The sequence below is a fragment of the Actinomyces acetigenes genome, assembly GCF_031296635.1.
Taxonomy (GTDB): Bacteria; Actinomycetota; Actinomycetes; order Actinomycetales; family Actinomycetaceae; genus Actinomyces; species Actinomyces acetigenes.
Window position 1 is genome coordinate 1 of record NZ_JASPFC010000019.1, and the last position, 57671, is coordinate 57671.

At 70.2% G+C, this 57671-nt stretch carries 40 protein-coding genes and 1 tRNA gene (1 of these 41 running past the window's edge); 25 read left to right on the plus strand and 16 right to left on the minus strand.

Going from position 1 to position 57671, the window contains the following annotated elements; all coding sequences use genetic code 11:
- The first annotated feature begins 53 nt into the window (after positions 1–53).
- Complete coding sequence (locus RIV14_RS08685) at positions 54–656, plus strand: isochorismatase family protein (protein WP_075372903.1); 603 nt, start codon at positions 54–56, stop codon at positions 654–656.
- A 145-nt stretch (positions 657–801) separates the two neighbouring features.
- On the opposite strand, the gene RIV14_RS08690 is transcribed toward RIV14_RS08685, so the two are convergent.
- Positions 802–1863 carry a hypothetical protein gene (locus RIV14_RS08690; protein WP_075372904.1) on the minus strand — a complete coding sequence of 354 codons (1062 nt, stop codon included), beginning with the start codon at positions 1861–1863 and terminating at the stop codon, positions 802–804.
- A 258-nt stretch (positions 1864–2121) separates the two neighbouring features.
- On the opposite strand from RIV14_RS08690, the gene metG reads away from it, so the two are divergent.
- From metG to RIV14_RS08725, 7 genes are all read left to right on the plus strand, one after another.
- Complete coding sequence (gene metG, locus RIV14_RS08695; protein ID WP_075372905.1) at positions 2122–3969, plus strand: methionine--tRNA ligase; 1848 nt, start codon at positions 2122–2124, stop codon at positions 3967–3969.
- A gap of 6 nt (positions 3970–3975) precedes the next feature.
- Positions 3976–4902, plus strand: a complete 927-nt coding sequence (locus RIV14_RS08700; RefSeq protein WP_075372906.1) for a TatD family hydrolase — start codon at positions 3976–3978, stop codon at positions 4900–4902.
- Between the two features lie 320 nt (positions 4903–5222).
- Positions 5223–6227 carry an aggregation-promoting factor C-terminal-like domain-containing protein gene (locus RIV14_RS08705; RefSeq protein WP_075372907.1) on the plus strand — a complete coding sequence of 335 codons (1005 nt, stop codon included), beginning with the start codon at positions 5223–5225 and terminating at the stop codon, positions 6225–6227.
- 199 nt (positions 6228–6426) lie between these two features.
- The gene (locus RIV14_RS08710; protein WP_075372908.1) at positions 6427–7323 is read left to right on the plus strand and encodes a resuscitation-promoting factor; all 897 of its coding nucleotides are present in this window, start codon (positions 6427–6429) and stop codon (positions 7321–7323) included.
- Between the two features lie 119 nt (positions 7324–7442).
- Entirely contained in the window at positions 7443–8537 is a 1095-nt protein-coding gene (rsmA, locus tag RIV14_RS08715) for a 16S rRNA (adenine(1518)-N(6)/adenine(1519)-N(6))-dimethyltransferase RsmA (protein WP_075372909.1), read from the plus strand.
- Positions 8534–9520, plus strand: a complete 987-nt coding sequence (locus RIV14_RS08720) for a 4-(cytidine 5'-diphospho)-2-C-methyl-D-erythritol kinase (RefSeq protein WP_075372910.1) — start codon at positions 8534–8536, stop codon at positions 9518–9520. Before rsmA ends, RIV14_RS08720 begins: the two co-directional genes overlap by 4 nt.
- Positions 9520–11430 carry an ABC-F family ATP-binding cassette domain-containing protein gene (locus RIV14_RS08725; RefSeq protein WP_075372911.1) on the plus strand — a complete coding sequence of 637 codons (1911 nt, stop codon included), beginning with the start codon at positions 9520–9522 and terminating at the stop codon, positions 11428–11430. Before RIV14_RS08720 ends, RIV14_RS08725 begins: the two co-directional genes overlap by 1 nt.
- Before the next feature lie 133 nt (positions 11431–11563).
- Here the strand turns inward: RIV14_RS08725 and RIV14_RS08730 are convergent, their stop codons facing one another.
- Complete coding sequence (locus RIV14_RS08730; RefSeq protein ID WP_070660957.1) at positions 11564–12109, minus strand: hypothetical protein; 546 nt, start codon at positions 12107–12109, stop codon at positions 11564–11566.
- A gap of 97 nt (positions 12110–12206) precedes the next feature.
- On the opposite strand from RIV14_RS08730, the gene RIV14_RS08735 reads away from it, so the two are divergent.
- From RIV14_RS08735 to RIV14_RS08745, 3 genes are read left to right on the plus strand one after another with little or no spacing between them, the layout of a single operon-like run.
- Positions 12207–12920, plus strand: coding sequence for an FHA domain-containing protein (locus RIV14_RS08735; RefSeq protein WP_178387887.1), 714 nt, complete (start codon positions 12207–12209; stop codon positions 12918–12920).
- A gap of 8 nt (positions 12921–12928) precedes the next feature.
- A complete protein-coding gene (locus RIV14_RS08740) occupies positions 12929–15073 on the plus strand; it encodes an FHA domain-containing protein (protein ID WP_075372913.1) in 2145 nt (714 codons plus the stop codon).
- Complete coding sequence (locus RIV14_RS08745) at positions 15073–16539, plus strand: serine/threonine-protein kinase (RefSeq protein WP_070660964.1); 1467 nt, start codon at positions 15073–15075, stop codon at positions 16537–16539. Before RIV14_RS08740 ends, RIV14_RS08745 begins: the two co-directional genes overlap by 1 nt.
- A 127-nt stretch (positions 16540–16666) precedes the next feature.
- Here the strand turns inward: RIV14_RS08745 and RIV14_RS08750 are convergent, their stop codons facing one another.
- The 7 genes from RIV14_RS08750 to RIV14_RS08780 form a co-directional block, all read right to left on the minus strand.
- Positions 16667–19840, minus strand: coding sequence for an RDD family protein (locus tag RIV14_RS08750; protein ID WP_075372914.1), 3174 nt, complete (start codon positions 19838–19840; stop codon positions 16667–16669).
- A complete protein-coding gene (locus RIV14_RS08755; protein ID WP_075372915.1) occupies positions 19837–22422 on the minus strand; it encodes a transglutaminase-like domain-containing protein in 2586 nt (861 codons plus the stop codon). Before RIV14_RS08755 ends, RIV14_RS08750 begins: the two co-directional genes overlap by 4 nt.
- The gene (locus tag RIV14_RS08760; protein WP_075372916.1) at positions 22419–23798 is read right to left on the minus strand and encodes a DUF58 domain-containing protein; all 1380 of its coding nucleotides are present in this window, start codon (positions 23796–23798) and stop codon (positions 22419–22421) included. The genes RIV14_RS08755 and RIV14_RS08760 overlap by 4 nt, the downstream gene beginning before the upstream one ends.
- 5 nt (positions 23799–23803) lie before the next feature.
- Positions 23804–24769, minus strand: a complete 966-nt coding sequence (locus RIV14_RS08765; protein ID WP_003787581.1) for an AAA family ATPase — start codon at positions 24767–24769, stop codon at positions 23804–23806.
- 80 nt (positions 24770–24849) lie between these two features.
- Complete coding sequence (locus RIV14_RS08770) at positions 24850–31140, minus strand: fibronectin type III domain-containing protein (protein ID WP_081381863.1); 6291 nt, start codon at positions 31138–31140, stop codon at positions 24850–24852.
- The gene (locus RIV14_RS08775; protein WP_070660973.1) at positions 31137–31577 is read right to left on the minus strand and encodes an FAD synthase family protein; all 441 of its coding nucleotides are present in this window, start codon (positions 31575–31577) and stop codon (positions 31137–31139) included. Before RIV14_RS08775 ends, RIV14_RS08770 begins: the two co-directional genes overlap by 4 nt.
- Entirely contained in the window at positions 31577–33031 is a 1455-nt protein-coding gene (locus tag RIV14_RS08780) for a sugar transferase (protein WP_070660976.1), read from the minus strand. The genes RIV14_RS08775 and RIV14_RS08780 overlap by 1 nt, the downstream gene beginning before the upstream one ends.
- A 718-nt stretch (positions 33032–33749) precedes the next feature.
- Between RIV14_RS08780 and RIV14_RS08785 the strand changes: the two genes are divergently transcribed.
- The 3 genes from RIV14_RS08785 (at position 33750) to RIV14_RS08795 (ending at position 36872) form a co-directional block, all read left to right on the plus strand.
- Positions 33750–35009, plus strand: coding sequence for an oligosaccharide flippase family protein (locus RIV14_RS08785; RefSeq protein ID WP_070661141.1), 1260 nt, complete (start codon positions 33750–33752; stop codon positions 35007–35009).
- Between the two features lie 169 nt (positions 35010–35178).
- The gene (locus RIV14_RS08790) at positions 35179–35913 is read left to right on the plus strand and encodes a CDP-alcohol phosphatidyltransferase family protein (RefSeq protein WP_070660979.1); all 735 of its coding nucleotides are present in this window, start codon (positions 35179–35181) and stop codon (positions 35911–35913) included.
- A gap of 53 nt (positions 35914–35966) precedes the next feature.
- Positions 35967–36872 carry a NodZ family protein gene (locus RIV14_RS08795; protein ID WP_075372917.1) on the plus strand — a complete coding sequence of 302 codons (906 nt, stop codon included), beginning with the start codon at positions 35967–35969 and terminating at the stop codon, positions 36870–36872.
- Positions 36873–36978: 106 nt separating this feature from the next.
- On the opposite strand, the gene RIV14_RS08800 is transcribed toward RIV14_RS08795, so the two are convergent.
- A complete protein-coding gene (locus RIV14_RS08800) occupies positions 36979–38154 on the minus strand; it encodes a glycosyltransferase family 4 protein (RefSeq protein WP_075372918.1) in 1176 nt (391 codons plus the stop codon).
- Positions 38151–39284, minus strand: a complete 1134-nt coding sequence (locus tag RIV14_RS08805) for a DUF1972 domain-containing protein (RefSeq protein WP_075372933.1) — start codon at positions 39282–39284, stop codon at positions 38151–38153. The genes RIV14_RS08800 and RIV14_RS08805 overlap by 4 nt, the downstream gene beginning before the upstream one ends.
- Positions 39285–39978: 694 nt before the next feature.
- On the opposite strand from RIV14_RS08805, the gene RIV14_RS08810 reads away from it, so the two are divergent.
- The 6 genes from RIV14_RS08810 to RIV14_RS08835 all read left to right on the plus strand — a co-directional run bounded on the left by RIV14_RS08810 (position 39979) and on the right by RIV14_RS08835 (position 47595).
- Complete coding sequence (locus RIV14_RS08810; protein WP_075372919.1) at positions 39979–41514, plus strand: hypothetical protein; 1536 nt, start codon at positions 39979–39981, stop codon at positions 41512–41514.
- A gap of 149 nt (positions 41515–41663) precedes the next feature.
- Positions 41664–42341 (plus strand): hypothetical protein, encoded by a 678-nt coding sequence (locus RIV14_RS08815; RefSeq protein WP_256699318.1) that lies wholly within the window; start codon positions 41664–41666, stop codon positions 42339–42341.
- A 453-nt stretch (positions 42342–42794) separates the two neighbouring features.
- Positions 42795–45860 (plus strand): LamG domain-containing protein, encoded by a 3066-nt coding sequence (locus tag RIV14_RS08820; RefSeq protein ID WP_075372921.1) that lies wholly within the window; start codon positions 42795–42797, stop codon positions 45858–45860.
- A 136-nt stretch (positions 45861–45996) separates the two neighbouring features.
- Positions 45997–46239, plus strand: a complete 243-nt coding sequence (locus RIV14_RS08825; RefSeq protein ID WP_075372922.1) for a type II toxin-antitoxin system ParD family antitoxin — start codon at positions 45997–45999, stop codon at positions 46237–46239.
- Positions 46236–46526 (plus strand): type II toxin-antitoxin system RelE/ParE family toxin, encoded by a 291-nt coding sequence (locus RIV14_RS08830; RefSeq protein ID WP_075372923.1) that lies wholly within the window; start codon positions 46236–46238, stop codon positions 46524–46526. The genes RIV14_RS08825 and RIV14_RS08830 overlap by 4 nt, the downstream gene beginning before the upstream one ends.
- A 97-nt stretch (positions 46527–46623) precedes the next feature.
- A complete protein-coding gene (locus RIV14_RS08835) occupies positions 46624–47595 on the plus strand; it encodes a diaminopimelate dehydrogenase (RefSeq protein WP_075372924.1) in 972 nt (323 codons plus the stop codon).
- Between the two features lie 72 nt (positions 47596–47667).
- Here RIV14_RS08835 and RIV14_RS08840 read toward each other — a convergent pair whose 3' ends face one another.
- Complete coding sequence (locus tag RIV14_RS08840; RefSeq protein WP_075372925.1) at positions 47668–48747, minus strand: glycosyltransferase family 2 protein; 1080 nt, start codon at positions 48745–48747, stop codon at positions 47668–47670.
- Positions 48748–48890: 143 nt separating this feature from the next.
- Here RIV14_RS08840 and RIV14_RS08845 point away from each other — a divergent pair, with 143 nt between their 5' ends.
- Together RIV14_RS08845 and RIV14_RS08850 are read left to right on the plus strand one after the other, a co-directional pair.
- Positions 48891–49973 (plus strand): glycosyltransferase family 2 protein, encoded by a 1083-nt coding sequence (locus tag RIV14_RS08845; RefSeq protein ID WP_075372926.1) that lies wholly within the window; start codon positions 48891–48893, stop codon positions 49971–49973.
- Positions 49970–51022 (plus strand): glycosyltransferase family 2 protein, encoded by a 1053-nt coding sequence (locus tag RIV14_RS08850; RefSeq protein WP_075372927.1) that lies wholly within the window; start codon positions 49970–49972, stop codon positions 51020–51022. The genes RIV14_RS08845 and RIV14_RS08850 overlap by 4 nt, the downstream gene beginning before the upstream one ends.
- A gap of 313 nt (positions 51023–51335) precedes the next feature.
- Here the strand turns inward: RIV14_RS08850 and RIV14_RS08855 are convergent, their stop codons facing one another.
- From RIV14_RS08855 to RIV14_RS08870, 4 genes are all read right to left on the minus strand, one after another.
- Positions 51336–52631: a hypothetical protein gene (locus RIV14_RS08855; protein ID WP_075372928.1), complete on the minus strand. Its 1296-nt coding sequence runs from the start codon at positions 52629–52631 to the stop codon at positions 51336–51338.
- Between the two features lie 114 nt (positions 52632–52745).
- Entirely contained in the window at positions 52746–53405 is a 660-nt protein-coding gene (locus RIV14_RS08860) for a YveK family protein (RefSeq protein ID WP_070661015.1), read from the minus strand.
- A 241-nt stretch (positions 53406–53646) separates the two neighbouring features.
- Positions 53647–54399, minus strand: a complete 753-nt coding sequence (locus RIV14_RS08865) for a TetR/AcrR family transcriptional regulator (protein ID WP_075372929.1) — start codon at positions 54397–54399, stop codon at positions 53647–53649.
- 4 nt (positions 54400–54403) lie between these two features.
- Complete coding sequence (locus tag RIV14_RS08870) at positions 54404–55624, minus strand: acyltransferase family protein (protein ID WP_075372930.1); 1221 nt, start codon at positions 55622–55624, stop codon at positions 54404–54406.
- A gap of 259 nt (positions 55625–55883) precedes the next feature.
- Between RIV14_RS08870 and RIV14_RS08875 the strand changes: the two genes are divergently transcribed.
- The 3 genes from RIV14_RS08875 to RIV14_RS08885 all read left to right on the plus strand — a co-directional run.
- Positions 55884–55955, plus strand: a tRNA-Gln gene (locus tag RIV14_RS08875).
- Positions 55956–56147: 192 nt separating this feature from the next.
- Positions 56148–57140, plus strand: coding sequence for a bifunctional UDP-N-acetylglucosamine diphosphorylase/glucosamine-1-phosphate N-acetyltransferase GlmU (locus tag RIV14_RS08880; RefSeq protein ID WP_143224225.1), 993 nt, complete (start codon positions 56148–56150; stop codon positions 57138–57140).
- Positions 57141–57277: 137 nt separating this feature from the next.
- On the plus strand, positions 57278–57671 hold the start of the coding sequence (locus tag RIV14_RS08885; protein WP_070661023.1) for a ribose-phosphate diphosphokinase. Its footprint extends 599 nt past the window's final position; 394 of the gene's 993 nt are visible here — the first part of the coding sequence; it begins with the start codon at positions 57278–57280; the stop codon falls past the right edge of the window.

Consider the following 57671-nt stretch of genomic DNA (forward strand, 5'->3'; position numbering starts at 1 on the left):
CCGCCCCTCCTGAACCAGGGGCGATACTCACAAGGAAGCATCTCAGGTACACCATGACAGCCACTCATTTCACTGCTCCAGGTGCCCGCGCTCGCCGGGCCCTCATCATCGTCGACGTCCAGCCCACCTTCTGCGAGGGAGGCGCCCTGGCGGTGGCCGGTGGCAACGCCGTCGCCGAGCGCATCGCTGCCTACCTGTCCTCCCACCGGGAGGACTACGACCTGGTGGTCACCACCCAGGACTGGCACATCGACCCTGGAGAGCACTTCTCCAGCGAACCCGACTTCATCGACACCTGGCCCGTTCACGGCGTGGCCGGCTCCGCCGAGGCCCAGCTCCACCCCGCTCTGAACGGGCTCGAGGCCGACGCCGCCGTGAAGAAGGGCCAGTACGCCGCCGCCTACTCCGGCTTCGAGGGCGTGGACGAGGACGGGCGCACCCTGGCGGACATCCTGAGCGCCGCCCGTATCGAGGCCGTCGACGTCGTCGGCCTGGCCGAGTCCCACTGCGTCAAGGACACTGCCCTGGACGCGGTCCGACAGGGCTACCGGGTGCGGGTCCTGACCGATCTGACCGAACCGGTCAGCCCCGAGCTGGGACGCGTCGCCCGCGCCGACATGAGCGCCGCCGGCATCGAGCTGGCCCCCTCCCACTGAAGGACTGCTCGCACCGGTCACCGGGGCCGGCCACCAGGCTGCTCACCGGGGCCGGTCGCCGGGGTGGCCCCCAGTCGCGCCCGAACACCATGGGTGCCCTCGCCGATTGCCTCGGCGAGGGCACCCATGCGTTGTCTGAGACGGGTTACTGGGCCGGCCAGCCACCGGGCTGCTGGTACGGGCCGGGCTGCCCGGGCTGCGCCTGCGGGTTGTACTGGCCCTGCTGCAAGGGCTGAGTGAAGACCGAGGGCTGCGTGGACTGAGCCTGCTGCTGCGCCGGTTGCTGACCCGTCCACCCGAACTGGGCGGTCGGGGCCACCTGCGAGTACTGGGGCTGGGCTCCAGCCCCCGCGGCCGAAGCTGCATAGGGGGCCTGCTGGGGGGCCGGCTCGGGTTGCTGGTACTGGGGCTGCTGGGCGTACTGCGCCGCCTGCGGCTGCTGGTCGGACTGCCAGGCCCCCTGGGTGTAGACGGTCGGGGTCCCGGGTGCTGCGCCGGACGTCGTGCTGAACGCCTCACCCGCCGCAGCCGGAGCGGTACCGGCGGCGGCCAGCTTGGAGCGCCAGGCCATGCCGCCGGCGCCCATCGCCAGACCCACGACCGCCATGATGATCGCGCCGACGACCCCGAACAGCGACATCAGGGTGGCCTTCGCCGACGAGGGGGCGATGATCTCACCCATGGAGACTCCCGCGGTGCTGTTGCAGTCAACGGTGTAGGAGCCCGACTTCTGGGAGGAGAAGGTCGAGAAGAGCTTGCCGCCCTTGACCTTCGTGGACGACGAGCTGGACTTCGTGTCGACGTCGTCGCCATCGGGAGAAGCCACTGAGCACTCCGGCGCGTCGTCGCCGTCGCTGTAGAACAGCCCATAGGTGCTGCCCTTGTCCAGCTTCACCGTGGCGGCCTGGTCATCCGGCAGGTCGGTAATGGTGGCGTTGAACTGGCTGCGGGTGACCGCCGAGCCGATTCCGCCGATGATGGCGATCAGGAGAATGGCCAGGCCGGCCACCGCCAAGGCTGTCGGGGCGGCCAGGCTCCTAGACGTCGCCGGCTGGCTCGCGGCACCTGAGTAACCGCCCTGAGGCGTCTGGAACGGTGCGGCCGGCGGGTACTGCGAAGGCTGACCGCCGGCAAGAGCCGGGTCGTAGCCGTTGGCCGACCAGCCTGCTGAGCTCGCTGGGTACTGGGAGCCGGGGTACTGGGACATAGCTGGCCTTTCTGGTCCATCGTGTCCGTGTGAGAGGCGCGTGGGAACACGTCATGACGGCGTGCACGGCAGCAACGCGAGGCTGGAAGCTCGCAGCGCACCCGAGGCCTCACAGGAGGCGTCGACATGTCGGAACAATTACCGGGCGGGAGCCGCACGACTCGGACAGACTACCGGCAGGTGGTGGTGCCTCGCAGGCCGTGGACCAAATCTGTGGCCGTGAACTGAATCGGCCGGGAACCCGATAGGCTGACCTCCATGACCCACATCCTGTCCGCAGTCGCTTGGCCGTACGCCAACGGCCCGCGTCACATCGGCCACGTCGCCGGCTTCGGTGTTCCCTCTGACGTCTTCTCGCGCTACATGCGCATGGCCGGTCATGACGTCCTCATGGTCTCGGGCACTGATGAGCACGGCACCCCGATCCTCGTCGCCGCTGACGAGGAGGGCCTCAGCGCCCGTGAGCTCGCCGACCGCAACAACCGGCTCATCGTCGAGGACCTCGTGGCCCTGGGCCTGTCCTACGACCTGTTCACCCGCACCACCGCCGGCAACCACTACCACGTGGTCCAGGACATGTTCACCACCGTGCGGGACAACGGCTACATGGTCCAGCAGGTGACTCGCTCGGCGATCTCCCCCTCCACCGGGCGCACCCTGCCCGACCGCTACATCGAGGGCACCTGCCCGATCTGCGGTGCCGAGGGCGCCCGCGGGGACCAGTGCGACACCTGCGGCAACCAGCTCGACCCCACCGACCTCATCAGCCCGCGTTCGCGGATCAACGGCGAGACCCCCGAGTTCGTGGAGACCACCCACTGGTTCCTGGACCTGCCCGCCCTGGCCCAGGCCCTGGGTGCCTGGCTCGACGAGCGCGAGGCCTCCGGCACCTGGCGGCCCAACGTCATCAAGTTCTCCCAGAACCTCCTGGGGGACATCCGCCCGCGCGCCATGACCCGGGACATCGACTGGGGCATCCCGGTGCCCGGCTGGGAGGACCAGCCCACCAAGCGCCTCTACGTCTGGTTCGACGCCGTCATCGGCTACCTGTCCGCCTCCGTGGAGTGGGCGCGCCGCAGCGGCGACCCCGAGGCGTGGCGCGCCTGGTGGAACGACCCCCAGGCCCTGTCCTACTACTTCATGGGCAAGGACAACATCGTCTTCCACTCCCAAATCTGGCCCGCCGAGCTCCTGGGCTACAACGGCCAGGGGGAGCGCGGCGGCGAGCCCGGGCGCCTGGGCTCGCTCAACCTGCCCACCGAGGTCGTCTCCAGCGAGTTCCTCACCATGGAGGGCAAGAAGTTCTCCTCCTCCCACGGCATCGTCATCTATGTGCGCGACTTCCTCCAGCGCTACCAGGCCGACGCCCTGCGCTACTTCATCTGCGCGGCCGGCCCGGAGACCGCGGACGCGGACTTCACCTGGGCGGAGTTCGTGCGGCGCACCAACGGCGAGCTCGTGGCCGGCTGGGGCAACCTGGTCAACCGCACCGCCTCCATGATCCACAAACGCTTCGGGCAGATCCCCGAGCCCGCCGAGCTGGAGGACATCGACCGCGCCCTGCTCGACGCCATCGAGGCCGGCTTCACCTCCGTGGGCGACCTCATCGCCCAGCACCGCCAGAAGGCGGCCCTGGGGGAGGCGATGCGCCTGGTCGGTGAGGCCAACAAGTACGTCGCCGACACCCAGCCCTTCAAGCTCAAGGGTGAGGACCCTGCCACGCAGGCCCGCCTGGCCACGGTCCTGCACACGCTGGCCCAGGCGGTCACCGACCTCAACCTCATGCTCTCACCCTTCCTGCCGCACGCCGCCAACGACGTCGACCGGGTCCTAGGCGGGAGCGGCCGGATCGCCCCGATGCCCCGCATCGAGGAGGTCGACGAGCTCGACCCCGACCACCTGCCCGAGGCCTTCGACGGTCGCACCGGCTACCCGATCATCACCGGCGACTACCAGGACGCCCCCACCTGGGGACGCCACCCCGTCACCGTCGGCACGCCCGTGGCCAAGCCGGCCCCGGTGTTCACCAAGCTGGACGAGTCGATCGTCGAGGCCGAGCTGGCCCGCTACGCCAGCTCCGTGCCCGACGACGTCACCGGTTCCTGAGGGCGCATGGGCTCGAAGAAGCGCGACCGCTCCTGGCCGCCGGCCGACGCCGTCGCCCCCCTGGCGGTCCCGGTCACCGACAACCACACGCACCTGCCGGTCGCGGCGGACGCCGGCGGCCCCGGCTCCGAGGCGCCACTGAGCGCCGCCGAGCTGGTCGAGCGGGCCGCCGCCGTGGGCGTGACCCGCGTGGTGACCTCCGCTTGCGAGACCATCACCTGGCAGGAGAGTCTGGCCCTGGCCCGCGAGCTGCCAGGAGTGCGCGTGGCCCTGGCCGTGCACCCCAACGAGGCCGTCCTCCACGCCGGGGTGCGCGAGACCGGTCCCGACGGGCTCGAGCCGCGGGCCCAGGAGCACCACGGCGAGCCGCTCGAGTCGGTCATGGCCCGCCTGGAGGAGACGCTCAGGGCGAACGCCGACGTCGTCGTCGCCGTCGGGGAGAGCGGCCTGGATTTCTTCCGCACCGGTGAAAAAGGGGCTGCCGCCCAGCGCGAGGCCTTCCGGGCGCACATCGCCCTGGCCAAGGAGCTCGACCTGCCCCTGCAGATCCACGACCGTGACGCGCACGCCGCCTGCGTGGAGGTCCTCAAGGCCGACGGCGCCCCCGAGCGCACCGTCTTCCACTGCTTCTCGGGTGGGCAGCAGCTGGCCGCCGCCTGCACCGAGCACGGCTGGTACGCCTCCATCGCGGGCCCGCTGACCTACCCGGCCAACGACTCCCTGCGGGAGGCGGTCGCCGCCCTGCCCGACGCGCTGCTCCTGGTGGAGACCGACGCCCCCTACCTCCCACCCAAGCGCTGGCGCGGCCGCCCCAACGCCTCCTACCTGCTGGGTGACACGGTCCGCTTCCTGGCCGAGCAGCGGAGCCTGGGTGAGGAAGACCTCTGCCACCGCCTGCAGGCCACCACCGAGGCGGTCTACGGGAGCTGGTGATCGCCGTCGGCCGCCGAGGACTGGTGGGGGGACGCCCGGGGCTCAGACCTATGGACCCTGACGTCCTACGGGGAGATGCCCGCAATCCCGGGAAGGGGAAAAGAGTGCGCGGCGGTGACGGCGCGGCCGATTTTGTCTGGACGATACCTCCCAGGTTAACACCGTTCACCCAGGGGTGTCCCAGGTGGGTGGCAGGTGAGAATCAGGGCCTGTCTGCACGGTTCCATCACAAGCGCACAGGGTGTGAGCAGGTGCATTGGCACGTCCCTGGGTCATCGGTTACGGTGACACGCAGTCGTCAAAACGAAGGAAGTTCTATCGTGGGTCGTCACTCCCAGACCAGCTCCCTGAGTACTACACTCGCCGGCCTTGGCTCCTTGGCCTCCAAGAGGCAGACCGCCTCCGGCGTCCGCGGACGTCGTCGCGCCGAGGGGCCCGCCAAGACCTCCCTGACCCCCATGCTCTTCAAGGCGGGGGGCGCCGCAGCTGCCTTCTCCCTGGCGGTCTCCGGTGCTGCCTACGCGGCCATCTCCGCGGGGGGTGACGAGGGGCGCTCCTCCTCAGGCGGTTCCTTCGGCCTGATCGGCGGCGAGTCGGACGGACAGGCCAAGGCCACCGCCACCCAGAAGGCCGGTGCCGGCAAGATCGCCAGTGCCCAGACCTCCACCACCACCGTCGACGAGCCGCAGGTTCACAGCACGGTGAAGAAGGAGACCGACTCCCTGCCCAAGGGTGAGACCAAGGTTGAGACCGCCGGCGTTGACGGGCTCGTGCGCACCACCTACGAGGTCACCACCCAGGACGGCAAGGAGGTCTCCCGCACCCCGGTCGCCCAGGTCGTCGTCACCCAGAAGGTGGACGAGGTCGTCCTGGTGGGCACCGGGGAGCAGCAGGCCCAGCAGGAGGCCGCCCAGCAGGCCCAGTCCGCCGGTGACGGGCAGACCGCCCAGTCCAACGGGAGCGGCGAGGGCTCGAACAGTGCCACCCCAGCGCCCGCGGCCAGCCCCAGTGCGGGGACCGACCCTGACGGCGCCAAGGCCGTCGCCCGCTCTATGATGGCCAGTCACGGCTGGGGAGACTCCGAGTTCACCTGCCTGGAGAGCCTGTGGACCCGCGAGTCCGGCTGGAACTACCAGGCCGAGAACGCCTCCTCGGGCGCCTACGGCATCCCCCAGGCGCTGCCCGGCACCAAGATGAGCGAGGTCGCCGACGACTGGGCCACCAACCCCGCGACCCAGATCACCTGGGGTCTGAACTACATCTCCGGCCGCTACGGCTCCCCCTGCTCGGCCTGGGCCCACTCCGAGTCCGTCGGCTGGTACTGAGCCGAAGCGGCCTGCCCGGGGCATCTTCTCGCCCCACACGGCACCCGGAACGTCGTCGACGGCGCCCGTCTCCCTGTGAGACTGGCGCCGTCACCATTGCTGTGGGAGGCAGGTCACACGGGAGTGAGGTGTCTAATTGTCGCCACTGTAACGTTTCCACTACCGTGGCACTCGCCGTCGACTGGAAGGACGTCCCCCCATGACTCCCCTCGCTCGTTCCCACGCCCACGTCCTGCCGGAGGAGCCGCAGGCTCCGGCCCCGCAGGAGGCGGCCCAGGAACGGCGCGGCATGCGCAGCATCGCGCTGCGCGCAGGTCTGGCGGCCCTGGCCCTGTCGGTTGCGGTCTCCGGGGCCGCCTACGCCGCTGTCCGCGCGGGGGAGCCCTCTCGGGCCTCCGGTGCCGAGGCGGCCGCACAGCGCACCGATGGCCTGGGTGCTGAAGGTGGTCGTAGCCGGGTCTCAGTCACGCCGAGTACCCAGAAGGTGACCACCGAGACGGTCGACGCCACCGACCCCCACGGCTCCGTCCAACAGGAGAACGGCGACCTGTCCGAAGGCGAGACCAAGGTAGCCACGGCTGGTGTCGACGGCGTCGTACGCACCACCTACGAGGTCACCACCGTGGGCGGCAAGGAGGTCTCCCGCACCCCCGTCGCCCAGGTCGTCGTCACCCAGAAGGTCGATGAGGTCGTCCTGGTGGGCACCGGCACGGCCAAGAAGCAGGAGAGCAAACCGGATCAGTCTCAGTCCCAGGAGCAGAGTCAGGCTCAGTCTCAGGGGCAGGCTCCTGCGCCCTCGCAGTCCGCCGGCGGTTCGGCGTCCGGTGGCAGTACCGGCACGACCGGAGGCGAGGTCGGGGACGATGTGTGGGCCAAGCTCGCCCAGTGCGAGTCCGGCGGCAACCCGGCTACCAACACCGGTAACGGCTTCTACGGCATGTATCAGTTCACCCTGGAGACCTGGCAGGCCCTGGGCGGAACCGGCTACCCCCACGAGGCCGACGCCGCCACCCAGACCGCCATGGCCAAGAAGCTCCAGGCCCAGGCCGGCTGGGGCCAGTGGCCCGGCTGCGCCGACAAGCTCGGCCTGCACTGAGCGGCCCGAGCCGCACCGGGGCGCCGCGCACACCCCGGGTCTCGATCATGCAGAGAGCGTGCGGCATGTTCCCAGATATCTCACAGTGACAAAGGGTGGGTGCCGGTTACTGTGTCCCCATGACGTTGCCGGCCCCCGATTCACAGGTGCCCCCGGCAGGAGCAGTCCCCACCGACGGGCACGACCCTGCGGGAGCCTGTGAGGCCACCTCCAAGCCCCCCGCCGATGCCGCCTGTGCGGAGCACGCCAGTCAGGAACCCCGGGATCCCCAGGATCACGGCGCCTCCCCGGGCTCCCGGGCCGCCGGCCTCCTGGGCCCCACCGAGGTCCGCGGCCTGTCCCAGGCGCTCGGTATCCGCCCCACCAAGGCACTGGGGCAGAACTTCGTCCACGACGCCGGCACAGTGCGCCGCATCGTCAGGAGCGCGGGCGTTCGCCCCGACGACACGGTCCTGGAGATCGGACCGGGCCTGGGCTCCCTGACCCTGGCCCTCCTGGAGACCGGGGCGCGAGTGATCGCCGTCGAGATCGACCCCGCCCTGGCCCGGGCACTGCCCGTCACCGTTGCCGACCGCATGCCGCAGGCCGCCGGCCGCCTGACCCTCATCCAGGCCGACGCGCTGAGCATCACCGGCCCACAGTCGCTGGGCCAGGCCGGGGCCCCTCCCACCCGCCTCGTGGCGAACCTGCCCTACAACGTGGCCGTCCCCGTCCTGCTCACCGCGCTGGAGACCCTGCCCAGCCTAGAGAGCGTCACCGTCATGGTGCAGGCCGAGGTCGCCGACCGCCTCGCCGCCGAACCCGGCTCGCGGACCTACGGGGTCCCCAGCGCCAAGGCCGCCTGGTACGCCGCGGCCCGCCGCACCCTGACCATCTCCCGCCGCGTCTTCTGGCCCGTGCCCAACGTCGACTCCGCCCTCGTCGAGCTCGTGCGCCGTCGTCCCCCCGCCACGCGCGCCACCCGCGAGCAGGTCTTCGCCGTGGTCGACGCCGCCTTCGCCCAGCGCCGCAAGACCCTGCGCAAGGCGCTGGCCAGGCTCGCCGGAGGGGCCGACGCTGCCGAGTCCGCCCTGCGCGCCGCCGGCATCGACCCGACCCGGCGCGGCGAGACCCTCGACATCACCGCCTTCGCCGCTCTGGCCGAGGTGCTGCAGCCCGTCGCCGCCGATGAGACCGCTGCGCCAACGCCTCCCACCTCACAGGAGCAGTCATGAGTCATCTGCGTGCCGTCCCCGACGGCCCCACCGGTCCGCGCGAGTCCACCGTGCCGCCCCGCAGCGGCTCGGCCAGCTCGGTGCGCGTCGAGGCCCCCGGCAAGGTCAACCTCTTCCTGTCCGTCGGCGCCCCCGGCCCAGACGGCTACCACCCGCTCACCACGGTCTTCCAGGCGGTCCGCCTCATCGAGACCGTCACCGCCCGCAGGCAGTCCGCCCAGGACCACGGCACCGTCACCCTCACCCTCGAGGAGCCCGACGCCGACGTCCCTGCGGACGACTCCAACCTGGCCGTGCGGGCCGCCACGCTCCTGGCGCAGACCACCGGCGTCAGCGAGGGCGTCGACCTCCTGCTGCGCAAGCGCGTTCCCGTCGCCGGCGGAATGGCCGGGGGATCCGCCGACGCCGCCGCCGCTCTCGTGGCCTGCAACGCCCTGTGGGGCACGGGCCTGTCCCTGCCCGAGCTCTCCGCCCTGGCCGCCCGCCTGGGAGCCGACGTCCCCTTCCCCCTGACCGGGGCCACCGCCGTCGGGAGCGGCCGCGGTGACCTGGTCACCCCGATCATGACCCGGGGCGCCTACCACTGGGTCTTCGCCCTGGCTGAGGAGGGCCTGTCCACCCCGGCGGTCTTCCGGCGCTTCGATGAGATGGCGGGCGGCGGGCAACCCGCTTTACACGACGTGCCCGAGGCCCTCACTGCCGCCCTGCGCGCCGGGGACGCTCGCGCCCTGGCCGGCTCCCTGCACAACGACCTCCAGGCCGCTGCCCTCGACCTGCGCCCCGAGCTGGCCGAGGTCATCGCCGTGGCCGAGGAGGCCGGGGCCCTGCGCGCCATCGTCTCCGGCTCCGGCCCCACCATCGCCGCCCTGGTCGAGGACCCCGGCAGCGCCCAACGGGTCTCGCGCGCACTGAAGGCCTCGGGCCTGGTCGCCGACGTCCTGCGCGCCGACGCCCCCGTGGCCGGCGCCCGGGTGGTGGGCTGATGGCGTACCTGCTCGGCGTGGAGAACCTGCGCCTGACGGTCGGCTCGCGCCTGCTCCTGGACGAGGTCACCCTGGGGCTGGAGGACGGCACCCGCGTCGGCGTCCTGGGCCCCAACGGCGCGGGCAAGTCCACCTTCCTGGCGGCCCTGGCCGGTCGGCGCGAGCCCGACGGCGGCCGCGTCACCCGCACCGGCGGCGTGAGCGTGGCCGTCCTCAGCCAGACCGACGACCTGCCGTCGGGCGCCACCGTGCGCACCGCCATCCACGGCCAGGCCCCTGAGCACGAGTGGGCCTCCGATCCGGCCGTGCGAGACATCCACGCCGGGCTCATCGCCGACCTCGACCTGTCCGCCGACGTCGCCACCCTCTCGGGGGGACAGCGCCGCCGCGTCGCCCTGGCCGCGGTCCTCACCCGCCGCGCCGACGTCGTCATCCTCGACGAGCCCACCAACCACCTCGACGTCGAGGGCGTGGACTGGCTAGCCCGCCACCTGCGGGCCCGCTTCAACGGCCCGGGCGGCCGAGCCTGCGGCGCCCTGGTCACCGTCACCCACGACCGCTGGTTCCTGGACGCCATCTGCACCAACGTGTGGGAGGTCGTCCCCGGCATCGATCCCGGCGGCGGGCGCCCCCAGGTGGCCGGCCGCATCGAGACCTACGACGGCGGATACGCCGCCTACGTCCTGGCTCGGGCCGAGCGCGCCCGCCAGGCCGCCGTGGCCGCCGTCAAGCGCGAGAACCTCCTGCGCAAGGAGCTGGCCTGGCTGCGCCGCGGCGCCCCCGCCCGCACTTCCAAGCCCCGCTTCCGCATCGAGGCCGCAGAAGCCCTCATCGCCGACGTGCCGCCCCCGCGCGACACCGTGGCCCTGACCGCCATGGCCACGGCCCGCCTGGGCAAGAAGGTCCTCGACCTCGAGGACGTCACCGTGCGCTACCCCGGGCCGCCCACCGACAGCGGCGAGACCACCCCGCGGGAGGTCCTGCGCCGGGTGACCTGGCGGCTCGCACCCGGTGAGCGGGTCGGCGTCGTCGGCGTCAACGGTGCCGGCAAGACTACTCTGCTGCGCCTGCTCGAAGGCGTCCAGGAGCCCACTGCCGGGCGCGTCGTCCGCGGCAAGACCGTTCAGGTGGCCACCCTGTCCCAGTCCACTCACGAGCTCGACGCGCTCGCGGACCTGCGCGTCGTCGAGGCCGTGGCCATGGTGGGGGAGAGGGTCGTCGTCGGGGACAAGGAGATGACGGCGGCCCAGCTCGTCGAGCGCCTGGGCTTCACCCGTCAGCGCGCCTGGACCCGGGTCGGGGAGGTCAGCGGCGGGGAGCGCCGCCGGCTCCAGCTCCTGCGCCTGCTCATGACCGAGCCCAACGTGCTCCTGCTCGACGAGCCCACCAACGACCTGGACACCGACACCCTGGCCGCCGTCGAGGACATCCTCGACTCCTTCCCCGGCACCCTCGTGGTCGTCTCCCACGACCGCTACCTCCTGGAACGGGTCACCGACCACCAGGTGGCGCTGCTGGGCGACGGCACCGTGCGCGACCTGCCCGGCGGAGTCGAGCAGTACCTCCAGATGCGCCGTGAGGCCATGGGCGGCGCCGGGAGCCCCAGAGCCTCAGCGAGTAGCGCGGCATCCGCGGCGACGCGGGCGGCAGCTGAGCCCACGTCTGAGCGCAGCACCTCCAGCGGGGCCCGCCGGCACGAGGCCCGGAAGGCCTTGGGGCGCATCGAGCGGAAGATGGAGCGCGCGGCTCAGTCGCTCGCCACGCTGCACGCGCGCATGGAGGAGGTCTCGGCCGATCCGAACCGGGTGGGGGAGCTGGCCGAGCTCGGCCGTGAGCTCGTGGCCGCCGAGGCGACCCACGCCGATCTGGAGGAGCAGTGGCTCGAGGCGGCGGAGGCGTTGGAGGCCTGAGAATCGCCGTCACGGCCCTGGGGCCTCATCGCTGGAAGCGGTGGGGAGGGAGTGGGGTTCGGGGAGAGGGATCAGGAACGGGGAGGTGAGCGGCGGCGTCGCTGCTCACGACCGCCCGGACCGTCCGTGCCGCTCAGACGACGGGGGCGACCTGGCGGGCCAGCTCGACGAGATGATCCAAGTTGGGGGCGATGTCCTCGGCGGCGGCGCCCCACAGGCGCATGACCAGGTCCACCGGGACCGTGGGCAGTCCCGCCAGCCTCAGGACGACGACGCCCTGGGTGGGTCCGTTGGACTCATAGAAGGCTGAGAACCCCACCATGTCCGGGCCCGGTCGCAGGCGCACCAGCTCGGCCTCGGGCAGCAGCGCGGCGACGAGCTGGCGCTGGGTGGCACGGCGTCCCTCCTTGGAGCCGTCATCCTTGGCGATCTCCAGGCTGAGGTCGATGACGAAGGGCGGGTGGGCGACGTCGTCGATATGCAGGAGACGGGCGAAGCGGCCCTGGCGCTCCATGGCCTGCAGCTCGTTGAGCAGGGACTCCAGCTCGGAGCGCCACTGCGGTCCGGTCACTCCCAGGTGGGCGCTGCGGTGCCTGGCCTCCTCCCGCGCCCACCCCGGAGGTGGGAAGGGCGGGATGATCACCCATCGCTGGGGATCAGGGGTGACCGCGATCTGCACTGTGTGTTCCTTCCGAGACCTCGTCCGACTGCGAGGCAGTGGGCTGGGCGCCTACCATGTCTGTCCTATGAGGACCCGAGAGCGACATACGACAATTATGCCTGCATCCGCACGCCGCCGTGTGGTTCGCGTACTGGTGGATGCGGGGCTCATCATCGCACTGTGTGCCGTCACGGAGCGCTGCTGTGGAATCTTATTCGCTGTCGGGGCGGTTGTGCTGCTTCTTGCTGTGATGACTGCCATGATGGCGATGACAGGCGCCACACCCGGCGGGCTGGTGACGGGGGTCCGGTTGCGGAGGGTGGCGGACACGAACGGCCCCCCTGGGCGCTCAGCGGTGATTTACGTCGCATTTTTGGGTCTGTCTTTGGTGGCAACCGCAGGGTTGGCCCCCCTGGTGTTGTGGATTCTCTCACTCTGGCGTGCTGAACAGCGCACCTGGTTCGACCGACTGGCCGGTACGGTTCTTCTCAGTGCTAGACCGACCTCGGTCTCGACCTGCTCCCTGGTGGTTGAGGGCTCAGTAATCCCAGTTCTGGGGCCGATTGTTCTCGGGCGCCGGCCGGCCCCGATCGAGTCCCACCCCGATGCTCAGCTCGTTGCGGTGCTCCGTTCGGAGGACTCCGTGTCCAAGACGCACGCCCTGTTCGTGCCCGCTTCGGATGGGGTACTCGTCACAGATCTGGGTTCGACGAACGGCACCCACGTCGAGGACGAGGAAGGCGTTCACCGTCTCTCACCCGGCCGACCGGAGTACGTGCGGCGGGGACGGCAGGCATACTTGGGTGACGGTGTCTGTATCGTCCGTTGAGGAGAAAAATGATGACAAACAGCCCGAACAGCAGCGCGAACAACGAGGTCTGGTGGACCGAGGGTTCGTGGACAGGCGTGGTCACGCCACATGCTGTGATGATCCTGCCCCCGTCGGTGCCGCAGGACCTCACCGAGCGCCTGTGGCGGCTGCTGCGCAGTGAGGAGGCCTCGCTGACGCGGGCCCTGGATGAGCTGGTGATGGGGATGGGCGGACGTCTGGGTGCGATCCCGGACTTCGTGCTCGCCGTCTCGGCGCCCGAGGACGTCTTCCACGTGGCGCTGCGCGGTGCCCCGCAGATGGAGGTCGACGGCAAGGCGCTGGACGCCTCCGCGGTCACCACCTGGTTCGAGACGACGGTGACCGCCCCCAACTCGGTCATCGTCAGCGCGCCCGACGGCGCCGGTCAGGTGCGCCGCCCGGCGGTCGACGCTGTCGTGAGCACCGGCCACCTGGTGCTGCGCGGATCGGAGAAGTCGAGCGGGACCCCGTCCCCCAGCCGTGCATCGTCGAAGGGGTCCGGTGACTCCGACGACGATGACCCTGACCCGGCTGGTCCTGACTACTCCACCGCTTCTGCCGGTTCCGCCGGCACCCCCGCTGCTGCCGTGAGGACCTCTCGGTCCTCCCGTCGGGCATCGCGTCGCGCCTCGCGCCGTCAGTCCGCCTCGTCGGACCACTCGGAGCAGGACGACTCGTCTGAAGGGGCGCCTGCCGAGACCGCTGCTTCCGCCGACGTCGTCGACGACCTCATCGAGATCGCGCAGGACAACGCCGAGCAACAGGCCCTCGAAGGTGCCGAGCTCGCCGCGTCCCTCGAGAGCGCTGAGGCCGCTGAAGCCGCCGTCGGTCAGTCGGAGGACTCCGACGCCTCTGAGGAGTCGACCCTGAACGCCGACTCTGAGGGACCCGCTGACCTGCTGGCCGTCGTGGCCGGCATCTCTGAGGCCGCTGAGGCGACTGAGGTGACGCCGTTACCCGAGTCGGCCGAGGCCCCCGTCGCGACCCTGGACGCCCAGACCCCTGAGGCTGCCGAGGCCGCTACCCAGTCCTCACCGGAGGCCTCCGATGAGGATCTGCTGATCGCCCCCGTCTTCGATATCCCGGCCCTGCCGATCCCCTCCGCTCAGGAGGCAGAGGCCATGATCCCGCCCCCTCCGCCCCCGTCGAGCGAGGATCTTGAGGCTGCTGGTATCAAGGACGCTGCCGCTGAGGTCACCGAGGTCGTCCAGACCCCGGCCGACTTCGCGCCCGTTGAGGCCGCCGAGGCTGCCGTGGTCGCGGAGGCCACTGCTGTTGCCGAGGCCGCCGCGCAGGTGCACGCCGAGGAAGAGCCCGTACGCTCCGGGGACCACGACGGACAGACCATCAACGGCCTGCCCGAGGACCTCTCCCAGGAGCTGCGCGCCGAGCTGCTCAACCAGGGGCTCGGCCCCCTGGAGCCGAGCCAGTCGGCGGAGGTTGCCGAGTCTGCCGGATCCGCGGCCGCGGATGCCGCAGTGGTCGAGCCCGTGCAGCCCTCCGGCGACGAGCCGGCGACGGCCGAGCTCGGTCGCGGGGACCACGACGGACAGACCATCAACGGCCTGCCCGAGGACCTGGTCGGCGAGCTCGTCTCCCTCGTGGGAACCGGGCCCTCCAGCCCGGCCTCCCCGGTCTCGGCGAGCTCTCCCAGTGAACCCGACGCCATCCGGATCGTGCTGTCGGCGGTGTGCCCCCAGGGCCACCCCAACCCCACGAACTACACCGTGTGCCGCGTCTGCGGAGCTGAGCTCAACCGTCCGGCCAAGTCGGTGGCCTGCCCCCCTCTGGGGCGCGTGGTCACCTCTGGCGGCGAGAGCATCGAGCTCAACCGTCCCCTCCTGGTGGGTCGCAACCCTGTGGCCGACGACATCACCAGCGTCGCGGAGGTCCCCCTCCGCCCGCTGACCGTCGCCAGCCCGAACCAGCTCGTCTCCCGCAACCACATCCTCATCGACCTGGATGCGTGGAGCGTTCTGGCCCAGGACCTGGGCAACTGCAATGGCACCGTTCTCAACCGCCAGAACGAGGCGCCCGTGCGCCTGTCCTCGGCGAATCCGGTGCTCCTGCGCAGTGGAGACGTCCTCGACCTCGGCGATGGTCAGACCCTCGCCTTTGAGAACCTCCCCTGATGCTGGATCACAAGGGACCGCCTCCGGTCATCTCCGGGTTTACGTACCTGGAGAGACTCGGAGCGGGAGGCTACTCCACGGTCTACCTCTTCGAGCAGCACATGCCCCGCCGCGAGGTCGCGGTCAAGGTCATGAACGCTGACGTGGAGGACAAGACCGCCTCCCGCTTCGAGTCGGAGGCGAACCTCATGGCGCGGGTCTCCTCCCACCCGGCCATCCTGTCCATCTACGGCGCGGGCGTCTCCGCCGACGGCCACCCCTTCCTGGTCATGGAGTACTGCCCGCCGCCGCAGCTGGGCGCCATCTTGCGCCAGGGTCCCCTCAATGTCGCTGAGACCCTGTCCACGGCGATCCAGATCGCCGGAGCGGTGGAGACCGCTCACCGGGCCGGCATCGTCCACCGGGACATCAAGCCCGCCAACATCCTGTTCACCACGTACCGTCGTCCGGTGCTCTCGGACTTCGGCATCTCCGCCATGAGCGGGCCGGAGGGGGCCGAGGAGCTGCGGGGGATGAGCGTGCCCTGGGCTCCCCCCGAGCAGCTGGTCGGTATGCGCTCGGCCAATCCGGCTTCCGACATCTACTCCCTGGGTGCGACCACCTTCGCGATGCTCACGGGGCACAGCCCCTTCGAGACCGACGGCATCCCGGACGTCTACGAGCTCTCCCGCCGTATCGTCAAGGACCCCCTGCCGCCGCTGGGGCGCCAGGACGCCCCGCCGTCGTTGCACCGCGTGCTGTCGGTGGCGATGGACAAGAACCCGGACTCGCGCTACCCAACGGCACTGGCCTTCGCCCGCGCGCTCCAGCAGGTCCAGGCCGAGCTCGACCTGCCGATCACGACTGTCGACCTGTTCCAGGAGCCGGACAAGGCCGCGAAGTCAGCCCGGCGGCCCAACCCCGACGAAGCCGACACCGCCACGAAGATGGGGGTGTTCAACCAGGTCGATGTCACCAGCGAGCACATCGCCATGCGGGTGGAGCCCGACAGCGAGGACAACGGCTCGTCGTCGGACTCGGAGGCAGGTGAGCCGAGCCGCCCGAACCGCATGCGGGCCGTGCTGACCGGGCTGCTCGTCGTGGCCATGATCGCCGCCGTCGTCGCCGCGATCGTCGTCTCCCAGAACCAGGACAAGCGCAAGAAGCCCAACAATCCCATTGCCACGATCGCCCCGCAGCCCGACGCCAACCCCCTGCAGGCCTCGGTGCCCATGGTCGGCGATATCGTCGGCGAGGCGCAGGGCGACGGCACGGTGAAGTTCACCTGGGGCGAGCCGGAGACGAACTGGAGTGGCAGCTACCTCTACCGGGTCAAGCTGCCCGATGAGGAGACCGAGCTTGACTCCGTGCACACCAACGAGGTCGTCGTCGACGCCCAGCCGGCGCGCACCTGTCTGGAGGTCACCGCGGTGCGCTCGGATGGTAAGGCGTCCCCGGCCAAGACCGCCTGCGTCGACACTCCCTGAGGCCACCTCCCGAGGGGATCACGCCCGAGGCGTTGTTGAGCCAACGCCGCCAAGACCCGCAGACGCTGGGGCCCGCACTCCTGGAGAGGAGTGCGGGCCCCAGTGCTTGAGGGAACCGGTGCGGGACTCAGACGACCTCCACCTTGAAGGCGATGCGGCCGAAGAAGATCGTGCTGCCCTCCAGGGCGGACAGGGCCTTGTCCGGTACGGCCTCGACGGTGCGCCCATCGCGGTACTCCACCCGAGTCCCGTTGGTGGAGTGCAGGTCGGTGACCCACACTCCGTCCAGCAGCGGGAAGATCGCCGCATGCGTCTTGGACACCGAGCGCGTGGGATCGTCAAGAGCGACGCGCTCCGCCCCGGGGTAGGCCGAGATGTTGTCGGGGTCGCGGCCCACCACTGTGGGCTCGTGGATGAGGATCGGGTTGCCGCCCAGCAGCGGGACGAGACGCACCGACAGGGCCGGAGCGGCCGAGGAGGCCGACGGGAGCGACGGCGTGGCGGTCTGGGCACTCGCGTTGGGAACCGGGGTGAGCGGGGGCAGGGAGCCGCCTGTAGCGGGGGCGGAGGCCGGTGCGGTCGCTTCCGGCATGCTGCCGGCACTGCGCCTGGACACACCGGTGCGGGACTCACCGGGGACGGTGCGTCCGTCCGCGGGCGAGGGGATTCCCGGCCCCGAGAAGCGGTGTGAGGCGTGGGACCGGCGCGAGGAGCTCTCCTCCGGAGCGGCCGCGCTCGTCGCGCTGCCGGCGGAGGCCCGAGCATGGCTGCGGTGACTGCGCACGGTCGGGTGCGCCGTGCCCTCCGAGGCGGCAGGCAGGCCACCGGGCACGGTGGCGGGATTGGTCAGGTCCATCGGGGACGCGTGCTGCGGAGGCGCCGACACCGTCTTCGGCTGCTGAGGCAAGCCGTCGTCGGAGACGATGGCTCCCTCCGGCAGGGAGTCCACCGTGGCGGCATCGACCGAGGTCGGAACCGAGGACCAGGGCACCGAGTCGATGAGGGCCTGCGTGTTGCGGTCCTCCGAGGGCAGGATGCTGGAGGTGTCGAAGGTGTGCGCCACCTCCGGGACGGGGCCGGCTCCGGCAGCGAAGCGCTGCCGCTCGGTGGTGAAGAGGCTCTCGCGACGAGGAACGCCGGGCTGTGACACCGACTCTCGCTGATCCTCGGCAGGTGCAGCAGACGAACCGGAGGACTTCTTGCCGGTGTGACCGGGCTGAATCCTCCAGCGCTGGGCGTGGGCGTGTCGTGGTTCCATCGTTTGTGATGTTACGGGTTTTGTGGCTTTCGAGCGCGGGACTTGTGGTGTGGAAGTCGCATCGTGCGACGTGGAGGACCGGGATGCCTCGGAATCGGCAGCAGTTTTGGAGGATTCCGCTGAGGGCGTCGTCGCTTCGGACTGCTGCTGATCGACCGGGTGCTGAGATGAGGGCGGTGCGTGGGTCGAGGGCTTCTCAGCCTCGTCGCCTCGACTGTCGGCGTCATCCGTGGACTGAGACGGCGCGTCCTCCACGACGTCGAGCGTAGCGGTTTCGGTGTCCATCGGCGAGGGCTGCTGCGACGGGGCGTCGCCGGAGCTCGACGATGCGGCTGCCGACGGCTCCTCGACTTCCTCGGCCGGCTCCTCGGTCGATGTCGGGCTGGTCGGCTCTGATGATGCCTCCGGTGCGGCATCGTGCGCTGCCGGCTCCGTGGCCTCGGTGAGGTTATCCGGTGCTGTGTCCGCGTCCTCCTGAGCCGGGGAAGCGGCACCCTCCGGGGCCTTGGGGGCGGTCGCGACGGCGTCCTCGTCGGCCGGCCCCGCCGAGGGCCTCGAGGCCTCCTCCACCGCCGGCCGGGACTCGGCACGGGCCGCAGCCATCGCAGCGGACGCCTGAGGGTCCATGGGGGTGGCGGAAGCGACTGCGACGGCCTCGGCGTCGGTCTCCACGATCGCCGGACCGGCGGAGGCCGCCGACTTCGCAGAGGCGGACGATGAGACGGTCGCCGCCTTGGTGGCCTTGGCGGCGGTATGAGGTGCGGCTGTGGTCGTCGCGGCAGAGGTGCTCACGGCCTGTTCCTCGGCGGAGGTTTCTGAGACCGCTGACGCGTAGCCGCTGGACGAGCCGGTGTTCAAGGCGCGACCGGCATGGCGTGCGGGCCGGCCCGGGCGGGCCGGACGGGGCCGACGGATCGAGGAGGAGACCGGATCCGACGTCGTCGGGTGCGCGCTCCTGCCGGAGGACTCGGTGATACCTGCCTCGGCGGCGCTCTGGGCGCCCGCGGCGGTGGCCTGCCGGGTCTCCTGCGCTGCCTCTTGACCGGACCGTGCGCGCGTCGAGCCCGGGCGGGGGCCGCGTTTCCTGGCCTTCTTGCCCCGTGCCGCCTTCCCGGCCTTCTTCTCGGCCTTGCGCTCAGCCCGCTCGGAGGGCCGAGCGCGGGAGGCGGACTCGTCTGGCACCTCGGTGGCCTGGGTGGACGGTTCCGAGGCGGGCTCCCGGCTCGTGGCGCTCTGCTCGTCGGAGGAGGAGAGGGAGGCGCGCCTGGCGGCGTCCCATGCCTCACCGATGTCCCGGGAGGTGGACTCTTCCGGCGTGTCGGCGCCGGCGTCGGTCCGAGGGCTGGAGGAGGCGGGTTCGGTGACGGGGCGGCGCTCCGATGCGGCCGCTGAGGGAGCGGGCTGTGCGGGGCGCCTCGTCCTGTGGGCGCTGAGCAGCGCCATCCCGGAGAGCTTGTCGTGCCAGCCGCGCCCCTCAGAGTCAGCGGCCGCCGTGCGCATGAGGGCGATGGTGCCCAGGCCGAGCGTGGTGATGCTGACGGCCAGGATGAGGTCGGCGTGGAGGAAGGAGCCCAGCGGTGAGGGGGTCTGGTTGCGGGCCCCCAGCATGCGGATCCTGAGCAGTCTCCCGCCCAGGGACCAGCCGGTGGCGGCGATGGCGAGCCAGCGCGCACCGACGACCAGCCCGAAGGCGATGAGCCCGCTGGTCAGGACCGGGCGCCCGCCCACCTGCCAGATGACGGTGGTCAGGCCTCCCACCAGAAGTGAGCCGATGACGAGGTCGATGACCCCGGCAACAATGCGTGCCCGCACCGGGGCCGGGGGGAGGCGACGATGCGCAGAGGAGGGCGTATGCGCAACCGGCCGGGCCGCATCGGGCTCCGAGTCTCGGGAGCCGTCGCCGTGCGGGTGGTCGGGGGCGCTCAGCGCCGTGCCGTACGGACTGACGACGTCGGTGTGCGGCGCGCCATCGGACACGGGGGAGGACGTTGGCGGGCCCGCAGCGGTCGAGGCGCTGCTACGGGCGTCAGCAGTGATCGTCATGACCGCAACCTCCTGGGGGGACGTGACCGCCTGCCGGCGGGATGGACGAGGGAGCGCGGGGACAAACGGGCCCATACCCGCCCCAGGCGCGAGCGTTCCGCCCCCATGCAGCGGACGATCGCATCTGAGGATTCCCACAGCTCCCCTAGAGCGTACGATGGCGGCTCCCCGGAGCTGAAGACCTGGGAGTCAACTGCTCCGGCGAATCGGGGCAGATCGACCTGCGGGAAGTGAGGGGCCAACTGAGCGGCCGCCTCCCGCCGAGTGGCTCCCCACCCGGGGAAGCGCCCCAGGTCACGGGCCCGGTCGAGGATCTCCTCCCAGGCCCCCAGGGCCTTACCGACGCCGGTGCGTGCGCGCCGGCGACTGCGCCGCCAGGCCTTCCACCCCAGGACCGAGCCCACGATCATCGCGATCGCCAGGATGGAGCCGCCGACGGCGATGACCGCGGTCGGCAGGCCGCCTTTGTCCTTGTCCTGGGGGTCGTCGCGCTGCGGGTCCTCGTAGTTGGGGGGCAGCTGGGCGGGGTCCTCATTGGGTAGCGGGGGCTGGAGGACGTTGGGCTCGGGGTTGGAGACCTTCTGGGTGGTCTGCTGCTGGGGAACCTGGTTGCGGTCCGGCGTGACGTCGAAGGACACCCAGCCCAGCCCTTCGAAGGGGATCTCCACCCAGGCCTTGACGTCCTCACCGGTGACGGTCTTGGCGTCGCCGTCGGTGGCCGGGTCGAAGCCCATGACGACGCGGGCCGGGATGTTGAGCGAGCGGCACATGAGCATCATGAGCACCGAGTACTGCTCGTCGTCGCCGATGAGGGAGTCGGCTTCCACCATGGAGGCGATGCGGGCAGCCCCGTGCCCGGGCTGGGAGGGGCTCTTGGTGCCGTCGGAGTAGTAGCTCGTGCGCAGGCGCTGCTGGAGCGCCCGGATCTGAGCGATGGGGTTGGACTCGGCCCCGACGATCTCCTTGGCCAGGGCGGTCACCGACGGCGGTACCTGCTCGACCGGTCCCAGTGAGGTCTGCGCCAGCGCGGCCTTGTTGAGGGCGGCCTCGGAGGGCGCGGTGTAGGGGGCGACCCGCTCGGTGAGGACGTCGCCCGAGGCCAGGCCGCTGGTGGCGATCCCGGTGGAGGAGAACTTGTCGTAGTACATGCCCTCGCGCAGGGCGGACTGACGCGGCCCGGAGGACTCGATGCGGATCGTCTCGGGCATGGTGGGCACCCAGGGGAAGCTGTAGTCCTCGATGGTCAGGGAGGAGGTCTGCTTGCGCCCGTCGAGCCGGTTGGCCGTCAGCTGGGTCTTGTCACCGATGCGCTCGAAGCGCGACTGGCCGTTCTCGTTCTGACCGATGTGGGCCGACAGGCCGTCGTAGGAGTCCAGGGCGGCGATGCGGATGCGTCCCCCCGAGGGCAGGTTGACGGGCTTCATGAGTCGGGTGTGGGCCTTGTCCGTCTCCAGGGTGCGTACCAGGGACAGCGGGCTGGCGTACTCGGTCACGTCCAGCGGCGGCTGGAACAGGTCGCGCACCACCGTCCGGGAGGTGGGGGCGGCGGGAGCGAGGACCATGGCGGCCAGGGAGGTGACCAGCAGCAGCACGGCGGCGATGACCGTTCCGCGCAGGGCCGCTCGGCCCAGGTCCCCGGTAGAGCGGGCGCTCGTGGCGCCCGAGGTCGTCGAGAAGGAGCTCAGGTCCAGGGCCTCGACGACGTGGCTGCGCCGCTGACGAAGGGAGCCGCAGGTCCACAACGCCAGGATCCCGACGACGAACAGGACGCCCAGCACGGTGGGGCGCACGGTCTCCTGCCCACCCCAGCCGATGCCGACGGCGGGCAGGCAGGCCAGGGTCAGGCCGGCCAGGACCTCGCGGCCCGCCAGGATCAGGCGGGTCGCCAGCGCCGAGACCACCAGCCCGGCCATCCAGGGCAGCACCGTCATGCCGCTGAAGGAGCTCAGCGGCATCGGCACGGTCAGGGCGTCGCGCCACACGGTGATCGTGGAGCCCAGCACGGTCTTGATCGCCGCCGTCCCGGAGCCGACGTCGGTCAGCAGCCACGGGGCCACCAGGACGTGGACCAGCGCCAGGGCCGCCATGCTCGGCAGCACCGACAGGCGCAGACGTGAGCAGATCAATGAGGTCAGGGCGCCGATGAGCGCGCCGTAGCCGACAGCCAGGCAACCGACCACGGAGGCGAAGACCGGCAGGAAGGGGACCGCTCCGATGGCGAGGATCCCGGCCATGAGGACCAGCTCGAGGGCGGCGGCCGCCGGCGTGGGCGGCTTGGCGCCGCGCCGGGGAGGCAGGAAGCGTCGGGCGGAGAGCGCCGGCCGGGAGGGGCGCGACAGGAGCGGGCCTGCGCCGGTGATGGAGCGGGCCTGACGAGTCGTCTCGTTGCTGGAGAGGCTGCGCGTGGTCGACGACGTCGCCGTCGACCACGAGGAGGGCGACTCGTCCGAGCCGCCTAAGGGCGCGGTGGTGACCTGCGAGGGGGCCTCGGCCGGAGAGGACGCCCCGGCCGGCGAGGCTCCCGAGGTCGGGGAGCCCGCGGTGCGGGGGGACGCGGTAGTGAGAGTCGTCGTGGGGGTCATAGTGCTCGCCTCAGGGCGGTGGGAAGCTGCTCAAGACGGTCCATGTCCACGACCGGCATTGTTCCGGCCTGGTGGCGCGACAGACCGTGCTGGCCCGCGCGCAGAGCAACGGTCACCATGGGCAGCGGGGCGAAGCCGCGAGCCCGGGCCAGCACGGCGCGGTCGACCTGCTGACCGGTGACAAGGACGACGATAGAGGCATCGGGGTGCGCCGTACAGGCGTGTCGCACCAGGAGGTCGCAGCCGAAGTCGTCCTCACCGGTGCTCAGCAGGCAGGACGTGTCCAGCATCCGCAGGGCGGAGGAGGTGGGCAGGGCCCCGATCTGGGTGATGAAGCGGACCTCGCGCCCGTCCTGGATCGCGTCCATGGCCAGTGAACAGGCGATGGACACCGCGGTCTCGAAGTCCTCCTCGCCGGCGTAGTCGTCCTGACGGGTGGACAGCAGGACGAGCAGGCTGGAGCGGCGGGTCTCCTCGAACTGACGCACCATGAGCCGGCCGGTGCGGGCCGTGGTGCGCCAGTGGACGTTGCGCCGGTCGTCGCCGGGGACATACTCGCGTAGGGCGTGGAAGGCGACGTCGGAGCTGGACAGGTCCTGGGTGACGGCGCCCTCGATGTCCCGCAGGACGCCGTGCAGGACTGTGCCCAGGCGCACGGTACGCGGGTGGATATGGATGTGCTGCGGGGTGCTTAGGGAGCGCTCGCGCTGGAGCAGCCCCACCGGATCACGCTGGACCGCCAGGACCGGACCGACGGTGACGATGCCGCGACGCTGCGTGGGCAGGACGAATCCGCGCTCGTGGACGGCTCCGGGGGTCAGGGTCGGCACGACGAAGACGGCGCGCCCCGGACCCACCGGCATCTCCATGCGCGAGGGCAGCAGCGGCCGGGTGCGGGGGTTGGTGACGGTCAGACGGATGAGGGCGTGGTCGCCCACGGTGACGCGGGGCTCGAGCAGGTCGTGGTTGACCGAGTAACCGCGGCGGGGGATGAGCCACAGCCAGGCGCTCACCGCGACGATGCCGACGGCGGCCGCGGCGCTCCACGCCTCCTGCCAGCCCATGACGGCCCCGGTCAGTCCGCAGGCCGCCAGCAGCACCAGGCTGCCCCAACCAATCGGGGTCACGGTGTGCATCAGCCAGCGCAGCGGCCGCAGCGCCGCCGCGGCCAGTGCGGTCAGCCGGGACTGCGATGGCCTGGCGCTCAGGGCCTCGCTCGCGGAGGTCGACGACGCGGCCGATGGCGCGGACTGTGCGGACGCCGGCGCACCCGAGGACGTGGGGGCCGCAGCGGAAGAAGTGGATGCGCCGGACCCGCCCGCCGAGCCCGGACGGGCCTGGCGGGCAGGTTTCTGCGACGTCGTCTGAGGCGTCATGCGGCTCAGTCGCGGGTCGTGGGGGCGGGGACCTGGGCCAGGGCGGCGGTGATGACGCCGGAGGCGGTGGCGCCGGTGAACTCGGCGTCGGGGTCCATGACCAGGCGGTGGGCCCACACGACCTCGGCGAGGTCCTTGACGTCGTCGGGCAGGACGTAGCTGCGCCCCTGGGAGGCGGCCCACACCCGGGCGGCCCGTGCCATGCCGATGGCGCCACGGGTGGACACACCCATGCGGGTCTCGTCGGCTGCGCGAGTGGCCTCCACCAGCGCCCCGATGTAGTCCAGCACCGAGTTCTCGATGTGGTTCTCCGCGGCGAGGTCGGCCATGGATGCCACCACGGAGGAGGCCACGACCGCGGACAGGCTCTTGGAGCGGTCCGGGTGGGCCGAGCTCGACAGGATCCGGGTGAGCGCCTCCCGGTTGGGGTAGCCCACGGAGGTCTTCATCAGGAAGCGGTCGAGCTGGGCCTCGGGCAGGCGGTAGGTGCCGGCCTGCTCGATGGGGTTCTGGGTGGCGATGACCATGAAGGGGCGCTCGGTCGTGTGGCGCACGCCGTCAACCGTCACCTGGGACTCCTCCATGACCTCCAGGAGGGCCGACTGGGTCTTGGGGCTGGCCCGGTTGATCTCGTCGGCCAGGACGATGGAGGAGAAGATCGGGCCGGCGTGGAAGTCCCACGTGCCGGTCTTCTGGTCGTAGATCGTCACGCCCGTGATGTCGCTGGGCAGCAGGTCTGGGGTGAACTGGATGCGCGAGTGCGTCCCCTGCACCGAGGCCGCCAGGGCCCGGGCCAGGGCGGTCTTGCCGGTGCCGGGGGCGTCTTCGAGCAGAAGGTGGCCCTCGGAGAGCATGGTGGTCAGGGCCAGCTTGATCACGTCTTCCTTGTCGAGCAGCGCCTGACCGACGTTGTTGACAATGGTGGAGAAGGCGTCAGCGAACCATGTCGCGTTCTCGGGAGTCATCGGCATGGAATCAATGATCCTTCGGGTGGAGAGAGGTGAGTGTGTGACTTGTTGCGTTCCGGGCATCGATCTGGTTAATGATCCGGTTACTGCTGGGTGCAGGTGACGGTCTGGTTCCATCTCGGTGTCCGGTGAGGGAACTTGTGCCGGGCGTAACCGTTCTTATCGAGAGTGACCTCCTCCTCGTTCCAGGCGGGCTGCCAGTCCCAGGTGTCCCAGTACCAGTAGCCGCAGGACAAGGTGCTGTTGGGGTTGCCGGAGAGGTCGAAGACCATCTGATAGCAGGTGCCCCAAGGGCCGAAGGGGCGGCATGTCTGCGAGTAGTCCACGGAGAACTGCTGCTGCGTGCCAACCGCGACGGGCTGCTTCTTGTCGTCGTCATCATCGTCATCGTCGCCGCTGTGCTTGGGCGGCCTGGTGACAGTGTCGCAGCCCCACTCGGAGGTGCCGGCGTTGTTCTTGGCCCGCACGCACCAGGTGAGCGACTCACCGCGCTTGAGCTTGCCGTCGTAGGTGTCACCGATCTCGACGTTCTCCACGGACTTGCCGCCGTCGTCGGTCTGCTCGTACTCGGCGCTCGCGCCGTTGTTGGCCCCGGGGCTCCAGGAGCAGGAGACCTTCCTCTGCTTCTTACCGGCGAGCTCGCAGCTGACCGAGGGAGCCGACGGTGGGCCGTAGGGCGCCACCGGCGAGGAGGCGACGACGTCGGAGTACTGGCCGCTGCCGTTGGCGCGGGCGTAGACGGTGTAGGCCTGCCCGTTAGTCAGTCCCCGGATGGTCGAGGAGCTGGTCCAGGTGACCTGGTCGACGGAGTACTCCACCGTCAGCTCGCCCACGCTCCAGCCGTTGCCGGCCCGGGGCGAGGAGCTTACGGACAGCTCGCCGCTGTTGCCGGTGGCCTTGACGGCGGGGGTCGACGGCGTCAGCGGGGTCGGCTTGTAGGTGTAGCTGGCCTGGCCCGAGGTCTTGGAGCCGTGACCGTTGTCGGCCTCGACCCAGAAGGTCCAGGTGCCGCGCGAGACCGAGACCGTGGTGGAGGTGGAGCCTCCCACGTTCTTGGAGTCGCTGGTGTGCCCGTTGGAGTAGTGCAGCGTGTAGCTCACGGGGCTGCCATTGCCGTTGGCGGCCTGCCAGCTGACGGTGACCGTGCCCCCGTTGGAGGTGATGACGGGGGTCCCGGGGGTGCCGGGCTCGCCGTAGGGCGTCACCGAGTTGGACGGGGAGGACCACTCCGAGACCGTCCCCTGGCTGGACCTGGCGCGCACCTGAGCGGTGTAGGCGCGTCCAGGGGCGACGTCGAAGGAGGCCGAGCCTCCGGAGATGCCCGTCTGCACGGTGCCGTCCGACAGGCGCACGTCGTAGGTCGCCGTGCCCCCGAAGGGGTCGTCCACCTCGGTCCAGGTGGCGGTGAGCTTGCCCGAGCCGGCCGTCAGCGTGGGCGCAGCCGGGGTCTTGGTGGTGGCGTTGTGCTGATAGGACACCGTCGCGGCCTCGGAGTCGCCGTACTTGTTGGTGGCCACGACCTGGATGCTGTAGCTCTGACCGGGCGCCAGGCCGCTGATGAGGCAGTTCGAGGTCGAGCAGGCCTGCTCGGTGCCGTTGACACTGACCTTGTAGCCGGTGATGGGGGAGCCGTTGGCGGAGCCGTCAGTCCAGGACACGCGCGCCGAGTCGGCGCCCACGGGGGTCACGCTCACCCCGGAGGGGGCTGCGGGCGCCACCCCGCCGACCTGCACGGTGATGGTGCCGGTGACGGCCCGGGACTCCGAGCCAGTGGAGTCCAGCACCTTGTACTGCGCGGTGATGGTGCCGTGGAACCCGCTGTTGGGCGTGATCGTCACGGTTGTACCCGAGGCGCTGATCGCGCCCTGGCCGGAGGTGATCGTCGGGGTGCCGGACAGGGTGATCGGCTTGTCTGGGAAGGGGTTGCTCACCGCCTTGGACACGTCGGTGCTGACCGCCTCGCCGTTGCGGGACTCCAGGTTGATCGGGGCCGTGGTCATGAGGGGCTTGTTGGAGGCGCTGACCCGCACGGGCAGGGAGGCGCTCACCGGCGGGTTGACGCCGTCGGAGACCGTGATCGGGATGGAGCCCGTGGTGCCCTCGGCGGTCTTGTCGGCGGCCTTGACCGACAGCGTCGAGCCGCTCAGAGAGATCTCGAATCCCGCGGGGGCCGGACCGGCCTGGAAGGAGAGCTTGTCACTCGGGTCGGGGTCGGTGGTCATGGCGGCCAGGTTGGCCGTCACGGCCCCCTCGCCGGGGGCGACCGTCACCTCGGTGGGGGTGAAGGTCGGCGGCCGGTTCGTCGAGGACTCCACGATGATCGGCAGCGTGAGCGTCGCGCTCAGGGCGTCCGATCCGGTGCCGTCGGCCACGGTGAAGGTCACCGAGGTCTGCCCGGTGAAGCCCGAGTCGGGGGTGAAGGACAGCGCCGACCCGCCCGAGGCGGCCTTGGCGTCCTTGGTGCCCTTGGCCATGTGGATGGAGGAGGTGTCCGCGATGACGGGCTTGGTGCCCTCACGGGTGAGGATGTAGGAGGACAGGTTGATGTCCGTGGTCTTGTCCGACAGGACGCGGGCGGGAACGGCCGAGGGGTTGATGCGGGGTCGCAGGGCCGAGCGTGCCGGCACAACGACGACGGCGTGACCGGTCAGCCCGTCGGCGTCGGTGATCGTGTAGAGCACGAGTCGCTGGGTCTCGCCCACCGTCAGGCTCAGGGAGTCCTTGCCCACCTCGACGTCGGGGTCGGAGGAGGACAGCTTGAGGTCCCACGGCGAGCCGTCGGTGTCCTTGTCGTTGTCCAGGACCGGGACGGTGACCCGGCCGTTGGCGTCGACCTGGTCGACGGTGACGTAGTCGTCCACGCCTACCGGGTTGGCCAGGGGGGCGTTGCTCGAGACCTGGACGGTGACGGTGCCGGTGTCCGTGCCGCCGCGTCCGTCGGAGACGGTGTAGGCGACCGAGTAGTTGCCCTCCTTTTTCGGCAGGTCGAGCACCAGGCGGCCGGCCCGGGTGGACACGCCCAGGGAGGGGTCGCTGGAGACCGGGTCGCCCTCCAGGGACAGGCTGTCGCCGTCGGTGTCCAGGTCGTTGGACAGCACGTCCACGGCCACGGTGCGTCCGGGCTTGGCCACGACCAGGTCGTCGGTGGCCACCGGGGCCACGTTGAGCGGCGAGGCCGGGGCGACCCCCACCCGGACCGTGCCAGTGGCCTGAGCCCCGAAGCGGTCCTCGACGACGTAGGTGAAGGTATCGGTGCCGGTGGCCCCCTCGGAGGGCGTGTAGGTCAGCCACGAGGAGTTGATCTCCACCGAGCCCAGAGACGGGGCCTGGTTGAGGCCCACGAGGCTCACCGAGTCGCCGTCGGGATCGATGCCGTCCAACGGCACGGTGATGTTCGTGGCCGAGCCGGCCAGGGTACGGGCCTCCAGGTTGCGCGGTGACGGCGCGGAGTTGTGCTCGGCGTCCTGGGCGCGCACCTCCACGGTGAGGACGCCCGAGGCGGTCTGGCCCTGGTCGTCCTTGGCCGTGTAGGCGTAGGAGGTACGGCCGGGCTGGTTGCCGGCGCGGAAGCGGACGGTGTTCTCGCTGACCCAGGCGGTGCCCAGCTCATCGCCCACCAGGCCGACCTGGGAGTCCACCGACAGGTTGAGGCCAGCGGGGGAGGAGTCGTTGTCCAGGACCGGCACGGTGACGACGTCGCCGGCTCGCACGACGGCGGTGTCGTTGGTGACCACCGGCGGCTGGGGCTGGGACTGGGTCACCGGGACGATGGAGACCTTCCCGGTGGCGCTGGAGGTGCCATTGGTGACCGTGTACTCCACCGTCAGGTTGGCCGGCACGGTGCTGGCCGCGCTGATCTGCAGCAGGGAGTGGTCCACGACCGTGACGGTGACCCCGGAGTCCGGCGGGGTCTTGACCGACTGCAGGACCAGGATCCCCCCGGAGGGGTCGAAGTCGTTGTTGAGCGGGGCGATGGTTGTCGAGCCGCCGTTGCGCAGCAGGGCGGTGTCGTTCTCGGCCTCGGGAGGCACGGTGGCGTCGGCCTTGGGCGTGACGTCCACGCGCACGATGCCCTGGGCCGTGTTGGCCCCGTCCATGACGTCGTAGGTGAGGTAGTAGGTCTGGGCCTGGGCATTGGCCTCGGTGGAGAAGGTGAAGACACCGGCCTGCTGGTCGACGCTGATCGAGGTCCCGGCCGGGGCCTCCTGCACCGCGGCCAGGCGCAGGGTCCCCCCGGAGGGGGAGGTGTCGTTGTCCAGGGGCGAGACGACGGCCTTGGTGCCGGCGACGACGCGCACGTGGTCGGCGTTGGCGATCGGCTTGGCCGACTGGGCCGGCTGCACGTCGACCTTGACCACGCCGGAGGCGGTCTCCCGGCCGTCGGAGACGGTGACGGTCAGGTCACGGGTGCCGGTACCTGCGCCCAGCTCGCGCACCGTGACGGTGCCCTCGTTGGAGACCTTGGTGTCCAGGCCATCGCCCTGGGCGGAGACCAGGTAGAGGTCGTCCCCGTCGGGGTCCAGCCAGTGGCCCAGCACGTCCAGGGAGCCGGAGGCCTTCTCGGCGACGGTGAGGGTGGGGGTGGTGATCTGCTTCGGGGCGCCGTTGACGTCCCAGCCGTGGACGTCAACGGTGGCGACGGCGGAGTCGCTCATCCCGCGGCCGTCGTCGGCCGTGTAGGGCACGGAGTAGCTGCCGGAGGCGTTGTCCGGGATGTCCATGCGCAGAGCCAGTCCGCCCTGGGCCTTGGTGGCCTTGAGCGACCCGCCGTTGTCCTGGGGGGTGGCGGTGAGGACGTCGCCGTCGGGATCGGTGTCGTTGGCCAGCACCGGCAGGAGCGCGGAGCGGCCCGGGCGTACGCCGAAGCTGTCATCGACCGCCTTGGGAGGGTGGTTCTCCTCGGTGCGCTCCGGCGGGGTCTGGGAGTCCGAGGTGTTGGCCGAGTCGTCCTTCTGATCGGCGTTGTCGTCGGTCTGGGCGGTCTTGTCCGTCCAGTCGTCGATGAGGACGAGGTCCTCGTTGGGCAGCCACACCGAGCCCGTGTCCAGGTCGTTGAGCACGATGGCGTCGCGGTTGACCCGGAAGATCGGGGCGGAGGAGGAGGCGAGCTTGTCGTCGTGGGCGGTGTCGGTGCCGCCGCCGAACAGTCCCGAGCAGCTGCGCACGAACTGGCCCGAACCGGACCAGGCCGCGTACACGCACTTGCCCAGGCGCACCGGCTGGGCGGGCACGCCCTCGGGGGCGGAGCCCTCCTTGGCCGACGGCGTCCTGGTGACCTTGCCCCCGTCCATGGGGACGGAGATGAGCTCGTTGCGGGAGGCGACCAGGACCGAATCGGCCTCGGGACCGGGCTGCTGGAGCACCAGGCCGGAGGTCCCCAGGTTGACGGACTTGCCCTCGGGCAGGTGGAGGATGCCGGTGCCGCGCTCCAGGACCACGGGCTGGTCGCCGACGGCGGTGATGGCCAGATCGGTCCCGGCGGTCAGCTTCAGGGAGGTGTTCGTGGCCTCCTTCCAGCCCTTGTCGCTGGTTTCCAGGGAGACCAGCGACTTGCTGGTGGCCGAGACGGCGTGGATGGCGCCGTCCTTGCCGATGGCGGCCACGACGTCGGGCATGCCGGTGACCACGGGGGCGGCCGCGGTCAGGGAGCCGGCCTCCTTGGTCTTGGCGGCGCGGATGGTGCCCTGAACCTTGTCGACCGCCATGACCCGGTCCCCGCCCTGGGCGATGGTCACGCCCTTGGTGAGCTGGGTGCGCCCGGAGAAGGCGACCTGGGAGGGGTCGACCGAGGAGACGGAGGCGTCGCCGGAGTCGGGGACCAGGACGTCCTCGGCGTTCTGGGTAACGTCGAAGGAGGACGAGGAGGTGCGGATCGCGCCGTCGACCTCGCGGGAGGGGTAGTTGAGGCGGGCCACCAGGTGCTTGGAGGTGGAGGTGACCCACACGCCGCCGTCGTTGAGGTGCAGGTCGGCCTGGGCCACGCCCTCGTGGAGCCAGGCGGCCGTTCCCAGGGCGGTGACGCACACGACGGCGGCCAGTGTCGACATGCGCTTGCGCAGCCGCACGCGCTGGGCGCGCGACTGGGGGATGCGGAAGGTCGCGGCCAGTCGGGAGGTGGTGGTGCCGGAGGTCAGGCCCGAGCCGACGTCCTGAACGTCGTCGGATCGGGAGGCCCTGCTCCGCCGCCGCAGGCGCAGGGCGCCGGCGGCACGGGCGAGCAGACCGGGACGGTCCGCGGCGGACGACTCGGTCTGAGCGGTGCCGGAGTCGGATCGGTTGCTTCCTCCGTCACCGGCACCGGAGGCGGCTGCGGCGGAGTCGATGCTGCTCGACGGGGTGTCGGGCGTCTCGAAGTCGTTGCGTGAAGTGGTCACTTGGCCCCTTGGGGACTACGGGATGCGACCTCCTGGACGAGGGTGCGTCGCAGCATCGTCGAGGAGGTGGTGGGTGTGTAGGGCAGGTAGATCACCGAGGCCCCGACCTCGGCCATCTCGGCCTCCAGACGGCGGCCCTTGTCGGTGCCCTCCCAGTCAGTGCCCTTGAACAGCACGTCGAAGGGGGAGCGCTTCCAGGCCAGGCGCTTGTCCTGGTCATAGTCGGGGACCACGGAGTCCACCATGCGCAGGGCGGCCACCATGGCCATGCGCTCGGCCAGGGGCACGATGGGGGCGCGTCCCTTCATCCGCTCCAGCGACTCGTCGGTGGCAACCCCCGCGATGAGGCGGTCGCAGCGCTTGGCCGCCTCGGTGAGGATGTTGAGGTGCCCCACGTGCAGCATGTCGAAGCCGCCGGGGACGTAGCCGGTGATCATCAGTAGGCTCCTTTTCCGCCGATAACCGCGCGCAGCGTTCCGGCGAAGATCTTCGCGTCCAGGGCTCCGCCCCGGTTCTCCACGTAGTGACGGTCCAGGGCTACGGTCGAGGCCCAGGACAGGTCCGAGCGTCCGGAGATCTGCCACAGGCCGGTCAGCCCGGGCTTGACCAGGAGACGACGCAGCGCCTCGGCGTCGTACTTGGCGACCTCGACGGGAAGGGCGGGGCGGGGCCCCACCAGGCTCATGTCCCCGCGCACGACGTTGATGAGCTGGGGGAGCTCGTCGATCGACAGGCGGCGGATCCAGCGGCCCACGCGGGTGATGCGCGGGTCCTGACGGTCCTTGAACATGACCTCGTTGCCGGCGTCGCCGCCGGCCTTGACCACCGAGGCGCGACGCGCGTCGGAGTCGATGTACATGGAACGGAACTTCCACATGGTGAAGGGCTTGCCGTTCTGGCCCACGCGGGTCTGGGTGTAGAAGACCGGACCGGGGGAGTCGAGGCGGATGGCGAGCGCGGTGGCCGCCAGCAGCGGCGAGATGAGGGCCAGCCCGATGGCGCCGGCGAGGCGGTCGAACAGGGCCTTGCCCGCGGCGCGGGTGCGGCGGGTCTTGACGGCGATGAGACCGGTCCAGCCGTGCGTGACGGTCAGGGCCCGCATGCGCCCGGGCACGACGTCCTGCAGCCCGGGGGCGACGACGAGGCGCACCTGGGTGCCCTCCAGGCCGCGCATGAGGGTGACCAGGTCCTCGGGGATGACCGAGCCGACCGTCATGACGGCGTCGATGCGCTCGGCGTGCAGGGTCTGGGCGATGTGCTGGGGGCTGCGCACGGGCTCAGCCGAGTGGAAGGCGCGGTCCTGCCCGGAGGACAGGTAGCCCACGATGAGGAAGCCGTCCATGGGGTGGCGGCGCAGCTGGGTGAGCATGGGCTGGGAGCCCGAGCCCATGACGATGAGGGTGCGACGCAGGGCGTGCCCCTCGAGGCGGCGGCGGCGCAGCCACCCGGCCTCGATGGAGCGTCCGGTGATGGCCAGGAGGAGCTGGACCGCCAGAGTGACCAGCAGGGTGGTCCGGGCAACTCCGGACAGGTCGGCCAGCAGCAGGGCCACCGGGACGCTCACGGCGGCCGCGGCGACGAAGCGGCCCGTACCGGGGCCGGCCTGCTCGACGGCGTCGATGCCCAGAGCACCCAGGAACCAGGCGACGAGCACCATCGTGACGCCCACGGTGGTCGCGGACCAGACCAGTGGCAGGTGGCCACCCAGGAGGGCGAGCCAGAAGGGGACGGCGACGGCGAAGAGATCGGACAGGACGAGCCAGATGACGAGGTCGTGGCGCGTGCGTGCCCAAGGACTGCGCGGAGCGGTGGGGGAGATGGCATCGGCTGCTGCTGTCGAGGGACGCCGGTGCTGCTCGCGCTGGGGCAGTGTCAGGGTCGAACTAGACAAGGTGGACTCCGCAGGGATGATCGTGGGTGGGCAATAACTGGTCGGCTAGTGCTGACGGGACGTCGTGAACAGCAGCGTTTTAGAATGCTACTAACTCTTGCGGACGTTATTTGTGGGAAGTGGCCAAGATCGCAGGGACAAGGTGAGGAGTCGAAGGGTTTCTGAGACGTCTGTATGTTACAGGTGAGCAACGATATGGAGGTGTCAATGCACCTGTGAGGGACCTTTCAGGGTTCTTCCAGCGAGCCGTGTTCTGGCTGGTCATGACCGGTTTGCTGGGGTTGTGCCAAGGGGGGTGGGTGGGGGGCCGTCTATGTCACAAGACGATAAACAAAAGATACCAGGTCGTCGGTCCTGATGCGTCTACTCTCGTGCCTGTCTTCGGGCGTCTTTCCGATGCCGGATTGTGACCTTCCTACAACATCAGGAGTGCTACGTGACCCAGTCGAGTTCTTCGGCGCCGCAGCCGGCTTCCGAGCCGGCCGTGGCGCAACCGGCGTCCGGCGGTGCCCCGGCGGGTGCCGCTGAGCGCGGGCGACCTGCGGATAGCTCAGGTGCCGCAACCCTCTCGGCGGTTGAGGTGAGTGATGGGGCGGCCGCGTCCCGGGGCTCTCGTCGTTCTCCGCTGCGGAGGCTCGGCGGGGCCCTCAAGCGGGGGTCGTCGTCGGGCGCCAGCTGGTCATCTGTGGGAACCACAGCCGTGGCCAAAGTGGTGGTCATGGGGGTGTCCGGCATCTTCGGGCTGGTCAACACCAGTCTTATCATCAGGCACTTCGGGGCCGACGCCTTCGCCCAGTACGGCCTGCTGGCCACCTTCCCCACCCTCATGCCCTTCACCGACCTGGGCATCGGCGCGGTCATCCTCAACACGGTGGCGAGCTCGAGCGACCCGGCTCACGACTCGACCGTACGGCGCACGATCACCACCGCCGTCCGTGTGCTGCTCGGCTCCGCCCTGGTCATCAGCACCGTCGGCGTCGTCGTCCTGCTGCTGGGCGCCTGGCCCTGGCTGCTGGGGGACAAGCTCATGGAGGGTGGCGGGCTCACCGCCACCGTCTGCCTTATCATCTACGCCGCGGCCCTGCCGCTGTCCGTGGGGCAGCGGGTCATCATCGGCCTGGGGCGTTCAACCACCCAGGTCATCAGTCAGGGGGTCGTCTCCCCGGCCATGTCCTGCTTCCTGCTGCTGGCCATTGTCACCGGCCTGGGGCGCGGCAACGCCGTGTCCATCTACTCCTACATCGCCAACGCCCTGGTGTCGGTCATCTGCATCGTCGTCGCCTGGCGCGCCACCCGCCCCCTGTTCAAGGGTGCCCTGAGAGACGTGCCGCGGCTGCGCAGCGTGCGCGGCGTGCGCATCGTCAACACCGCGGGACCCCAGCTGCTGCAGTCCCTGGCCATCCCGATCGCCTTCCAGACCGACCGCCTCCTCCTGTCCCACCTGGGGCAGTCCCAGGCCCTGGCCGAGTACAACCTGGCCAACAACCTGTTCAACATGCTCACCCAGACCGTCATGGCCGCCGGCGTCGCCATGTGGCCCATGTTCGCCAGAGCCCGGGCCGACAAGCGCATCGAGAGCCCCTTCAAACCGGCCATCGCCTTCAGTGGGGGCGGCTTCCTCCTGGCTCTGGCCCTCGTCGCCATCACCCCCTGGGCTGCCCGCGTCATGTCCCATGGCAAGATCGTCCTCCCAACCGTGCTCGTGTGGGCCTTCGCCGCCTATGTCGCCGTCGAGGCTGGCAAGCAGCCGCTGGGCATGTACATGACCGACCCGCGCGGCCTGCAGTTCCAGGTCATCCCGGTGCTCATCCTGGTGCCGATGAACCTCGCCATCTCCTGGGTCCTCATTGGGCCCTTCGACGCCGCTGGGCCTATCCTGGGCTCGGTGATCTCGGTGGTCCTGTGCCAGATCCTCCCGTATGCCTGGTGGGTTCGCCGGGACGTGGCCAGGCGTCGTCGAGAGCTGGCGCAGCGGTGATCCCCTCCTCGTCGACCGCCGGTGCGGAGCCGGCTCGCGGAGCCCGGGAGCCGACGCCGTGGCCCGACGCCCGACCACTGCCCGATGTCCCCCGACTCCCTGATCCCGCCGTTCCTCATCTGTCCAACACCCGGTCCGGTTCCCCGGACCCCACTCAAGGAGAGGCCTCATGAGCTCCCCTGCTGGTTCCCCCACCATCGCCGAGAACATCAGAGCCCTGTCCCGGGCTCAGAAGTCCAAGGCCGGTGCCCCCCTCTACTCCCGCATCATCAACCGCCCCGCGGGGCGGGTCCTGGCCGCGATCGCCCACCGGCTGGGCGCGACCCCGGACCAGGTGACGGTCCTGTCGGCACTGTGCACCTACAGCGGCATCGCCCTCATCGCCCTGTGGCGTCCTACAGTCGTGTCCGCCGTGGCGACCGCCCTGCTGCTCATGTTCGGCTACGCCCTCGACGCCGCTGACGGGCAGCTGGCGAGATTGCGCAACGGCGGATCAAAAGCCGGTGAGTGGCTCGACCACGTCGCAGACGTTATTAAGCTCTCGACAATTCACGGAGCCATCGCGATCTCACTGTTCCGTTTTGCAGAATTACCGGCCCCGGTCCTGCTTATTCCGCTCGCTTTCGGGGCGGTTCAAAATATTCACTTCTTCAGTTACATTCTGACGTATCAGCTGCGTTATCACGGTGGGACACCCCTGGCCAAGGACGAGTCCCGCCCCGGCGTCCTCAAGTCGGTCCTGTCGGCTCCCACGGACTACGGGCTCATGTGCTTCGTGCTCATGACCCGCTTCGCCCCCACGGTCTTCCTGTGGGTGTACGGCATCATGCTCCTGGGCTACGCGGGCTACGTGGCCCTGGCCCTGCCCAAGTGGTACCGCGACCTGCGCAACGACCTCCAGTAGCCCCTCGCGAGATCTCCAATCGCTTTTCCCTCAAACGTCTATTAAGGAATCTTATGGCTCTGCTAACCGGCCGCAAGGCGCTACTGGTCTATACGGGACGTAAGGACGGACTGGGCAACCGCGTGCGCGCGCTGCTGTCCGCCCAGGAGCTCGCCCGAGTCGAGGATCGCGACCTCTACTACGTGTGGAGCACCGATGAGTACTTCGGCCCCAGGATGGATGAGCTGTGGCACTTCGAAGGGGGCAGCCCCGTATCGCGCCTGACCTCCCGGGTGCTCCTGCCCGTGGCCCGGTACCGCCAGCCCAAGGGCGTTCGGATCACCGCCGACCTGCGTCGCCGCCACCTGTGGCAGATCCACTCCCACGGCCTGCCCGTCACCTGGGAGGACCCCGCCTGGCGGGGGAGCGCCGGGGAGGGGGCCGGGCCCGCCGGGCCGCGGCCCTGGACCGAGCGGCTGCGCGAGCTCACCCCCGTTGACGAGATCGCCGACGAGGTCCGCTCCCTCTACGACGCCCACCTGCGGGGACGCCCCTACGTCGGCATCCAGGTGCGCACTCATGCGGTCTCCCACGCCAAGACCATCGAGTCCTCACCGGTGGAGTGGTTCGCCAACCGGATGCGCCAGATCCGCGCCGACCACCCCGACGTGCCCTTCTTCCTGTCCTGCGACACCCCCGAGGCTCAGAAGCAGCTGGCCGGGGAGTTCGACGGCTGCGTCTTCCTGACCGACAAGGGCGGATACAACACCGTCAAGGGCGTGCGCTCCGGCCTGGTCGACCTCTACCTGCTGGCCAGCTCCCAGCACCTCATCGGGGCCTCCTTCTCCAGCTTTGTGGAGATGGCCGTCTTCCTGTGCGACGGCGTCGTCCCCTTCGAGCGGCCCGACCAGCCGCTCGAAGGCGAGTTCAGCCTCTCCCTGGGGCTGGCCGAGGACCCGCTGCGCCCCGCCCAGCGCTGACGGCCCGCCGAGCCGGGCGTTTTTCGCGTAGCCCTACAGAAAAACCGTAGGGCTACGCGAAATTTGTCGGTCTCGGCAGAACCGCGGAGACCGCGGAGGTGGGGCCTCAGCGCTTGACGAGCTCGTCGACGATACGGGTCATCGTGGCGCGGTACCCGGCCACGGAGAAGCGCTCGGCAGCCTCGCGCTCACCCTGCTGGGCGAGCCGGGCCGCCAGGGCCGGGTCGGCCGCCAGGGAACCCAGGGCGTCGGCCAGGGCCTGCGCGTCGTCGGCGGGCACGAGCAGGCCGGTCACCGAGTCGGTGACGACCTCGGCCAGGCCCTGGACCTGGGAGGCCACCAGCGGCCGGGCCGCGTGCATCGCCTCGACCGCCGTGTTCCCGAAGGGCTCGGCCCGGGAGGGCACGACGACGGCGTCGGCGGCCTCCAGCACCGGCCAGGTGGGGTGCACGTACCCCAACAGCTCGACGTGCCCCTCCAGGTCCTCCTGATCGGCGCGCTCACGCAGCTCGGCCTCGTACCACTCGTAGCCGGGGAAGACCGAGCCGCACACGCTCAGGGAGGCATCCACCCCCGAGCGGCGCAGCAACCCGACGGCGTCGAGAGCCACGTCCACGCCCTTGCGCGGGGACAAGCGCCCCACCATGGCGATCCTGAAGGAGTCCCCGGGCTGCCTGGAGCGCAGGGGCTCCAGGGGCCGGTCCGGTCCGGCGACCCCGTTGTGGACCACCTCCGTGCGCGAGGCCAGTCGCGGCTGGGCGTCCAGCAGCGCGTCTCGGGCCGCCCCGGAGTTCGCCACAATCCGGGACGCCGCCAGCAGCGGGGCGTTGAGCCCGGCGCGGATGATCCGACGCTGGGTGTCCTCGGCCTCGTGCACATGGGCCAGCACCGGGACGCCGGCCGCGCTCGCGGCCACCGGCCACCAGGGGATCGTTACCGTGTTGGTGAGGACCATCTCGGCGCGGCTGGCGCGGATGACCGACCGCAGGCGGGCGACCTCCGGGGCGGCCTGGGCGGACAGCCTCGCCAGGCCAGTGGGACTCAGCAGAGCCTTGCGCAGAACCGTGAAGGGCATGACGGCCACGCGGGCACCGGCGTCGCGCAGCACCGCCACCAGGGGGCCGTCCTGGGGCAGGGCCACGAGGACCTCGTGGCCGGTCTCGATGAGTCCGTGAATGGTCTCCACCAGCTGCCAGTCCGAGCCGTACAGGTCGGGGGAGGGGTGGGCCACAAGAATCCGGGCGGCACCGGTGCGGGCGCTTCCCGCCCTGCCCCGGCTCACCAGCTCACCTTCCCGGTGCGGCGTCCGGAGGGGCGACGACGGACAGGGCCCCCGAGCGCCAGGCGCCGGGCCAGGGCCTCGTAGCCGGAGGCCACCTCGTCCCAGTCGTAGAGGGCCGCTCGCTTGCGGGACTCCTCGCCATGCGTGGCCTGGGCCTCGACGTCGGACTCGGCGGAGACGACCAGGGCTGCCACCTCGTCGGGCGTGGTCCAGTAGCGGCCGGCCTCGCCCAGGACCTCGCGGTTGAAGGAGACGTCGAAGGCATCCACCGCGGCCCCGGCGCCGATGGCGCGCAGAAGAGAGGGGTTCGTTCCGCCCACGGAGTGGCCGTGGTAGTAGACCAGGGCGCCGGAGTAGAGGGCATCGAGCAGATCCTGATCCCACAGGCCGCCGAGCAGGCGGACCCGGCCGTCGGCCAGGGACTCGATGCGGGCAGTGTAGTCGTCGGCGTAGGGGGCCGAGCCGACGACGACCAGCGGCAGAGCGGCCCCCGAGCGCACGTAGCCCTCCACGATGACGTCGACGTGGTTCTCCACCTCGAAGCGGGCCACCACCAGGTGGAAACCCTTGGGCGTCAGGTCCAGCTCGGCCAGGCGCGAGGTGTCGGCGCAGACGCGGGGCGCCCCGTAGGCGAGAAGGTCGGTGGGGGCGTTGAACTCCTCGGTGTAGTAGTCGGCGATGCCCTGGGCGTCGGCGATGAGCGCGTCGGAGTAGCGCACGGCCAGGGCCTCAGCGGCGCGGTAGTAGCGCTTGCCGGTGGGGCCCCACTTGCCGCGGCGCCACTCCAGGCCGTCGACATGCGTGGCCACCGGAATGCGTGCGGCGCGCAGGGCCGGCAGGAAGGGAGAGTTCGCGGCGTTGAAGACGAAGGCCACGTCCGGGTGGGTGCGGCGCAGCAGATGGGCCACTGACAGGGCCGTGTGGGACAGGGTCTCCAGGCTGCGGTTCTTCACCGAGGGCAGCTCGACCAGCCGCATCCCCAGGTAGGTGTTGGGAAGCGGGGTGTCCGGCTCAGGGTTGCGGCAGTAGACGAGGACCTGATGACCGCGGTCGGCCAGTCGCCGGCCGACCTCCTCGATGGCGGTCTCGAAACCTCCGTAGCGGGCAGGGACGCCTCGCGTCCCAATCATGGCGATACGGAGCCTGTCCGGGTTCACAGCAGTCAACGGAGTCCTTTCGAAGGGCGGCGGAGCCGCTCAGGGATGGGAACCAATGATCCCCCTCGATGCGACTGCCGGTCACGGCAAGGGCGGAGGATCATCGACGAGGGTGATGGGGAGACGGTGATGACGGTGATGATGATGGTGATGAGACGAGGGGCTGGGCTCACGCCCTTGAGGTCGCAGGTTCCTGCGGAGCGCCTGCGGACTCGTGGTGCCACGCCGCCTGGTACACCCGGTCAGCAGTCTAGAGGCAGGTGCCGCCGATACACACCGAACGAGTCGTCACGTCAACACCTCCGACACCTTGGAGTACGGGGGAGGGGCACTGCCCTGGTGACGTGCCGGAACTATGGTGGGGGGACCGTGTCCGACTGGTCCACACCACCTGGGCAGAGGCTGAGTATTCCAGCCAAGAATCGGGTGTGGAACCCCGCGGCAGTTAATGAGAGTCTATCTGTGAGAAAAGTGGGTAGGGTGCGCCTTCTCGCATGAGAAGTGATTGATTGCACAACAGGAGCTGGAACAAAGGCCCCTGGAGTCGTTATCAAAGCGTTATCGCTGTAATACTCTCGTGACCGGCGCCGGTCTTGCTGAGGCAGGGCCCTCCCGTCATACCGCGCCACTTACCCACGTTCCCTCACGTCTTAAGAACGGAGCACTCGTGCATCCTTTCCGCGCTGTCTCCAGTGTGGGGGCGGTTCTGACCGCTCTCCCCCTTGCCCTTGGTGCGCTCGTCGCCCCAACTGTTGTCACGCCCCCGGCTGCTGCTGCCCAGGGGCAGGTCACTCTCGCCTCCCCGCAGGTTCTGCCCACCCCCCAGATCGACGGCATCGTCTGGGATCAGGCGGTCGTGGGCAATGTCGTCTACGTCGTCGGAGAGTTCAACAATGCCCGCCCCTTCGGTGCGGCCGACGGCGAGAACGAGTCCCCTCGCTACAACGCCATGGCCTTCGACATCACGACCGGCGCGCTGCTTGACTGGGCGCCCAAGGTCAACGGCAAAATCAGCTCGGTCACGGCCTCGGCTGACGGCTCCACCATCTACCTCGGTGGCAACTTCACCTCCGTCAATGATGAGACGGTCTATCGGGTGGCGGCGGTGGACGCCACTGGCAAGCGCAAACCGCTGGGGGCGTCGGCCAACGGGGCGGTCATGGACCTGGAGCTCTCCCCCGACGGCTCGACCCTGTACCTCGCGGGCTCCTTCACCCAGCTCAACTCCTCGTCGCGTCTGCGCGCCGGCGCTGTGGATCTGAAGACGCATCGGGTGACCGGCTTCGCCCCCCAGGTTGATAACTACATGGTGCGCTCCATCACGGTGGCGGCTGACAACTCCGCTGTGGCGATCGGCGGTTCCTTCACCTCGGTGGGAGGGTCCTCCGATGCGTACGGTCTCGCTGTTCTGGAGAAGGACGGGTCCCTGCGTCACACCAATATCGCCGGCGTTGTCCGCAACGCAGGGAGGGACTCCGGGATCATGAGTGTGAAGTCCGACTCCCGGGGGCTCTACGCCGTTGCCTACTCTCAGGAAGGCGCCTTTGAGGGGATGTTCCGGGCCAGCTGGACCACCGGGGACATCGACCTCATGGCCGACTGCCACGGCGACACCTATGACGTGCTGCCCACCAATGACGTCATCTACATCGCCAGCCACACCCACGACTGCAGCAACATCGGCGGCTTCGCTGACGGGGAGGAGAACGGCAAGTATCACCACGCCGTCGGCTTCTCCAGCACGGCCACCGGAACCGTGCAGCGCAACAAGGTCTGGGGCTACACCGACTTCGAGGGGCAGCCTGCGCCCACTCAGTACAACGGCTTCCTGCCCGGTTTTGCCAATGGTAGCTACAGCGGACTGAACCAGGCCGTCTGGACCGTTGAGGGCAACGACCAGTACATCGTCTACGGCGGTGAGTTCGTCGCGGTCAACGGTATCCACCAGCAGGGGCTCGTGCGCTTCTCCGCGAGCGGAGGCGATGCCAACGGTCAAGGGGGCAACGACAACAACGGCAACGACAACAACGGCAAGGATAAGAAGAACAAGGACAAGAAGGACAAGAAGAACAAGGACAAGAAGAACAAGAAGAAGAACAAGAAGAAGCATGACGACTGGGACGACCAGGATGGCTGGGACAACCAGGGCGGCTGGGACAACCAGGGCGGCTGGGACAACTGGGACGATCAGGATGATGAGTGATGATGACGGCCATGAGAGCCGTCGGGTCTGCGGACCTTCGCGGCATATCCCCTGAATCCGCCGGTTCTATGTCCGGTGGCGGTGTGTTCCCGAACTCAGTGATCGCTGAGGACGGTGCAGGGCGTCGCGGAGGCCGTACGCTTCGGCACGTGTCACGAACTCGAATGCTGATCCTCCCCGCCGTCCTGGTACTGGGTCTGGGACTGGCCGCCTGTGGAGGCGGAAAGTCCCAGAGCACTGCCAGTCCCTCCGCCCCGGCCTCTGCCAGTGGCTCGGCCTCTGCTCAGGCCGCCCCCTCGAACGTCGCCACACCGACGGTCCAGACCGCGAAACCGACGGCGGCGCCCGCATCCCCCTCGGGTGACGTCTCCACCCCGGATGCCTCCTCGATCGACCCCAAGGCCGTTGAGACCGGGGATCTGTCGAAGGATGAGTACCCCGAGGTGGGCCTGGACAAGTCCGTCCGTGTTGATGGGGATCTGGTGATCTCCTTGGGGAAGATGCAGGCGAAGGACTTCGCCAGCGGTCCCGGCGAGGTGGGAGGTGCTGGTGTCCTGATCCCAGTGACGGTGACGAACAGGTCCAGTCAGGAGCTGCCGCTGGCCAGCGTGCTGTCCACCACCGTCAACTACGGCGAGGGTGCGGGTACCCCCGCCTCCGAGATCGTCTCGGCCTCGGATGCGGTGCCGGCCAAGCTCGCAGCCGGTGAGACGGTGACCGTGAATCGAGCCTTCGTCATCCCGGCGGAGGGGCGAGGAAATATCAAGGTCGTTGTTGATCTGGGTGCGGACCACGGAGCCGCCACCTTCCGGGGGTCCGCAGGCTGACCCAGGACGAGTCCTCCGAGGGTGCTGACCACCCTTCTGTGTGTCTGTATCAAGGCGCCGTCCGTTGCTCATGAAAGTGAGCGTCGGACGGCGCCTTGGCGTGCTGGACGATCCGCTTGGGGCCCCGTTGGAGGCCTTGACCGTTGCTTCGTCGTGACATGAGGTGAATCGGCGCTGAAAACAACCTGAGTTGTGTCTATACAGAAGATGGTTCCAATCGTGGAGACTTATGGGTGCTGCGGAATCCTTGAAACGACGGGAGTATGGCGGGATTTGAACGAAGGGTCGGTGTGTGGCGGAATTGTCCTGCTCTGTGGTGTGCACCAAAACGGGGGCGGGCAGGTTGTTGACGGTGTACGATGAGCCCGCCCGTCGACCCGTGTCGGGCGCGGAATACCAGCCATTCGTAAGGTTGCGTGTCCGTGATCTGAGTATGTTCTGAATGGAATACCTGTGAAGCTCCCCCGCCGATTCCTGAGCGGCCTGCTGGCCGCGGCTCTCGTTTCCATCGGTGCCGTCACGCTCGCTCCGGCCTCCCCTGCCGCCGCGGACCCTGCGCCCACCCCCGCCGGCGCTGCCGGTACTCCCAACACCGTCTCCGCCGATGCCCTGCCCACCGCCCAGATCAATGGCATTGTCTGGGACCAGGTCGTGGTCGGGGACATCGTCTACGCCGTCGGGAAGTTCTCCGCGGTCAGACCGGCAGGATCGCCTGCCGGCCAGAATGAGTCGCCACGCGGCAACGCGATGGCCTACAACATCAACACCGGTGAGGTCCTCGACTGGGCGCCCACCACCAATGGCACCATCAACACCATTGCCGCCTCCGCCGACGGCCAGACCCTCTACCTGGGCGGGGAGTTCACGACGCTGAACAACCAGACCGCCTGGCGTGTCGGAGCGGTCAGGGCATCCGATGGCCAGCGCGCTCCGCTGGGCGCCTCGGCCAACGGCAGCGTCAAGGCCCTGAGCGTCTCGCCTAACGGGCAGACCCTGTACATCGGCGGAGCCTTCACCCAGATCAACTCCTCGGCCCGCCAGCGCGTCGCCGCGCTCAACCTGAGCAACCAGCAGCTGACGAGCTTCGCGCCGAAGATCGACAACTACTACGTGCGCAGCATCGTCGAGGCCGTTGACGGCTCGGCCGTGGCCATCGGTGGGGCCTTCGAGTCCGTCGGGGGCAGTGACAAGCCCGGTCACGGGATCGCCATCTTCGAGAAGGACGGCACCCTGCGCAAGAACAACGCCTCCAGCGTGGTTCACGGCGCCGGCGCTGAGGCCTCCGTCATGAGCGTCAAGGCTGACGAGCAGGGCCTGTACGCGGCGAGCTACTCCCGGCTCGGCACCTTCGAAGGCGTCATGCGCCTGAACTGGGTCACCGGGGACATCGACTACATGGCCGACTGCCACGGCGACTCCTACGACGTCCTCCCCGCCGGCGACGTCATCTACGCCGCCAGCCACTCCCACGACTGCTCCAACATCGGCGGCTTCCCGGACGTCTCATACCACTACCACAACGCAGTGGCCTACACGAACGCCGCCACTGGAACGGTGGAGGAGAACCACGCCTGGGGCTACAAGAACTACGCCGGCCAGAACGCCACCACGAACCTCAACTTCTACCCCGACTTCACGCCGGGCAAGATCTCCGGCGCCACCCAGGCGACCTGGACCGTCGAGGGCAACGACAAGTACGTCGTCTACGGCGGTGAGTTCCTGGCCGTCAACGGAACAGCCCAGCAAGGACTGGTGCGCTTCGCCCGCCGTGACATCGCCCCGAACAAGCAGGGGCCCATGGACAAGGGTGGTGCCTTCAAGGTCTCCGGCACCTCACCGCGCGCAGGCGTCGTCTCCCTGTCCTTCAAGGCCAACTGGGACCGGGACGACAAGACCCTGACCTACAACGTCTACCGCGACTCCATGGACGGCCAGCCGGTCACCAGCCAGACGGCGACCGCCGGCTTCTGGGAGCGCCCCGATCTCAGCGCCACCGACGTCGTCGAGCCCGGAAGCACACACCACTACCGGGTCCAGGTGACCGACCAGTGGGGGGCCTCCACGGTCTCGGACTGGGTGACGGTCAAAGCCGCTGAGGGCCAGGGCCTGAGCAAGTATGGCGCCCGCGTCCTGGCCGACGGCGCCGCCCACTACTGGTCCTTCGACGAGACCAGCGGCGACAAGGCCGAGGACTTCGTGGCCCAGCGCAACCTGACGATTCGCGGCAAGGCCTACACGCGCGGAGCCGAGTCCGTCCTGGGATCGGGGGCCTCACTCGGCCTGACCTCGGACGCCACGAACAAGTCGCACGCCGCGACACGCGTCGCCTCCCAGGCGCCCACCGCCTTCTCCATGGAGGCGTGGGTCCGCACGACCTCGACCTCGGGCGGGGAGATTATGGGCTACGGCTCCTCCGCGGCCAACCAGTCGTGGAACCGTGACCGCATGGTGTACATGCGCAATGACGGCACGCTCAGCTTCATGCTCTACCCGGGCAAGCTGACCACCATCACCACTCCTAAGAGCTACAACGACGGGCAGTGGCACCACATCGTGGCCTCCATGAGCCCGACCGCCGGCGCCATGCTCTACGTGGACGGCAACCTCGCCGCCTTCGACGCTGCCATGACAGCGGGGCAGAGCTACTCCGGTTACTGGCGCATCGGTGGAGACGCCCTCAGCGGTGTCAACGGCCAGCCCTCCAACACCAACATCCAGGCCGACATCGACGAGGCCGCCGTCTACAGCACACCACTGTCGCCGCGGCAGATCGCCGAGCACTACACCGCGGCCACCGGCAAGCAGGTCGAGCCGGACAAGGGCGATGGCAAGGGTAAGGACAACGGCAAGGACAACGCCGGCAAGGACAAGGGCAAGCAGCCCGAGGGCAAGGCTCTGCTGGATGACTCCTTCGAGCGCAGCGTCAACGGCGGCTGGGGCAAGGCCCAGGCCGGCGGTGAGTGGAAGACCACCTGGAACGCCGCGGCCTTCTCCGTCGACGGCACCAGCGGCCGGATCGCCATGGCCGGTCCGCGCTCCTCGGCCTCCATCATCTCCGACCCGATCAAGTCGACCTCCACCGACGCCGTCGTGGACTTCTCCCTGGACGCGGTGCCCGCCGGTAACGGTGCCTTCATCTCCTACGCAGCCCGCACGACCAAGGCCGGTCAGTACCAGGCCACGGTTCGCATCGGCAGCGCCGGCAACCCGGTGGTCACGGTCTCGCGCGTGGTCAAGGGCAAGGAGACCTCCCTGGGCTCCTACGTGATGAAGCAGCCCTACACGGCCGGTCAGCCGCTCCACCTGCGCATGGTGGTTGACGGCGCGGAGTCGACCACCATCCAGACCAAGCTCTGGGCAGGAGACACCGAGCCCGCCGAGTGGGGGATCGAGGCCGTCGACAACGACAAGACCCTCAACGAGGCCGGAGCCGTGGGGCTGACCACCTACATGTCCAGCTCGGCCGGACCGCAGACCATTACCCTGGCGGTCGACAAGATCACCATCAAGCAGCACTGACGCCGTCGAGCGCAGCGCGCCTGCGGGGCGGGCCGGGAAGACACGTTTCTTCCCGGCCCGCCCCGTTTCGCTGCGCGCGGTTGTTAGCCGGGCCCGATACCGCTCGTTTGATACCAATAATTGGTAGGGTGTGGGCATGTCAGTGAACACCTCCGTCAGCCTCGATGACCACTTCGCCGGATTCATCGCGAGCCAAGTCGGGTCCGGACGGTACCGGTCCGCGAGCGAGGTCATCCGCGCCGGCCTGCGCCTTCTGGAGGACCGGGAGACAGAGATGTCGGCGCTGCGTGAGGCACTCGCATCCGGTGAGGCGAGTGGACAGGCGGAGCCTTTCGACTTCGACGCCTTCATCGCGGCCAAGGCGGCAAGGACGTCGTGAGCACCTACCGTCTGACCCCGGCTGCGCGCCGCGATCTGTCACGTATCTGGGACTACAGCGAAGAGCGCTGGGGACTGCAGCAGGCCGAGGTCTATCTGCGTGATCTTCAGACATGTCTGGAGCGCCTCGCAAACGATCCCCGTCGCGGGCATCCCAGAGATGAGGTACGTCCCGGCTACCGGAGCCGCGCCGTCGGAAGTCATGTCGTCTTCTACGTCATGAGTGATGGTGGTGTTGATGTGATCCGTGTGCTCCACCAACGCATGGACCCCGGCAGGCACGTGTAGCCCCGTCGCCCAGGCGGTCACTCCCCGACATGTCACACGCAGGCAACATGGTGCGTCCCTAGGATCGTCCTGTAGTGAGAACCCACCAGGAGGAACCATGATCAGGGTAGCGATCAACGGATACGGCAACCTCGGCCGCGGCGTCGAGCAGGCCATCACCAAGAACGCGGACATGGAGGTCGCCGTCGTCTTCACCCGACGCGACCCGGACAGCGTCACCACCCAGGGGGCTCCCGTCGCCCACGTCGACGACATGGCCGCCTGGGCCGACAAGGTCGATGTCTGCCTGAACTGCGGAGGCTCGGCCACCGACCTGATCGAGCAGACCCCCGCCGCCGCCGCCGTGTTCAACACGGTCGACTCCTTCGACACCCACGCCCGCATCCCCGAGCACTTCGCCGCCGTCGACGCCGCCGCCAAGGCCTCCGGCCACGTCGCCCTCATCTCCGCCGGCTGGGACCCGGGCCTGTTCTCCATGCTGCGGGTCCTGGGCGAGGCCGTCCTGCCCGACGGCGCCACCACCACGTTCTGGGGGCCCGGCGTCTCCCAGGGGCACTCCGACGCCCTGCGCCGCATCGACGGCGTCGTGGACGCCAAGCAGTACACCCGCCCGGTGGAGGCCACCGTCGCCGCGGTCAAGGCCGGTGACGACGTCGAGCTGACCACCCGCTCCATGCACACGCGCGACTGCTACGTGGTGGCCGAGGAGGGCGCCGACCTGGCCCGCATCGAGCGGGAGATCGTGGAGATGCCCAACTACTTCGCCGACTACGACACCACCGTCACCTTCATCACCGCCGAGGAGCTGGCCGCCGAGCACGCCGGGATCCCGCACGGTGGCTCCGTCATCCGCCGCGGGCACACCTCCGAGGGTGTGGCCGAGACCGTGAGCTTCGAGCTCCAGCTCGACTCCAACCCGGAGTTCACCGGCTCGGTCCTGGTCGCCACGGCGCGAGCGGTGGCCAGGCTGGCCGCCCGCGGCGAGACCGGTGCGCGCACCGTCTTCGACGTGACGCTCGCCGACCTGTCCCCGACGAGCCCTGAGGAGCTGCGCGCCCACTACCTGTGAAGCGGGCGGACAACCCGAGGCGTCCCGCTGTCGACACCGCGCCGGCGGCGGGGCGCCCCGGCTCCGGCTGAGTCAGTCGCGGATGAGGGGGACGTCGACGTCGGGCAGCTCGCCGCGGCGGGCGGCACGCAGGAGCCTCATCCCGTCGCGGGTGGCCTGCGCCGCTGTGATGAGCGGGCGGCGAGTGCTCAGGAGCTGGCGCCGGCCACCGCGCAGGACGATCTCGCGGGCGGCCCGGCCCGCCGTGGCCACCCAGCGGCGCTGCGTGGCCCGGTCCAGGTGCAGCCCCGCGTACAGCAGCCGGTTGCGCACGTTGTAGTAGTAGTAGATGTCCGACTTGGCGCGGTCGGACTGGTCGCTCTCGGAGTGGGTGCCGCCCTCATCGTGGACGGCGACGGCGTCGCGCACCAGGGCCAGGCTGCCCCCGGCCGCCAGCACCCGGGCCGAGAAGTCCACGTCCTCCCAGTACAGGAAGTAGCGCGCGTCCAGGCCGCCGGCGGCCTCGAACAGGTCGGTGGACAGCGCCAGGCAGGCCCCCGAGAGCCACGGCTGGGTGCCGCCGGGAGGAATCGGGCGCGGTGAGCGGCGCGAGCGCATCGAGCCGTCGGCCAGGCACACGACGATCCCGTCGGAGACGATGCGGCCACTGGAGTCCTTGAGTACCGGCGCCACCAGGGCGAGCCGGTCCGCGTGTGCCCTGGCCGCCAGGCGGATGAGGTCGGCCCGGGCGATGACGGCGTCGGGGTTGAGCAGGATCAGCAGGTCGGCGCCGAGTTCGCGGGCCCGGGCCACCCCCAGGTTCATGCCGCCGCCGAAGCCGGTGTTCGTCTCCGGCAGGACCGCCTCCCAGCCCCGTGAGGAGGCCAGCGCCACCAGCTCCTCGCGGGCGGCGGGTGTGGAGTAGTTGTCGACGACGATGATGCGGGCCTCGGGGGAGTCCTCGGCCACGCGCGCCAGCGTGCGCTCCAGCAGCGCCGCCGAGTCGTAGCTGACGACGATGACCGCCGTGCGCGAGAGCAGGTCGCCGCCGGAGAGAGCCTCGGAGGCCTCAGTGATCTCGGTGGCCTTGGCAGGGGCGCCGGTGGCGGGTCCGGTCGGATCGGCGGCCTCGGGGGAGTCGGCGCCCTGGGCGGGGTCGGGGGTGGCGGTCATCGGAGCAGGAGCCTTCCGGGTGCGGGGCGACGTCGTGGCTCGGGTGCTCCCGCCGTGGGGCGCACCCGCTTCGTGATAGTACCGTTAGACCCTGATATCACGCCGCGATCCGCCGGCAGGCGGGAGGAAGGACGGGGCTTGACGTGCACCTGACCATCGCGATGCTCACCTATCGTCGTAACGACTACCTCGCGCAGGTGATCCCCGAGCTGCTGGCGCAGGCCGACGACATCTCCGACGCGCAGACGACGGCGAGCGTGCTCATTGTGGACAACGACCCGCAGGCCGGGGCTCGGGCCGTCGTCGAGGCCGCCCGGGCGGCGCTGGTGGGTGAGCCGCCGGAGGCGGCGGAGTCGTCCGGGTCGTCCGGGCAGGCCGAGCTGTCCGGGTCGGCTGACTCGGACGCGGCGGCGACGTCGCGGCTGGTCTACGTCCACGAGCTCGAGCCGGGCATCGTGGCCGGCCGCAACCGGGCCCTGAGCCAGGCCCACGGCTCCGACGCCCTCATCTTCATCGACGACGACGAGATCCCCTCACCGGGCTGGCTCAAGGCCCTCGTGAGCACCTGGCGCGCCCAGGGCTGCGCCGCCGTCACCGGCCCCACGCCGCCGACCTTCGAGGTTGACCCCTCGGCGTGGGTCGTCGCCTCGGGCGCCTTTGACTCCTGGGAGGCCGCCGACGGCGCCCAGGTCCGCAGCGCCGACACCGGCAACCTGCTCCTGGACCTGGCCGTCGTCGAGGGCCTGGGGCTGCGCTTCGACCCGCGCTACGGGCTCACCGGCGGCGAGGACTCCCTGTTCACCCGCCAGCTCACCCGCGCCGGCGGCGTCATCCGCTTCGCGGCCGGGGCGGTGGTCACCAAGCGCGTGCCCGCGGCCCGCGCCCGGCGCACCTGGGTGCTGGAGCGCTCCCTGCGCTCGGGCTCGTCCTGGGCCCGGGTACGCATCGACACGGCCGGTCCTGCCGACGGCGGTGCCTCCGGCCGGCTCGCGCGCTTCAGGCTGCGCCTGGGCTACGGCGCCAAGGGACTGGCCAAGGCCGGTGTCGACGGGGCGCGCGCCGGCCTGGCCCGCATCCGTGGCGACGTGCCCGCCCAGGCCCGCTACGAGGTCTCCTCACGCGGCGGACTGGGCATGGTCGTGGGCGCACTGGGCGTCCACGTGCGCGAGTACGGCCGCCCCCGCCGTAGGCGAAGCACGGCGCCGGCCGGCAGGAGGAACGCATGAACCGGCTGACGATTGCCATCCCCACCTTCCGCCGCCCGCAGGACCTCAAACGGGCCGTCAGCGGGGTCCTGGAGCAGACCCGGGAACTGGTCGGCGGCCTGAGCCCCGAGGCCCGCGAACCCGAGGGCGATGCGGTGGGCGCGGCGGATGCGGACGGGGGAGCCGATAGAGGCGTGAGCGACGTCGAGGTCCTCGTTATCGACAACGACGCCCAGCGCACCGGGCGCGAGACCGCCCTCGCCGCAGCGGCCGACGCCGGGATGCCGGTGCGTTCCTCCGCGGAGGCGCCGGAGGGGCCCGGGGCCGTGGGCCTGCGCTATGTCGTCGAGGAGCGGCCCGGTGTGGCGGCGGTGCGCAACCGCGCCCTGGATGAGACCGGCGGGCGCGACCTGCTCGTCTTCATCGACGACGACGAGGAGCCCGAGCCCGGCTGGCTCGCCGCCCTCGTGGGGCTGTGGGCCTCCACCGGCTGCCAGGCGGTGGCCGGGCCCGTCATCCCCGTCTACGACGTCGAGCCGGAGGCGTGGGTGCGTCAGGGTGAGTTCTTCGTGCGCAGGACCTGGCCCACCGGCACGGTCCGCCCGGTGGCGGCCTCCAACTGCCTGCTGCTGGACCTGGGATTCGTGCGCCGGGCCGGGCTGCGATTCGACGAGGCCTTTGGCGCCACCGGGGGAGAGGACACGCTCTTCACCCGCCGGCTGAGCGCCGCCGGCGGCGTCATCCGCTGGTGCGACGAGGCGCGCGTGCGCGACCACGTGCCGGCCTCGCGCCTCACCCGCCCCTGGATCCTCAGACGCCAGCGCTCCCACGCCGCCACCTCGGTGCGCGTGGAGCTGGCCCTGGCTGGCGGCGGAGCTCAGCCGGCCATCCGGGCCCGGGCCGCCGCCGGTGGCCTGGCGCGCATCGTCGTCGGCGGCCTGCGAACCGCCGGCGGAACCCTCATCGGCAGCCCCAGGCACGCAGCCAAGGGGGCCCGGCTGCTGGCCCGCGGCCGCGGCATCCTGGCGGCCAGCGTCGGAGGCGGCGTCCACCGCGAGTACGACCACTGAGCGGCTGTCGAGCACCCCAGTCTCTTCTCTCCTTCCACCTTTGTGCCGAGCCGGGCATTTTTCGCGTGCCCCAACAGAAATTCCGTGGGGCTACGCGAAAAATGCCCGGCTCGGCGGCGGGGGCAGGCGGCACCACCGCCCTTGCGGGGGGCGCGTGGAGCCGGAGGGATCGGCTGCGGTTCTGAGGGGGCGGTACCTGGAGGCTTATTCACGGTTTCCGTTGAAGGTGCTGTGACCTGCGAAGATGCTGGCATCGGCTGACTCTGTGAATCAGCCCCAAGGTGTTCTACGATCCCGATTTCGTGGAGTTCGACTAAAGGTCGGTTTGATCTGTGGTGGTTGGGTCTTCGGGTAAGGACTCAGCCGTGAGGGCCGCCGGAGCGGCACCGACGGGCTCACCACCCGGCTCGTCGTCGGCACCTAGCTGGGCGGCCTCGCGCAGGGGAGGTTGCAGGACGGCGGCCCCCAGCACGATCGGCAGATAGGCGGGCAGCACCGTCCAGGGCCCCACGAACACGTTCTGCACCACGGTCAGGGCCGCGAAGAACAGCCAGGGGGTGGCCTTGAGTCGCCCCAGGTCACGCATCATCGCCGCCAGCGCCATCCCGGCGATGAGCAGCAGCAGCAGGCCGCCCGGGATCGAGGCCGCCGCCCACATGTCCATGAGGCCCGAGTGCAGCTCGATGCGGCCTCCGAACATGAAGTTCTCCACATACCCGTTCTCCGGGTCATAGCCCAGGGCGGCCATGCCGCGCTTGGCCACCCACAGGTCCTCGAAGCGGGGCTTGACGCCGGCGCCGTACCCCCAGGGCCGGTTCTGGAACAGGGCCCAGGAGGCCCCCAGCTCGGGGCGGGCGGACAGGAGCAGCCCCGCCGAGCTCGAGGACTGGGCGATGGTCCGGTTCTGGGCGTCCTCGCCCAGGGTCCCGGACTCTGAGGCCATGACGACCCCGACCATCGCCACGATCCCTACGACCGCCAGAACGAGGATCTGGGAGACCGCCAGGCGCCGAGGAGTGGGCACGTGCCACCGGGCCCAGGACGCGAGGGCCTGCCAGATGACCGTGCCCAGGATGATGGCCAGGAAGGACAGGGTGGAGCGCGAGTCGGAGACGAGGAAGACGGCGCTGAGCACCAGCAGGGCGGCGATCTGCACGAGCCGGCGCCGGTCGGCCACGAGGCTGAGGACCATGATCGTCACCGCCGCACCGACCCCGAACTTCCACGGGTTGGTGCTGGTCTGCAACAGGGGCAGTGAGTCCAGGAACATGCCGAAGCCGACCGCCAGGGCCGCGTGCCTGGTTCCCAGCCGGCGCGCCCCCCACACGAAGACGGCCACCGCGCAGGGCACGGCCAGCAGGCTCAAGGTGGTGACGCGGCGGGCCCAGGCCTCGACGGCGAAGCTGCTCTCGGCCAGCAGGGACATGATGTAGGCCGTGCCCGCCGCCAGGATGGACAGCACGAGCAGCAGCGAGAACCGGTGCGCTTTGCGTACGGCCGTCCAGGTGATGGGGACCGAGGCGAGTGCGACACAGTCCCCGACGCTCAGGGCGGCCGCCAGCTCGCGGCGCACACCCACGCAGACCAGCAGGACGACGGCGATCGCCATCTCCAGTCGGCGCCATGTCGCCCCCGGTTTCCGGCCCGCCCCGGGATCCGTGTCCGACGGCGTCCGCGAGCCCCGGTGGGAGAGGGCCTGCGACCATGTCTGGGCCACGGCCGGTCAGGCGTCTTCCCGAGAGCGACGACGCCCGATGATGAGCAGCGGGTCCTCGACCTTGTCCTGCGGGTTCTTCTGACTCAGGAAGTACAGCAGGATCGCCATGATGGCGCCGGCGGCGAGCCCGATGGCGGTCCCGATCAGCGCGGTGGACACGGCCGACAGGCTCGAGGGGGAGGAGGGGGTCGTGGGGGAGTCCACTACCTTGAGGGTCGCAGTGGTGTTCCCCGCCTGCCCGGAGCTGGACAGGTCGCGGGCCACCGAGTCCAGGGCGGTCAGCTCGGCCTCGGCAATCTTGTGGGCGCGCTCGGGATCCGTGCTGGTGCACCGGATCTCCACCAGCGTGGTGCCGGTCTTGCTGGTTACCGACACGGACCTGCGCAGCTCGTCCTGGCTGATCCCCGTGTTCTTGGAGACCTCCGCGAAGGTGCTCTCCGAGGTCCCGATCTCCACCAGCGTCGGCATGACGGAGGTCAGGTAGTTGAAGGTGCTGGGGAGGTTGGCCTCACCGTTCTCCACGTACAGGTTCGCGTTGGCAGTGGAGGTGTACTGCGCCGGCGTCAACAGGCCGAAGACAGTGCCGATGATGGTGCCCAGCACAACGTGCATGACCACCAGGACTGCGTTCTTGCGCAGCGCGATGATGAGGGTTTCCGGGTCCATGGGTTCCGTTTCGGTGATTGCGGGAGCAACAGAATAGCGTGCGGTATGGGGCGAGAGCCGGGCGCGGGAAGTGAATCACCTCCTTCCCGGGCACTTCTCAGAACTCGTTGGGTCGTTGAGGCCCGAGGATTGCAGGCGCTCGCAGGGCGATCGAGCGGTTGGGTAGTGACCAATGCGACGGACCTGCGCCAGGCGGAGCAAGACCACGACGACGCGGGTGTGAGTGATTTAGGGGCGGCGCTCAGGGCCCGTTGGAGCCCTCGGTGCGCGAGTCGGTCCCCGGCTCCGAGGCGCTCTCGGAGCCGCTTGAGTCGCCTGCGGGGCCGGAGTGAAGGGTGGGTCTGGCCTTCATGCCGCGCAGGCCGTTCCAGGCGAGGTTGACCATGTGGGCGGCCACCTCCTCCTTGCTCATCGAGCGATTCTCCAACCACCACTGAGCCGGCATGGCCACGATACCCACCAGCATCTGGGCGTACAGCGGGGCCGTGCGCGGGTCGAGGTCGTGGGCGGCGAACTGCGAGGCGAGGATCCCGGAGACCTCGATGGCGACGTCGGCCAGCAGTGTGGAGTAGGTGCCGGCTGCGCGGTCCGAGCCGGCCGAGAGGATGCGGAAACCGTCGGGGGAGTCCTCGATGTAGGTCAGCAGGGCCAGGGCGGCCCGCTCGGCGACCCGTGAGGCTGAGCCGGAGGCGTCGGTTCCTCCTGGTTCGCGCCGGTTGGCCTGTGGGGTCGCTGCGGCGTCCGCGGCGGGGTCTGCGATCGCCGAGGAGATCGCGGCCGAGATCGTGGTGATCTCGCGGTCGACGACGACGGCGTACAGGCCCTCCTTGCCACCGAAGTGCTCGTAGACCACCGGCTTGGACACCTGGGCGCGGGCCGCCACCTCCTCCACGCTCGTGGCGTCGAAGCCGCGCTCGGCGAACAGCCCGCGGGCCACGGCGATGAGCTGCTCGCGCCGCTCGCTGGCACTCATGCGGGTACGCTTGGCCGCCATGGCTCTAGACCCCGCTGCTGCGGTCGGCCGGTCGGTCGGGGCGACGGCGCTGGGACCACTGGGCGAAGCGCGTCGAGGCCAGGGCCCCGGTGCGGCGGGCCAGCCGGTGGCTGGGGGCTTCGATGTAGCGCTGGAACAGCCAGGTCAGTGGCGCTGAGGCCAGCGGTGCCAGGATGAGCACCCACCACGGCGACATCGAGTGCGTCAGCAGCCGCAGTGAGACCACGACCGGTTCGTGCACCAGGTACAGGGAGAAGGACATGAGCCCCAGGTACTGCACGGTGCGTGAGCGCAGCAGGGCGCGCAGCGCTCCGGCCCGCACCACGAGGTGGACCAGGTAGGCCGCCGCCGCCAGGGTGACCGCGTTGGCCAGGCGCTGGGCCGTGTGGCTCTCCATCCCCGGCCACCAGGCCAGGGTGATGAGCAGCAGGCACACCAGGGCCTGCGCCGTCGCCCAGGGCCGGGGGCTCTCGGGGACCGGGGCGGGGTTGTGCCCCCAGGCCCAGCCCATGACCGCGCCGACGGTGAAGACCGGCAGGTAGCTGCCCGAGCCGGGGCTGGCGGTGATGACCGGCACCGCCAGGGCAGCCGCGACCGGCAGCCAGGAGACCCGCCAGCGGGCGCACAGGGCCACGCCGAGGATCATCAGGGGCAGCACGAAGGAGAAGATCGCCTCGGCGTGCAACGACCACAGGACCGTGTTGCGGTAGGCGTGCTTGGGGATGAGCAGGTACTCCATGAGCATCTGGCGCGCCCCGAGCCCCGGGGGGTGAGTGTCGGTCATCCAACGCCCCAGTGCCGGATCCTCCGAGCGCGGCACGAGCAGCATCGCGATGACCGCGAAGGTCGTGGAGGCCGCCGCCGGCAGCCACAGGCGCACGAAGCGCCGCGGGGCGTAGTCGACCCAGTCGAAGCGCCGCCCCTGGGCGTGGCGGCGGGCCACCGGGTAGGTCAGGGCCACACCGGACAGGACGAAGAAGATGAGGACGGCCTCGTGGCCCGCCCACAGCAGGTGGAGGGGGCTCTGGGTGAGGATCCGGTTGAAGGTGCCGGTGGGCACGGTGCCGGGCCGCGCCCCGACCTCCGCCAGTGCGGGCACGGTCTCCAGGGCGTGGTGGATGAGCACGACGACGGCCGCCAGCCCACGCAGCCCGTCGAGCTCGATGAGGCGCACCGCTGCCGGCTTGCCGGAAGAGGGAGGGGGAGCGGAGGGGGAACTGGACATGCCCCCATCCTGCCCTGTCCTCCCGGCCGACCGCGAAGTCCGAGGAGTGTGGCATGCGCCCCGTGCAGGTGCGAGGCCCGGTGCCGGGCGCGACCGGGGCGCGCCCAATAGACGTCACGGTACATTGAATCCCACGGCCCGGTGCCGGGCGCGACCGGGGCGCGCTGAGTTGCCGCGAAGGTGCCGAGTGCGACCGGGACGTGAGAGACTGTCCCGGCGTCTCGCCCCTCGCCGTCGGGCCCGGGCCGGGATGTGTCCTTCCGCCCTGGTGTAGCGGCAGCACGCAGGCCTTTGGAGCCTTGAGGCCCGGGTTCGAATCCTGGGGGCGGAGCGGCGTAGCATGAGCGGCGTTGGGGTTCCCTCGCTCTCACGCCCGACTGCGGTCATCCGGTCGCCGGCGGGATACGCGCCAACCGTCCATCCGTACCTGATTTCAGAAACCGTTGGAGTCCGTCCCCGGCCTCCGCCCGGTCATGACCGGAGACGTCGGGAGCCCGGGCGCGAACCTGTGAGAAGAGGACACGTGACGCCAACCGCACCCGCCGCCGTCATCGTCATGGCCGCCGGCAAGGGAACTCGTATGCGATCGGTCACCCCCAAGGTCCTGCACCGGATCGGCGGCCGCAGCCTGGTGGACCACGCCGTCACCGCAGCCAGGGGGCTCGAGCCCCAGCACCTCGTCGTCGTCGTGCGCCACGAGCGCGACGCCGTCATCGCCCACCTCGCCGAGGTCGCCCCCGACGCCGTCCCGGCCGACCAGGACGAGGTCCCCGGCACCGGGCGGGCCGTCGCCTGCGGGCTGGCCGCCCTGCCCGAGGACCTGGATGGGCCCGTCGTCGTCACCAGCGGGGACGTCCCGCTGCTGGACACCGCCACCCTGAAGGAGCTGCTGGCCCAGCACAACGAGCGCGGGGATGCCGTCACCCTGCTGACCACCGAGCTTGCGGACCCCACCGGCTACGGGCGCGTCGTGCGCGAGGCCGACGGCACCGTCTCGGCCGTCGTCGAGCAGCGCGACGCCAGCGAGGCCCAGCGCGCCATCCGCGAGATCAATGCCGGCGTCTACGTCTTCGACGCCGCCCACCTGCGCACTGCCCTAGCGACCCTGGGCACGGACAACGACCAGGGTGAGGTCTACCTCACCGACGTCGTCGCCCATGCTCACCGGGCCGGGCGGTCCACCAGTGCGCTGGTCGTCGCCGACCACTGGCTCGTCGAGGGCTGCAATGACCGTGCCCAGCTCGCCGAGCTCGGCGCCGAGCTCAACCGCCGCGTCCTGGCCGACTGGATGGCCCAGGGCGTCGGCGTCGTCGACCCGGCCTCCACCTGGGTGGACGTTACCGCCGAGCTCGCCCAGGACGTCACCCTCGAGCAGGGCGTCCTCGTGCGCGGAACCACCCGGGTCGGCCAGGGCGCTCGCGTGGGCGCCTACGCGATCCTCACCGACGCCGTCATCCCGGCCGGCTGCGTCGTGGCGCCCTTCAGCCAGCTCGACGCCGACGCCGGCCAGGCCTGACGCATGGGCGCTCCGCAGCTTCGGCCCCGACCGGTCGGGCCCTCACGGCTCTGCCGGCCGAAGCGATCACTGACCTTCACCTCCGTCTCCAACAGTCACATCGAGGGCCGCACCGGCCGTGAGAAGGGAACCACGTCATGACGGGCATCATTACCAAGGGTGAGAAACGGCTGGTCGTTGTCTCCGGGCGCGCCCATCCCGAGCTCGCCCGGGACGTGGCCAGTGAGCTCGGCACCGAGGTGCTGTCCTCCACGGCCTACGACTTCGCCAACGGGGAGACCTACGTCCGTTTCAACGAGTCGGTGCGTGGCTGCGACGTGTTCGTCGTCCAGTCCCACGGTGACCGCGTCAATGACTGGCTCATGGAGCAGCTCATCATGGTTGACGCCCTCAAGCGCGCCTCCGCCAAGCGCATCACCGTGGTGGCGCCCTTCTTCCCCTACGCCCGTCAGGACAAGAAGCACCTGGGGCGTGAGCCCATCAGCGCCCGCCTCGTGGCGGACCTTTACAAGACCGCCGGCGCCGACCGCC

What these genes read in the sequence shown, in the direction of transcription:
- RIV14_RS08765 (WP_003787581.1), bottom strand. Translation starts at nt 24,769, where the DNA reads ATGCCGATGACTCCCGAGAACGCGACATGGTTCGCTGACGCCTTCTCC.
- RIV14_RS08805 (WP_075372933.1), bottom strand. Translation starts at nt 39,284, where the DNA reads ATGATTGGGACGCGAGGCGTCCCTGCCCGCTACGGAGGTTTCGAGACC.
- RIV14_RS08690 (WP_075372904.1), bottom strand. Translation starts at nt 1,863, where the DNA reads ATGTCCCAGTACCCCGGCTCCCAGTACCCAGCGAGCTCAGCAGGCTGG.
- RIV14_RS08775 (WP_070660973.1), bottom strand. Translation starts at nt 31,577, where the DNA reads ATGATCACCGGCTACGTCCCCGGCGGCTTCGACATGCTGCACGTGGGG.
- RIV14_RS08870 (WP_075372930.1), bottom strand. Translation starts at nt 55,624, where the DNA reads ATGTCCAGTTCCCCCTCCGCTCCCCCTCCCTCTTCCGGCAAGCCGGCA.
- RIV14_RS08790 (WP_070660979.1), top strand. Translation starts at nt 35,179, where the DNA reads ATGAGCTCCCCTGCTGGTTCCCCCACCATCGCCGAGAACATCAGAGCC.
- RIV14_RS08700 (WP_075372906.1), top strand. Translation starts at nt 3,976, where the DNA reads ATGGGCTCGAAGAAGCGCGACCGCTCCTGGCCGCCGGCCGACGCCGTC.
- RIV14_RS08795 (WP_075372917.1), top strand. Translation starts at nt 35,967, where the DNA reads ATGGCTCTGCTAACCGGCCGCAAGGCGCTACTGGTCTATACGGGACGT.
- RIV14_RS08760 (WP_075372916.1), bottom strand. Translation starts at nt 23,798, where the DNA reads ATGACGCCTCAGACGACGTCGCAGAAACCTGCCCGCCAGGCCCGTCCG.
- RIV14_RS08825 (WP_075372922.1), top strand. Translation starts at nt 45,997, where the DNA reads ATGTCAGTGAACACCTCCGTCAGCCTCGATGACCACTTCGCCGGATTC.
- RIV14_RS08735 (WP_178387887.1), top strand. Translation starts at nt 12,207, where the DNA reads ATGCCTGCATCCGCACGCCGCCGTGTGGTTCGCGTACTGGTGGATGCG.
- RIV14_RS08745 (WP_070660964.1), top strand. Translation starts at nt 15,073, where the DNA reads ATGCTGGATCACAAGGGACCGCCTCCGGTCATCTCCGGGTTTACGTAC.
- RIV14_RS08755 (WP_075372915.1), bottom strand. Translation starts at nt 22,422, where the DNA reads ATGACCCCCACGACGACTCTCACTACCGCGTCCCCCCGCACCGCGGGC.
- RIV14_RS08860 (WP_070661015.1), bottom strand. Translation starts at nt 53,405, where the DNA reads ATGGACCCGGAAACCCTCATCATCGCGCTGCGCAAGAACGCAGTCCTG.
- RIV14_RS08725 (WP_075372911.1), top strand. Translation starts at nt 9,520, where the DNA reads ATGGCGTACCTGCTCGGCGTGGAGAACCTGCGCCTGACGGTCGGCTCG.
- RIV14_RS08865 (WP_075372929.1), bottom strand. Translation starts at nt 54,399, where the DNA reads ATGGCGGCCAAGCGTACCCGCATGAGTGCCAGCGAGCGGCGCGAGCAG.
- RIV14_RS08710 (WP_075372908.1), top strand. Translation starts at nt 6,427, where the DNA reads ATGACTCCCCTCGCTCGTTCCCACGCCCACGTCCTGCCGGAGGAGCCG.
- RIV14_RS08840 (WP_075372925.1), bottom strand. Translation starts at nt 48,747, where the DNA reads ATGACCGCCACCCCCGACCCCGCCCAGGGCGCCGACTCCCCCGAGGCC.
- RIV14_RS08685 (WP_075372903.1), top strand. Translation starts at nt 54, where the DNA reads ATGACAGCCACTCATTTCACTGCTCCAGGTGCCCGCGCTCGCCGGGCC.
- rsmA (WP_075372909.1), top strand. Translation starts at nt 7,443, where the DNA reads ATGACGTTGCCGGCCCCCGATTCACAGGTGCCCCCGGCAGGAGCAGTC.
- RIV14_RS08850 (WP_075372927.1), top strand. Translation starts at nt 49,970, where the DNA reads ATGAACCGGCTGACGATTGCCATCCCCACCTTCCGCCGCCCGCAGGAC.
- metG (WP_075372905.1), top strand. Translation starts at nt 2,122, where the DNA reads ATGACCCACATCCTGTCCGCAGTCGCTTGGCCGTACGCCAACGGCCCG.
- RIV14_RS08740 (WP_075372913.1), top strand. Translation starts at nt 12,929, where the DNA reads ATGATGACAAACAGCCCGAACAGCAGCGCGAACAACGAGGTCTGGTGG.
- RIV14_RS08720 (WP_075372910.1), top strand. Translation starts at nt 8,534, where the DNA reads ATGAGTCATCTGCGTGCCGTCCCCGACGGCCCCACCGGTCCGCGCGAG.
- RIV14_RS08750 (WP_075372914.1), bottom strand. Translation starts at nt 19,840, where the DNA reads ATGACGATCACTGCTGACGCCCGTAGCAGCGCCTCGACCGCTGCGGGC.
- RIV14_RS08855 (WP_075372928.1), bottom strand. Translation starts at nt 52,631, where the DNA reads ATGGCGATCGCCGTCGTCCTGCTGGTCTGCGTGGGTGTGCGCCGCGAG.
- RIV14_RS08785 (WP_070661141.1), top strand. Translation starts at nt 33,750, where the DNA reads ATGGGGGTGTCCGGCATCTTCGGGCTGGTCAACACCAGTCTTATCATC.
- RIV14_RS08835 (WP_075372924.1), top strand. Translation starts at nt 46,624, where the DNA reads ATGATCAGGGTAGCGATCAACGGATACGGCAACCTCGGCCGCGGCGTC.